The organism is Ruegeria sp. YKSD179 (genome assembly GCF_059612885.1).
Map to the genome: position 1 here is coordinate 1 of NZ_JBXWRL010000020.1, position 57,163 is coordinate 57,163.

Genomic DNA, 57,163 nt, shown 5'->3' on the forward strand with positions numbered 1-57,163 from the left:
TACTCCCGCAACCAGCGTCGGAATATCTCAAAGAAGCACGTTCAGACTACAATTGATCCCCCGGATCAATTGCTTAACGTCTTCACATCGTCAGCCTCAAACCTAAAGGTCCGAAAAAAACAACCACTTAATGGTCAATTTTCAATTCTGTGCGGAGAGCAACTAGATCGCGTAGAAAACTTGTTCCTGGTCGAACTTGGAAAGAACAAAGTCCTGCTGAAGTTGTCATTGCGGCTAGCAAGATGTCGTCGGCAGGGTCTTTGTTCCCTGCTTTAATTGTTTTTTCGTTGTCTGTTTATGTTTTTTTACTATTGAATTTATGGGTGGTATGCTTTTGGTTCTGTTTGTGCACTCAAAACACAATTCATTCCTTACTTGATTTAGGCCTCTATTCTCTCGGGTTCCGGACAATAAAGTTGGTGCGGGTCTACCAAGCTTAGGTGTCAATGAAAGGCTTGGAAAACAAATTGAATTTGATTTATCCAGCTCAGGGAATGCTACTCTAGGGAGTTCATGTATGTGGCGAGTAGTGGTTATTAATTGTTTGCTGCTAGGGATCGCGTTCTTGGTTGCCGAGCTTATTTTTGGCACGTGGTTTTCGGATCAACACGCTTTGATGAAATTTACGAAGCTTCGAAACTACGAAAAAGTACAAGAAAACCCAATTCATGTAGGAAAACCGACTGTAACATATTCTCGCGACAATTATGGTTTTCGTGGTCTTGAAGGTGATGTGTCCGACATTGACATTTTAACAGTTGGCGGTTCAACAACCGATCAACGCTGGGTCGATAACTCACAAACTTATCAAGCTGTCATGCGGGATTTGTTTGCTGCGTCCGGGCAGTCTGTTTCAATCGTCAACGCGGGTATTGATGGTCAATCTACATTCGGTCACATTGCGAATTTCTCATCTTGGTTCAATGAGATCCCAAATTTAGATGCGCGTTACGTTTTGTACTATGTAGGAATTAACGACCTACTAATATCTCAGCCTACGGACACATACGACGTGGTGGCGCTGGAAGACAATGCTTACAACAATCTTAAAGCGACGATCAAAACTAAGTCGGTTTTCTATCAACTTTATCGGGTCGTTAAGTCAGCTTTCGCTGAAGAACATTCACTAAACGAATTGAATCGAACAAACATTGCCGATCGTGAACCTCTTGTCACAGAGCCAAAAATATCCGCTCCTTTGGACGTTGTTTTTGGACCTTCACTCGAAAGTTATACTGATCGTATTTCTGAGCTAGCCAAGTTGACCCGTGATTTCGGTGCGGAACCAATATTCGTTACCCAGAGAAGCGCCCGTTGGACCCGCCGCAATGGCCAGGTAGCAGGTATTGCGGAATATCAACCCGATTTTTTTGAGTTGGTTCGTCAGCAATTGCCCAAGGAGTATCAAAATTTGAACGGGGTTGACTTTTATCGGTTTGAACGCGCCCTTGCAGACGCTCAAATGGCTGCATGTGAAAACGTAGATGCCATTTGCTTGGACCTTATGGCCGAGATCGATTTTGATCTTGCATCCGATTTCTATGACCCGATTCACACCAGTGCGACAGGTTCACAAGCAATAGGCGAGTATCTTTATTCCAGGCTTGGCAATCTCGAACTTGGCGATTGAGCTGCTCACAATCATTCTGAGGGAAAATTCATCAGCGATCGAGTGGTCTTGGCTTCTTGGTCAATCGGGTATTAGAGGTTGATCCGCCATCGACTCTTCTGGGAATGTGCCCAGGACTTTCAATCGCGGCATCAGTCGGGTTCTGGCCCTGCGCGAAAGTATTTCCAAAAACAATAGTTATTCGCTTCTCGCAATATTTGAGTTGAAATCACCGCTATGAAAGCAAGAAAGGCCGCTCTCAAGCGAACGGCCTTTTTTCACTGTCTCTCTCTAAAGAGATTTAGGCGGTAAGAGCCGCCTGAGCTTTGGCAACGATCGCGCCGAACGCTTCCGGTTCGTGCACGGCCAGATCTGCCAGAACTTTACGATCCACTTCAATGCCGGCAAGGTTCAGGCCATTGATGAAGCGTGAATAGGTTAGTGCCTCGTCATGCGAACGCACGGCCGCGTTGATACGTTGAATCCACAACGCGCGGAAGTTGCGCTTGCGGTTCTTGCGGTCACGGGTCGCGTATTGGTTGGCTTTGTCGACGGCCTGCGTCGCAACTTTGAAGTTGCTTTTGCGACGACCATAGTAACCTTTGGCAGACTTAATGATCTTTTTGTGACGAGCGTGAGTTACGGTTCCACCTTTAACGCGGGACATTTCTGAATCTCCTCTTAGCGGTCGTAGGGCATGTAGCCCTTGACGATCTTGGCGTCGGGGGCGGAGAGAGTGGTGGTGCCACGGGCGTCGCGGATAAATTTCTTAGTCCGTTTGATCATGCCATGACGTTTGCCAGCTTGAGCCGACATCACTTTACCGGTCGCTGTCACCTTGAAGCGCTTTTTGGCGCTCGATTTGGTCTTCATCTTGGGCATTTCCGTCTCCTATCTTCGGGTTCGGTATATAACGCGACTCGGCATGCCACATCGGCCGGTCACGCAATCAGAAGCGCCGTTTACGCAAGTTTTGATAAAGAGGCAAGGGGGTTTTGACCGGAAACTTTGCTTTTGGCAGAGGGGTCAGGTTCCGAGGCGACAAAGGTCGCCCCGGTGCTTTCATTCAGTGACCGAATTTCCGGATTTCGCCACTCTTAAGCCGCTCCGCGTAGGAACTCAGTTCTTGGCGAACAACCTTCATCAGGAAGTAGAGCGCGAAGACATTCACAACGGCCATAGCAAAGATCGCCGCATCCGAGAAATCGATGACGGGACCAAGATTGGCTGCTGCACCGATAACGACAAAAATGCAGAAGATGATCTTGAACACCAATTCCTTAGTCGCGCCTTCGCCAAACAGGTAGGTCCACGCCTTTAGGCCGTAGTATGACCAGCTGATCATGGTCGAAAAAGCAAACAGAACCACGGCGACCGCCAAAACGTATGGGAACCAACCGAATGCACTTGCAAAAGCGGCCGAGGTTAAGCTGACGCCAGAGTTTCCGTCGACTGTAGCGATAGCTGTACCTTCCTCGTTCAACATATACATGCCCGTTTCGGGGTCGATGACCAGCTGCTGTGTGATGATGATTACCAAAGCGGTCATAGTACAAATCACGACTGTATCGATAAACGGTTCCAGCAGGGACACAAACCCTTCGGTGATCGGCTCTTTTGTACGCACGGCTGAGTGGGCAATGGCCGCGGAACCAACCCCAGCTTCGTTCGAAAACGCAGCACGACGGAAACCTTGTATCAACGCACCGACCATGCCACCAGCGACGCCCAGCCCGGTAAACGCACCCGCAAAGATTTGACCAAAGGCCCAGCCGATTTGATCGGCATGCATGATGATAATCACCAAGGCGGCCAAAACATACATAACACCCATGAACGGTACGACCTTTTCAGTCACGCGCGCGATGGATTTCAGACCGCCTACGATTACAGCAAATACAATTCCGGCAAAAACCAAGCCAGTGATCCAGCCGGGAAAGTCCCCGGTGATACCCGCTATCTGCTGGTGGGCTTGATTGGCCTGGAACATATTGCCCCCGCCCAAGGCACCCAAAATACAGAAGATCGAGAACAACACCGCCAAGATTTTGCCTCCCGGCAGGCCGAGTTCGTTGAACCCTTTGGACATGTAATACATCGGGCCACCAGAGACGGTGCCGTCGTCGTATTCATTGCGGTATTTCACGCCGAGCGTACATTCAGTGAATTTCGAGGCCATGCCCAGAAGACCCGCAACGATCATCCAGAACGTCGCGCCCGGCCCGCCGATACCTACGGCAACGGCTACACCAGCAATGTTCCCCAGTCCGACCGTACCAGACAGCGCGGTCGCCAGCGCCTGAAAATGGCTTACCTCACCTGCATCGTTTGGGTCAGAGTAATCGCCCTTAACCAAACTTACCGCGTGGCCGAAAAACCTAAATTGAACAAATGCGAAATACAGTGAAAACACAGTTGCAGCGATAACCAGCCACATCACGATCCATGGAACGCTCGTCCCTGGGAACGGTGCAAAGATAAAACTGACAAAAGGGCCGGTGAAATCCGAAAATGCCTGATTAATTTTTTCGTCAAGGCCAACGGCTTCTTGAGCTGCAGCTGCGTTGGCTAATAGGCCCGTTGCAAGACCGGAAACGCCAAGTTTTTTTGAAATTATCATTGTTGCCCCTCCTCAATTTACGACCGTGACTGGCACGTCGGCATGCATCACCAGATATTGGGTCGAACTGCCAAATAGCCGCTTTTTGATACCGTCTGCAGACGCGCGGCCAACTATGATTTGCGATCCATCGTTTTCCACGGTTATGGCGTTCAAGGTTTCCGCTACATCCCCGTGGCGCACGATCCCGTAAGCGGCGAACCCTTCGGATTTCAAAGCTTGCACTGCGGGTTCTACGATCCGTGATGTCGCAAGTTCGATCTCTTCTTCGCGCCGCTTGTGGCGAAGCGCATTTTCTTCCGGGGTTTGAAAGGTGAAAGGGGACCACTCGATTACGTAGACGACCAACAGTTCGCAGGCGCCGATCCTTCCTGCCAAATCTTTGGCAAAGGCAATCGCGCGCTCTCCGTTTTCGGTACCATCCAGTCCTATGACAATTTTCGTTGTCATTTCGTTCCTCCGATTTTGTTTTTGTGTGTCGGTGAAGATGTACCGACCTGGCAACCCGAACCTGGAACTGATCTGAGGGCTGCTGCCAAAAAGGTATCAGATTTATTCGCAAGGTGATTAATTTTTTGGCACATTCTTAGGTGTTGGGGAATTTTTACTGAAAAAACAATTGCTTTTGAATAATGTAAAACCCGCCAAACAAAGCGTCTGGCGAGTTCGTAGCCTAACTAGCTCCGTGCTTTTTCGATCCGAAAGACGCGATTTATTCTGGGTCGGTACTGTAAATCAGCCGCTCATCGCAAGGTGCAACACGCAAGATATTCGTACTGCCCGGTACATTGAAGGGCACACCTGCGGTCACAACAATCTGATCAGTTTCACCGGCAAATCCGCCGGCGCGTGCAGCGCGGGCGGCATTGACTACGGCGCTTTTGAAACGCTCCAGCACTGGCGTCATTACGCAATTGCAACCCCAGGACAGGCACAAACGCCGCGCTGTGCCGGTCAAAGAAGTCATCGCGATGATGGGGACACCGGGCCGCTCACGAGCGGTCAGCAACGCTGTTGTACCGCTTTGGGTGAAGCAACAAATCGCTTTAATATCAGTTTTTTCAGCAATCTCACGCGCGGCTGCCACGATGCCGTCTGCAACCGTGGTGCCCTTGGCAGTGCGTGACGCGGCAATGATCTGGTCATAGGTAGGGTCAGCTTCGACCTCGATGGCGACTTTGTTCATTGTTTGAACGGCTTCAACCGGATACGAACCAGCAGCCGATTCCGCGCTGAGCATGATAGCGTCCGTGCCTTCATAGATTGCGGTAGCAACATCCGAAACTTCGGCGCGCGTGGGCATCGGGCTTTCGATCATGCTCTCCAGCATCTGGGTTGCCACAATGACGGGCTTGGCCGCGGCACGCGTGCGGCGCACCAGCCGTTTTTGGATCGGCGGCACTGCTGACACTGGCAATTCAACGCCCAAGTCTCCGCGGGCGACCATGATACCGTCTGACGCATCAAGAATTTCTTCGAATGCCTCAATCGCGGCGGGCTTTTCTATCTTGGATAAAATCGCGGCGCGTCCGTCGGCCAACGCGCGAGCTTCGAACACATCTTTAGCGCGTTGTACGAAGCTAAGCGCCAGCCAGTCCACTCCCAGTTGGCAGACAAATTCCAGATCTTCCCTGTCTTTTGCCGACAATGCGGCCAATGGTAAAATCACATCCGGCACATTGACGCCCTTGCGATTGGAAATTGCGCCGCCAACTTCGACCGTACAATTTGCGAAGTCTGGGCCGCACTCCTGTACGATGAGGCGAATCTTGCCATCATTAACCAGCAAGCGCGAACCTGTTTCCAGAGCTGCAAAAATTTCGGGGTGGGGCAGGCAGACCCGGTTGATGTCTCCGGCCTCGGGGTCGAGGTCCAACCTAAAACTGGCACCTTCTTGCAGTTCTTCGACGTCATTGGCAAACAGGCCAACTCGCAGCTTTGGGCCCTGCAGGTCGGCCAGAATCGCGATTGGGCTGTCCAGATCATTCTCAACTTGCCGAATGATGCGGTGGCGCTCGCGTATTTCATCGTGGCTGCCGTGGCTCATGTTCAGGCGGAATACGTCAGCGCCTGCTTCGTGCAGGGCGCGTATCGTATCGTAGTCGTTTGACGCCGGACCAAGCGTCGCCACAATTTTAACATTTCTCAGGCGTCGCATTAGTCTTGCTCTCCTCAATCACTCGATGTTACCGCAAACAGTGCTCGGATTGCTTATTGCGCAATTCCCTTTCCGAGGCAACTGCCCTACACCTGCGGCAAACTAGATGACAGGCTCATGACATACACCCCATTTTTTGTGCACGGCGCAGATCGTCCATCACGCTGGTTGATTACCTGCGATCACGCCACCAATACTGTACCGCCTGAAATAAATGGTGGTGATCTGGGACTGCCACGCGAAGATATGGAGCGTCACATCGCCTACGACGTGGGCGCGTATGAAGTTTCCAAACACTTGGGCGAGATTTTGAACGCGCCTGTGATCGCGGCCAATTTCTCGCGCCTCGTTATCGACCCGAACAGGGGGGAAGACGATCCGACGCTGCTAATGAAGTTATACGACGGTTCAATCATTCCCGGAAATCGCAATGCTGACGGGATAGAGCGCGAACGCCGCCTGAACATGTGCTATCGCCCTTACCATGAAGAACTTGAGCGTCTGGCTGGCTTGCCGCACGCGGTGATCGTGTCGATGCATTCCTTCACTAGGCAATTGCGTGGTCGAGAGCCGCGCCCTTGGCATGTCGGCGTGTTGCACACACCGGACGAGCGATTTTCACGTCCACTTATCGACAGGTTGGCGGCCGAGGGCGATCTATGTGTCGGCGTGAACGAGCCCTACACCGGAGTTTTGCCTGGCGACGCAATCGACAGACATTGCACTGCACATGGGCGCCCGAATGCTCTGATCGAGTTGCGTAACGACCTGATCGCCGATCACGCCGGGCAACGGGATTGGGCTGAACGGATGGCCGTGATCCTACAAGACGCGTTGGTTGACAGCGGCTTGTAACTGCGACGGTTTTCCTAACTTTCATAATTGTGGGGCTTTTTATTAACTCTTATGTACTGGGAAAGGAGGCGACTATGTCTCAGGAGTTTCTTCCAGCCGTGTTCGGTTGGATGGCTGTGCTGAACGTCGCGGTTCTAATGTTCACCACATTGATGATGTTGTTACTGCAAGACCAGATCGCCGACATTCACGGCAGGATTTTCCGGATGGAGCGTCCGCATGTGAAGCGAGCGTATTTTCGGTACCTTGCTAACCATAAAGTTCTGACCCTTATTTTTTGCATCGTGCCATGGCTGGCCTTGCAACTTGCCTGACATGCCGTTTGTTGAAACATCGCCTTTGGGCCGCTAGGTCAGGTATAGTATACAACTCTGTCGTCGGGAGCCGGACCATGAACAATCAAACCGAAATCGAACTTCAGGCCGCTGCATTTCGCCGCCTGCAAAAGCACCTGATGCAAGACCGTACCGATGTTCAAAACATTGATATGATGAATTTAGCCGGGTTCTGCCGCAATTGTCTGTCTCGCTGGTATCAGGAAGCGGCCAACGAAAAAGGCATCGAGATGGGGAAGGATGAAGCCCGAGAGGTTTTCTATGGCATGACCACGGATGAATGGAAAGCTAACTATCAAACCGAGGCAAGCCCTGAAAAGCAGGCAGAGTTCAAAGTCGCATTTGAAGAGAATGTTGGTAAAAAGGACTAAATTTCGACATCGGCAATTGACACGGCCCGCCTATTAAGCGGGCCTTTGATTTGCCTTTTTAGATGGCTGCCTTTCGGCTTTCATCCAAATAGATTTCACGAAGTCTTTTGGCTATTGGCCCCGGCGAGCCATCGCCTAGTTGCACTCCGTCGATCTCGATAACCGGCATCACGAACGCGCTGGCCGAAGTGGTGAAAGCTTCATCCGCTTCTTTGGCTTCATCAATTGTAAATAGGCGTTCTTCGACTTCCATCTGCGCCTCAGCCGCCATTCGAAGGACCGCCTTGCGGGTTATGCCGTGCAGAATCTCGTTGGACAACGGCCGCGTTACGATTTTTCCACCTTTGACAAAGTATGCGTTGTTACTGGTGCCTTCGGTCACATGGCCATCCTCAATCATCCATGCGTCGTCACAGCCAGCGGCTTTGGCCATCATCTTGCCAAGAGAGGGATAAAGCAGCTGCGTCGTCTTGATATCGCGACGTCCCCACCGAATGTCATCGATTGAGATAACTTTGGCGCCCTTCCTCGCGGCAGGGCTGTCTGCCAATCCCGGTTTGTTCTGAGTAAACAGCACAAGAGTTGGTTTTGTATCTGCAGGCGGGAAAACAAAGTCCCGATCACCGTCGCTGCCGCGGGTCACCTGAAGGTAAACCAAGCCTTCCTCGATGCCGTTCTTTTCGACCAGTTTGCGGTGAATTTCCAGCAACTCTTCTTTTGTGCATGGCTCGGCCATCTGGAGTTCGTCCAAAGACCTCTTCAAGCGCAAGGCATGACCATCGAAATCGATAAGTTTGCTGTCTAAAACACTGGTGACTTCGTAGACCGCATCGGCCATCAAAAATCCGCGGTCAAAGATTGAAATCTTGGCTTCGGTTTCGGGCAGGTATTCACCATTCACAAATACGGTTCGGTTCATGTTTGTCTCCTCAACCCCAGAGATCCGCATCAGGCGGGTGAACTCCGGCGTTGTCAAAAGTTAGTGGTCTGGCGCGGTCTTCGGCCAGAAGTAACGGGCCGTCAAGGTCCGTTACCATCGCGCCCTGCGCCACTAACGTGGCAGGAGCCATCGCCAAAGAACTGCCTACCATACATCCGACCATGATATCGTACCCTTCGGCTAGGGCCGCCTTGCGTAGTTCAAGCGCCTCTGTCAGGCCACCGGTTTTGTCCAGCTTGATATTAACTACATCATATTTCCCTTTTAGACCGGGCAAGCTGACCCTGTCGTGACAGGACTCGTCGGCACAGACCGGCACTGGGCGGTTCATGCCGATCAAGGCATCGTCTGCGTCGGCAGGCAGCGGTTGTTCAACTAAGGCCACGCCCAGTCTTAGAAGATGTGGCGCAAGATCAGCGTAAACTTCAGCAGACCAGCCTTCATTTGCATCCACGATGATCTTTGCATTTGGCGCGCCAGCGCGAACAGCCTCCAATCGCGGCATATCATCAGGCGTTCCCAGCTTGATCTTGAGCAGTGGTCGATGGGCGTTTTTGGCTGCCTGTTCTCGCATCGCTTGTGGCGTGTCCAAGGACAAAGTGTAGGCCGTGATCTCTGACCCGGGCGTGGGCAATCCAGCCAGTTCCCAGGCGCGTTTTCCTGCCCGTTTGGATTCAAGATCCCACAAAGCGCAGTCGACGGCATTCCGGGCAGCCCCTGCTGGTAAAAGCTCCATCAGAGAATGACGGTCATACTCCTGCGGTAAGCCGGAGATTTGGGCTGTTACAGATTCGAGCGTCTCATCGTAACGCGAATATGGTACGCATTCGCCCCAACCTTTATGCGTGCCGTCGGAAATCTGAACAGTCAGCACTTTGGCCTCTGTGCGAGAACCACGCGAGATGGTGAAAACCTGCGCCAGCCGAAAAACGTCCTGAGTAACTTCTAGCTGCACACAGAAACTCCTTCAAAATTGTTTGATCATGCAGATGGCGAGCATCCCCGGCTCTAGCAGCGAGTTTTGATCACAGCGCAGCCAGCGCGTCCACCAACTTACCCGAACCAAAGCGGAATGGGTCGGTGGCTGGCAGACCCATATCTGCCTCGATCGCTGCTAGATAGGTTTTGGCGTCATCTTCGCTCATGTTCTGAGTATTTACTGAAACCCCGACGACCTGGCAGTCGGGATTTGCAACGCGTGCCAAGTGAAGCGCGGTGTCGCGCAGCGCCTCCAGCGTTGGCAATTGGTAGCCGGGAAGCCCGCGCATATGTTCACGTGTGGGTTCATGAGAGAGGATCAATGCATCGGGCTGACCACCATGGACTAGCGCCATCGTGACGCCCGAGTAAGAGACATGAAACAATGAACCCTGTCCTTCGATCAGGTCCCAGTGGTCTTCGTCATTGTCCGGTGTCAGCCATTCAACCGATCCCGCCATAAAGTCGGCTACGACTGCATCTAGCGGCACACCGTCGCCTGTGATCAGGATACCGGTCTGGCCAGTGGCGCGGAACGTTGCTTTCATACCGCGATTTCTCATCTCGGCTTCCATAGCCATCGCCGTGTACATCTTTCCAACCGAGCAATCAGTCCCGACAGCGAGGCAGCGTTTGCCTTTTCGCTTGATTCCATTGGCGATTGGATAGTCGACATCTGGAACCCGCACATCATGCAGTTTGCGGCCGGTTGCCTCGGCTACCGCTGCCAAATCAGCTTCATCCCGCAACAAGTTGTGCAAGCCAGATGCAAGATCGAAACCTTCTTCCAGCGCAGTCACCAGAATCTTTTTCCATTCCTGGCTTATGACGCCGCCGCGATTGGCGACCCCGATCACCAATGTCTTGGCACCTGCTTCGCGAGCTTCAGTAAGACTCATGTCCTTTAGGCCCAAATCGGCCTTGCAACCTTCCATGCGGAATTGTCCGACTGCGTTTTCTGGTCGCCAATCTTTGATGCCTATTGCAACTTTGGCCGCCAGTTGGTCGGGCGCGTCACCCAAAAACAACAGATATGGTGTCTCGATCATCGCGCGTCACTCCTTTGATTCCGGCTAAAACTAAAGAAGAATTTCAGCGAGAGCTTCTTAAATTCAGCGCCAAAATGGGTATTTGTTGGGAGAATATCGCAAGAAATGAAGAATACCCGCAAGAATGTTCGAACGCCTCAAGCTGGATGATGTCTGATTGCCTTCCGATCCATCAGATTCACAAATTCTGCGCTCGCATTGCCGCAGGTGCACAATGATGCTTGCGCATGGCTGCGCAATTTAATACCCAACTGCAGACGAAAATCGTAATTTCATTGCTTGCACGAGGCCCAAATGAGTTTTCGCATACAACCAGCTGCACCGGCCCGTCCCAATCGTTGTCAATTATTCGGTCCTGGATCTAACACAAAGCTGTTCCCGAAAATGGCTGCTTCTGCAGCAGACGTAATAAACCTGGATCTCGAAGATTCCGTGGCACCGTCCGACAAGGATGTTGCTCGTGCAAACGTTATCGAGGCGTTGAAAACCGTTGATTGGGGCGGGAAATATATGTCCTTACGTATCAATGGGTTGGACACACCCTATTGGTATCGCGATGTTGTAGATGTGCTGGAACAGGCGGGTAATCGGTTGGATCAAATTATGATCCCAAAGGTAGGTTGTGCCGCGGATGTCTATGCCGTCGATGCACTTGTCACCGCGGTCGAGCGTGCCTCGGGGCGAACCAAACCGATAACGTTCGAGGTTATCATAGAGTCCGCGGCTGGAATCGCCCATGTCGAAGAGATCGCAGCCTCATCTCCGCGTCTTCAGGCGATGAGTCTAGGCGCCGCCGACTTTGCGGCCTCTATGGGAATGCAGACAACTGGTATCGGCGGCACGCAGGAAAACTATTACATGCTACGCGATGGCGAAAAGCATTGGTCAGATCCGTGGCACTGGGCTCAGGCAGCTATTGTCGCGGCGTGTCGCACCCACGGTGTTTTGCCCGTCGATGGACCATTCGGTGACTTTTCTGACGATGAAGGATACATCGCTCAAGCAAAACGGTCAGCAACTTTGGGCATGGTTGGAAAATGGGCTATTCACCCTAAACAGATCGCACTTGCCAATCAGGTGTTCACCCCGTCAAAGGAAGCGGTGTCCGAAGCACGCGAAATTCTGGCTGCAATGGAACAGGCTAAAGCAAATGGCGAAGGCGCAACCGTTTACAAAGGTCGACTTGTCGACATTGCTTCGATCAAGCAGGCCGAGGTGATCGTGGCGCAAGCCGAGCTTATTGCGGCGGGCAGTTAAGTAAAAGAGGCGCTCGTTCGAGCGCCTCTTTTTTCGGTGGGTAATTGGGCCTAGCGTCCAAATACGTTATTCGGTGTCCACGTAATTCGTCCGCCTTTTTTCCCGGACTTCATCATAAGACAAGAGGTGCCGTATTTCTGGAAATAACTTATCCTAAGCTGGTACCAACCGGCTTGGGGGACTTCGACTTCGGTTCGCTGGTTGGCTTCACATGGCTGACGCCCGTTGACATATCCGATCTGCTGTCCGCCGATCCAAGCGTCTATGCCGTCATTTGACCAAGTTTCCAGTTCGTAAATGCCGGGGGAGTCGAACTTCATATACCCTGTAATTTCAGCTGCGACATTGAAGGCCTGATTATAGGTAAGAACCGGGTCGCCTTCGTTTGTGTCGCGATAATCCAACCCACGCAAAGGCTGACCGGGTTTGGCCTTTTTTAATAAACTTTTAACTTTTGAGAGGTTTTGAATTTTGCGCGGTGGGTTTCCTTCCCACGCGTATTTGACGTTTAGGCCAGCTTTGGCATTTGGTTGCGGGCTTGCCGGTTGCAGTCTCAGCGGGGCTGCCAGCGCGGCTGCTGAAAACATCGCTATGCAAGCAGCGAATGCTCCGGTTCGGGCAAGTTTCATATCATTCTCCCTGAGTTATCGCCTCATTCAGTACTTCCACACTTTGGGCAATTTATCTTCGAAGACACTATTCTCTGATAAATCAGGTCGCAAGAGATACAAAAATCACAATTTGTGCATTAAGCTCGCATGTCTTTCGGTGATCCCATGACCACATAAGATGTGATCGAGGTGACATGAGGAAGGGTTCCCAGAACTTCGGTATGAAATGTCTTGTACGCCGGCAAGTCCGCGCATTCGACACGCAACAGGTATTCAATGGTGCCTGTTATGTTGTGGCATTCGACCACTTCGGGCGACCGTTGCAAAGCCCGTTCGAATCCCTCTTGGGCGGATTTAGTATGCTCGCCAAGCCCCACGCCAATATATGCAACGAACCCGATGCCGAGCGCAGCAGGATTTAACACGGCGCGATAGCCAGATATTACACCTGTCCGTTCAAGTTCCTGCACACGGCGCAGGCAGGCCGATGGAGACAAACCAACGCGGTCTGCAAGCTCAAGATTGCTAATCCGACCGTCACGCGCAAGCTCTTGCAATATTTTTTGGTTAATCTTGTCAATTTTCGTCATTTGTTGCGATTTCTATCCATATTTGCACGAAAACGCAATTTCATGCGCTCAGTCCGATGTAATAATCGAAACATGACTTACGATATCCTATTGGCGCTGATCATATTTGCCTTTGTCTCCTCAATTACGCCAGGGCCGAACAATCTGATGTTGATGGCGTCCGGCGCGAATTTCGGATTTCGGAGAACGGTTCCGCACATGCTGGGAATTGGCTTGGGTTTCACGTTTATGGTCCTGCTGGTCGGAGCGGGATTGGTGCAAGTTTTTGATCAGTTTCCGTTAAGTTACAGCGCCTTGAAGATCGCCTCGGTATTTTATCTGCTTTATTTAGCGTGGAAGATTGCAAACGCCGCTCCGGTGCAGCGAGGAGAAAGCCAAGGCACGCCGATGACATTTTTTCAGGCCGCCGCTTTTCAGTGGGTTAATCCCAAGGCGTGGGCAATGGCTCTTACGGCAACTACGGCTTACACGCCAAATCAAACGCTGGGCGCAATTGTTGTTGTCGCTCTAGTGTTTGGGCTTGTTAATCTACCTTCGGTCAGCACTTGGACTGTTTTGGGTCAACAAATGGCGCGGGTTCTGACCAATCCACGGCGGCTTGTCGTTTTCAACTGGACGATGGCTGCGCTTCTGGTTGCGTCTTTGTATCCGGTGCTTTGGCCTAGCTGAATCGACCCTGCGGAGGACTGGTTTCCACCAGCACTCGTTTTGATTAGCGTTCCCCGGGTCGTAGAGAATAATCTCAGCGCCCTCTGCACTGAGACCCAAAGCCGTCAATAATTTCCGCCTCTATTTTTGTTGTCCCTTGGAACACCCAAATTCCATCACCACAAATCTTGCTGAGTTGCATCTGGGGTAACCTCGGGTCATATAGCAAGGAACTTTCTCGTTGAGAGGCGACATGACTCAGTATCTGGATTTCGAAAAACCGTTAGCCGAAATCGAAGGCAAGGCCGAAGAACTGCGTGCCCTTGCTCGGGCAAACGAAGAAATGGATGTGGCGGAAGAGGCCGCAGCGCTAGATGCCAAAGCTGCCAAACTTTTGGATGAATTGTACAACGACCTGACGCCTTGGCGGAAATGTCAGGTGGCGCGTCATTCTGAACGGCCTCATTGCAAAGATTACGTGGAAGAACTGTTTACCGAGTTCACACCCTTGGCTGGTGATCGCAACTTTGCCGACGATCTTGCAGTTATTGGCGGTTTGGCGCGTTTTAATGATCAGCCGGTGATGGTGATCGGACACGAAAAGGGTTCGGATACCAAATCGCGAATCGAGCGTAATTTTGGAATGGCCCGTCCCGAAGGATACCGCAAAGCTGTGCGCCTAATGGAAATGGCAGGTCGGTTTGGTCTTCCGGTGATCACCTTGATTGACACCGCAGGAGCATATCCCGGAAAAGGCGCCGAAGAACGCGGACAGTCCGAGGCGATCGCCCGTTCGACCGAAATGTGCCTAAAGATCGGTGTTCCGCTGGTTTCTGTTATTATTGGTGAGGGCGGTTCGGGTGGCGCAGTTGCTTTTGCCACAGCCAACCGCGTGGCGATGCTCGAACATTCCGTGTATTCAGTGATCTCGCCCGAAGGGTGTGCTTCAATCCTGTGGAAAGACTCCGAAAAGATGCGCGAAGCTGCCGAGGCGCTTCGCCTGACGGCTCAGGATCTTTATAAGCTTGGCGTGTGCGACCGCATTATTTCTGAGCCTAAAGGCGGTGCTCACCGCGATCGCGCTGCGGCTTTCAAATCCGTTCGTGCCGCCATTGCTGCCATGCTTAAAGAGCTAAAAGGCAAAGATGCAAAGGCACTGATCAAGGATCGTCGCCAAAAATTCTTGGACATTGGCTCGAAGGGGCTGGCGGCCTAATCGTTTAGCCACCCAACCGACGCAGCAGTTCAACCGATGGCTTTCCGGTTGCCGAAAGCCCATTTGCACGCTGATATGCGCTGATCGCTGCTTCGGAATTTTTGCCGATGACTCCGTCTGCGCCTTGGGTATCATAACCGGCAGAGGTTAAGCGGCGTTGTATTTCTTTGCGATCTTCAAGCGTAAGCCCAGTTTCATCAGGCCCAAACGAGGCCTGAAACGGTGCGCCACCAGAAATACGGTCAGATAAATGTCCAACGCCAATCGCATAGCTGTCCGAATTGTTATAGCGCTTAATTACTTGAAAATTTCGGAAAACGGCAATCCGTGGGCCAGGATTTTGCGGCTGTAATACCGCAACAGGAGTGCCAGAATTGGCGGCTGCCGAACCGACTTCACCACCCCACGGTTGCCCGCGCACCCATCCGGCGCGAGAAAGGTATGCTGCGGTTGAGGCCAGCGAGTCCGTCGGGTCATCAGACCAAATGTCGCGTCGCCCATCCCCAGTAAAGTCGACAGCGTAAGCCAGATAAGATGTTGGGATGAATTGAGTATGTCCCATCGCCCCGGCCCAGCTGCCGGTCATATTATCCGGAGTGGTGTCTCCGTTTTGAAGGATTTTCATTGCGGCAATCAACTGGCTTTCAAAAAACTGTCCGCGCCGACCATCGTAAGCCAAGGTTGAAAGGGCTGAGACAACGGGTACATCTCCCCGGCGTGAACCGTATCGACTTTCTAGCCCCCAAACGGCGACGATGACGTCCTTATCTACGCCGTACTGCGCTTCGATCTGTGAAAGAGTGCCGTTATACCGCTGCAACATCTGTTTGCCGGTGCTGATACGTTCGTCTGACGCAGCAATCGCAAGATAATCTTCCAAAGAGCGTTTGAATTCGACCTGATTTCGGTCCCGCTCAACGACGCCCGGCAGATATCCCGCACCCTGGAAAGCCCGGTTTATCGTTGTCTGTGAAATTCCCTGAGACGCCGCGCGCCCCTTGAAGTTGGCAACCCAGGAATCCCATCCTGCATTTGGTACGGCACGCATCCGTGTCGCCGGTGCGCTGCTTGGTGCGTTGCTGCTGGAACATGCCGTCAGAATGGCCGCCCCAAGCCCCATTGAAAAAACCCGTCGATCAATCATGATTCAAATCTGCTCTTATTGGTGATTTGCTCCAAGACTACAGCAGGACGTCAGTCCAAACCAGCAATTGGGTCATGTCATCCGCAAAGAAATCGTCATGGGCAATAAGCTGCTCAGGTCACCAGCAGACGCAAACCTTGTGTCACATCCGAGCGGACGGCCAGTCTGAGTCCCGGTTCATCCCCGGCCTTCAAAGCCGCGATAATCAATTTGTGGTAGTGAGGAGGATCTGTACGACGTAGGCGACCATACAACGCGCGCATGGTTGGACCAAGTTGCAGCCATACGGTTTCTGCAATCGCCAGCATCGCCGGGGCCTGCGCACGTAAATAAAGTGTGCGATGGAATTCAAGATTAGTCCGGATGTACCCGACGGCGTCGCGTTTGGTTACCATTTCCGCGACGGACATATTGATGCTTTGTAACCGATCGATCAACGCAATATGCGCCCGAGGCAGCGCGCGGCTTGCCAGTTCAACCTCGATCAGTGCGCGCAAGGCGGCCAGTTCTTCTATACGGTCATTGCTCAGCTCTGGCGTTGAAACGCGACCAGAAGAGGACAAAGTCAAGGCACCTTCGGCGGCCAAACGACGGACAGCCTCGCGCGCGGGGGTCATGGACACGCCGAATTCTTTACCGATACCGCGCAATGTCAGCGCTTGGCCGGGCGCTATTTCCCCGTGCAATATGCGCGATCGCAGAGCGCGGTAAACTCTGTCGTGCGTGGCAGTTTGGGATTCGGCAGGGCGCGCGGACAACATTCCTTGTTGTGATCACAAACTTGCACAACGTCAAGCAGCGCGCCTCTCAAAGCGATACCGATGCAATTCGGCACCGTTATCCCTCAGCCACCGTCGCGGGTTCTTGTACGGACCAAAAAGCTGCTCGACGTTCTCCCAAAATGCAGGCGAATGGTTCATTTCGGCCAAATGGGCCACCTCATGCGCTGCAACGTAGTGCAAGACTTCTGGCGGAGCGAGGATCAAACGCCAGGAAAACATTAGCCCTCCGGCTGAACTGCACGAACCCCAGCGCGATCTGGTGTCGCGCAAGGTCAGAGTTGAGTATGATCGGCCGAGCATTGCGGAATAATCGTCGCAGGCGCTTGTTAACCGATCGCGGGCGAGTTCCTTGAAAAACCGTGCCAGACGACGCGCTTCGGCACCTTCGGGAACGGCGACTTCGTCAGGCCGCAATATGACCCGGCGACCTGATACCGGTACGATTCGGCGCGGTGCCCCTTCGACGGGTATGGTCTGGCCAAACCGAACTTCTGCCGGCGTCGGCCTTTCCTCAAGATGCTGACGAATCCAGGCTTCTTTTTGTTGTGCAAAGTTTAGTGCTTCGGTCTCGGCGACAAATTGAGGGTAAGTCAGCGTAACCCGTCCGTCCAATTGAGAAATTCGCAAGCTTATCCGTCTGGCGCGGGACGATTTGCGCAGTACAAGCGGTACCGTGGGCGTTCCGGGCAATGCGTGTCGCCCCATACTTTGCACTCCTTTGCTCAAAGGCTTTGACAGCGCCTGCCGCTTATGGCAGGTCACCTGAATCATTTATAGGATTCACCTGATATCAAGGGGATTTGATATGCCCAAGGAAGAATGGGGCGTAAAGCGCGTTTGCCCTACAACAGGCAAACGGTTTTACGACCTGAACAAGGACCCGATCGTTAGCCCATACACCGGCGAGATTGTGGAGCTTGAAACCGGCAAAAGCCGGATGATCGCCGCTGATGCAGAGGATGCCGCCTCGGTCAAGGCGCGCGAGGCGACCTCGGACGAAGACTTGGTTCTGGAAGATGACGACGATGTCGATGTTGAACTGGACGACGATCTGTTGGAAGAAGATGACGACGATAACGTTTCGCTGGACGACATCAAAGATATGTCGTCAGAAGACGAAACCTGATTTTAGAATGAGGCGGCTCTGCCGCCTCGGATTTCTTACCCGATGCAGGGCAGTATCTTTTTGCTTGTTTCGGATTTTTGGACTTGCGCTTGTCGGCGACGTCTCATAAACGTCCGGCACCGCAATTTGGTAATGAGTTGGGGCCTTAGCTCAGTTGGGAGAGCGCTTGCATGGCATGCAAGAGGTCAGGGGTTCGACTCCCCTAGGCTCCACCAAAACCTAACAGAAAAACTAGATAGCAAGCATTAGAGTGGTGTGACACACAGGTGTGACACAAAATGAAGCTGCATGCGTATCTCTCACTGTCCGGACACGGCATCCATCGCTTCTGTTGGCTACCACCCAATACGAAACGAAATCTCCTACCAGGTACATGACAATCAACTTGTTGCTCACCATTCGTCGTCCTAGATAAGCTGTATCTATCTTCATACAACATGCATCATACGGCTACGCTTTAGAACGGTACGTTAGAATCCTTGGGATGAAGCACAGTAAGCTGCTGAGGCACGCCCTGAGGGACTGCGAACAAACGCAGATGTTGGACTAAATGGATGCACCATGTTTCCAAAAATATTGGAGACCTAGGCACGAACGCAAAACGTGAAAAATTTCACTCACTCTTTCATAAACATACGAATTTTGCATCCGGGAAAAACTTGCGGTTAAGGGCGCGCTATCGACAGAAGTCTCGCGACAATTAAACGTAATCTAGTAGGACCGGGTACTTGCGAGTGCCTAACTGTAGAAGAGCTTACTCAATTGTAACGCAATGACCCTCTCGAACAACGCCGTGGTGAGGCCCATAGCAACCTTCTGCACCGTGTCCATGCCAGTCACCATTGTGATGCCTGCCCGTGCATGCGGCCATAGCTATCAGTACGGCCAAAAGCGTCACCGTTCTCTTGAAATTTTTTTTGCAATGGCTCTCATCCATATGCGAGCCATCTTAATAGCAGTTTGGCAACCGACGCTTTGACGTAAGTCAACGCTCAACTGCAAAGTCGTCCAAACCACTGCAGCGATCATGTACGGCGTTATCGATGTTCAGCAGCACTACCAACTTCCACGAGGTCAGGATTAATCACGAAAAAAGCTACTTACTAGTCGGCGTATGCGCTGTCGCTGCCATTGCCGTCTTTGTTACTCTTCGCCCCGGCCCAATCGAAGACGCCGAACCGCCTGAGACAGGCAAAGGCGACGCCATGGTCGCAATTCAAGTGCCGCCTATCGCAGGTAATGCAGCAATCGGCCAACGTATCTTTGATGCCTCCTGCGCATCTTGCCATGGCGTTAATGCGGTCGGAGTAGAAGGCGCAGGCCCCCCTCTGGTCCACAAGATATACGAATCCAGCCACCACGCTGATGAAGCCTTTCAGAGAGCCGTTTCTCAGGGAGTTATAAGTCATCATTGGCGGTTTGGTGACATGCCGCCCGTAGAAGGTTTGACGCGAGGTGACGTGGCTATGGTGATCGTGTACATTCGTGAAATCCAGCGTGCCAACGGAATAAATTGAGGATAGGCCTATGAAGAAGATCATAACGCTCGCACTCGTGGTTGCGCTTCCCAGCGGCGTACTGGCGCATTCCAAGGTCGAAGGAACGACACCTGCCAATGGCGAGACAATGGCTGCTGTACCCTTTGAAATCGGCCTTAACTTTGACAAGGATATCAGGTTAACGCGGGTTAAGATGGAGCACGATGCAAATCCTGCCGTAAACCTCGAACTGGGCGACCAAACAAAATTTGGGCAAGAGTTCACGATCCCTCTGCCGAGTAAGGGAACTGGCACGTATGTCATCCAATGGCGTGGTTTAGGTGAAGACGGTCATGCGATGCAGGGCGAATTTTCCTTTACCGTGGAATGAGCATGCCAGACATTTGGGGAATTGCCGCAATCATCACAAAGCTAATGCTCTACATCGGCTTTGCGGGGTCAACCGGGCTTGTCATCGTTAAGTGCCTCTATTCCAGCTTGGTCACACCGATGAACCTTGTGATGAAGCGCCAAGCAAGGGCTTTAGCGTGGTTGGCTCTTACGGCCACTGTAGTTGGTTTCATGCTTAGTGCAGCCGTACTAACAGGCGGAGCGGATGGCATGGTCGATCCAGAAATGCTTGGCTTACTTTGGCAGACACCGGCAGGCGATGTACTCGCATACCGACTTGCAGGCGCGGCATTGATCCTAATCGGATTGTCTATATCACGCTTTGGTTGCTGGATTGCGGCGGTGGGTGGAACATTGGCTCTTTGGTCCTTTACCCAGATAGGTCACGTGCCAGAATTGGAGAATTTTGGTGTCCAACTCTTGCTACTGTTGCATCTACTCTGTTTAGCCTTCTGGGTGGGTATCTTTAGCCCGCTGCGGGGTATGGCTCTCAAGGTTGAATACCAGAAAAATGGCGCCGAGCTGGGTCAAAGGTTCGGAAAAGCTGCTGCACTGGTTGTACCAACTATGATATTGGCAGGCCTCTGGATGGCTTGGTCGCTTGTAGGCAATATCCAATGGCTCGTCTTTACTGGCTATGGGCAGGCGCTGTTGTCCAAAGTGTTTCTAGTTGGGCTGCTGTTGATCCTCGCTGCTGCGAACAAGCTCCGATTTGTTCCGGCCATGCACAATGGAGATGCAAATGCAGCGCGACACCTCGCCCGATCCATCGAGGTTGAGGCAATAATCGTATTAATGGTGTTGGCAACATCAGCGACACTCACGACCGTTCTAACGCCTCCGAACTAAGGTATTTAGAAATGAATAAACACCTGTTTGCACTTGCAATATGCAGCATTGGTACGAGCGTCGCTGCAGATCACGAGTTGATTGAAAGAAACTTAGCGAATGGGCAGGAACTCTACGCAGACCACTGTGCCTCGTGCCACGGAGTTAATCTGGAAGGCCAACCCAACTGGCAAACACCGGACGAAGACGGAGTACTGCCTGCGCCACCACATGACGTGACAGGGCACACATGGCACCATGATAACAAGCTCCTGTTTGACTACACCAAACTTGGAGGGGCAGAGGCGTTGGCAGCACGCGACATCAAGGACTTCAACAGCGGTATGCCGGGCTTTGAGGGCACACTGACTAACGAAGACATATGGGACGTTCTGGCCTATATCCGCTCTACTTGGCCTGAAGATGTTCAGCAAATGCAGGCTACTCGTAACGCCCCGCACGAATAGAAAAAAAGTGGAGTGCCCTGTTTGGCCTCCAAGAAAATTCGTCCCGCGTATACGACCTTGAAAACGAAGTGTTTTTGCGCAAACATAACGCGAAAAATTCCGATTTTTTGCAGGCGAAAGCCGCTAAATTATCGCAAAATTGAAGCAAATTTGCCCGAATTCCGCCTTTTTCTCTATATAGCGTGAGCCCCTGCCGATAGCTTTGTGGCCGGTCTGCTCGGCCAAGAGAGGATAATGCATGCCTACGGATTTCGAGAGATCAATTTGCAACTGCGACACCCCCTCTGTCCAGGCGAAGACAGGTGCGCAACAATTTGCCAGAGACGAGAATGGTTCGATTACCATTTTAGTCCTCTTTATGTTTGTGGCCGTCATCGTCTGTGTTGGCATCGGCGTAGATTACATGCGCTTTGAGAAAGAACGTGCAAACTTGCAGTACACGTTGGACCGGGCTGTTCTGGCCGCAGCGGACCTTGATCAAAAGGCAGAACCGAAATCCGTCGTTCGTGCATATCTAGAAAGGATGGGCCTTCTGGAAAATGTGACCAGCATCAATGTGGTCAACGATGTGGGCTATCGCGAAGTGTCGGCGACAGCCCTTTCCGAGTTCCCAACCCAATTCATGCACCTGTCGGGCGTCGATACACTGGCCGCCCCTGCGGCAAGCACCGCTGAGGAAAGCATCGGTTTGGCTGAAATCTCAATTGTCTTGGACTTATCTACTTCGATCAATGACGAGCTATTGAGAATTGCTACGGAAAAAATGGTAAAAAGTATCGCAATAAAAAACAAACAATGGAGCGACGAGATTTCGTTCTCACTTATCCCATATTCCAGCCAAGTTAACGCTGGTCGCGATTTGCTGAACCAATACACTCTCGACCGCTTCCATGACCACTCGAACTGTGTCAACTTCATCGACAACGAATTCAGCAAACCTGATCTTTCTACGACCAGATTGCTTGAACAAACGGCTCATTTCGACCCTTACACCACGTCTAGGGAGCCGATTGAACATCCCGTCTGCCCAACACGCAAGTATTCGGCGATCCTGCCATTCCAGAACGACCCAGAAGTTCTTTTACCTTACATACGAAACCTCAACAAACTCAGCAACCCAGTGGCGGATGAGGACTCGGGCTTGGACAATGGCGCGAATTGGGGCCTTATCCTGCTGGACCCCAGCACACGTCCGGTACTCAAAGCTCTAAGCACGACTGAGTTTGCCGATCCGGAGTATACCATTCCGGAAAAATTCCAAATGCAAGATCGCCCGATGGACTACGGTAGTAATGTCCTCAAGGTTATGATCCTCGTTTCCGATGGGGATAATACAGATCAGCACATGCTCAACCCTTCGATGCGCACTACTATGTCGGATTTCTGGTACAACCCAGGAACCGATACCGATCCCGCTCGCTTCTCGATCTACCAGTCGAACGGCAACCCCAACTATTGGTGGCCGCACGACAATAGCTGGCAGGATCATCCCTATGGAAATGGAAACACACACTGTTCAGGCAATGGCGGTAAAGTTGAATGCGTCGAGGCAGAAGAACCCGGCGAGGCGGTGCAATTGTCTTACGTTGAACTTCTGGACCTCGTATCCTTGGAATATATCGAACACAACATCTTCACCCACTCACCAAGTGCTTACGGTCAGTGGGAAGGTAAGGCGTTCAGCAAGAAAAGTGCGGTCGCCAAGGATCAGCGAACCAAACACGTATGCAAGGCCGCCAAGGATGAGGGGGTGATCATCTTTAGCGTCAGCGTTGAGGCGCCGCCAGCTGGCCGGGATGTACTGGAAAACTGCGCAAGCTCGGACAGTCATTATTATGAGGCGGATGACGCAAAACTCGAAAAAGCCTTTACCTCGATCGCGTCATCGATCCGTATGCTGAGGTTGACTCAGTGATGCTTAGGTTGTTTTCCGCTCTGGCCCGGCTCTGCCGAAAGGAAGACGGAAATGCAACCGTCGAGTTTGTCATCGTCTTCCCGGCAATCATGTTTTTGGTTCTTTCGGGTTTGGAGCTTGCCTTCGTAACGTTGAGACACGCGCAGCTAGAGCGCGCGGTTGACTTGACCGTGCGCGACATTCGGCTGAACACCGGGACCAGTCCACAACATGACGAAATCAAGGCTCTCATCTGTGACCGCGCCATTTTCATCAATAATTGCGCAGCCAACTTGCGTCTGGAAATGATCCGGCAGGATCCTTTTGCCACTGTTACAGTACCAACGGACCCTGATTGCACTGATCTGGCCGAAGTGGCGCGCCCTGTGCGGACTTTCGAAAACGGCCTTGAAAATGAGTTGATGGTTCTTCGGGCCTGCGCCAAGATCAATCCCGTTTTCCCAACATCCGCAATGGGCAGAGCATTGGTCAACGAAGAAGGCCAATACGCGCTGACCGCTACAACCGTTTTCGTCCAGGAGCCTTTATGATCAAGCGAATTTCGACGCATCTCCTGAAACGTTTCCGAACTCGGGAAGACGGCGTGATCGCCGTCGAGGCACTCCTTATTACGCCAATCCTCTTTTGGACTATAATGGCGGGTTACACGTTTTTCGAAGCTTACAGGCAGAGTGCCGCGAATATCAAAGCGGCACACACGATTGGAGACCTGATTTCCCGTGAAACCCGGGAAATTGACAACGTCTATATCGACTCGATGCAAGAAATGTTCGGTTTGATGGTGGTCAATCATGCAGACCTGAAATTCCGAATATCCGTGGTTCTTTACGACGAGGCCTCCGACAGCCACACCGTGAACTGGTCTGCAATACGAGGTGGGTATGTCGAAAAGCTGACGGACGACAATATTGTCAATTATCGAGATGCCCTGCCTCCGATGTCTGATCAGAACACATTGATACTGGTCGAAACGTCCAACACGTTTATCCCCCCCTTCAGGGTGGGCTTGGACAACGTCGAACTGAATAACTTCATTTTCACACGGCCGCGTTTTGCAAACAATATCAAAGGGAACGTCTAAGGTTATTTGCCTTTGATGCGCGGCATGACTTTGTCAAAGGAAATAGGCGTGAGGAGGGCGCGGAGCTTTTGAGCTTTTAGCTGCGACCAAACGATCCCTATTTCGCTGTATCAAAACCGACCCTGAGGCAATCCGCTTTGCGAAGATGATATATGTCCGGGTTCCGCTGCTACTTCGAAACATGGAGGACAGTAGACTTGGCCGACAGGCTGCACATTTGAACAAGTTCATCAGTGGAGAATTGCAGAGAATTGGAAATGCACTGGTCAACGGAAATCGTTGTGGATATTCGAGTGTGACACTAAGGTCGGAACACGACAAGCAGTACATCACAATAGTGCATATTATCAAAGCGTTAGCCGTTCAGCGGCATTTCCCCTAATCACCGCAGTTCTCGCACGAAAATACCTAAAATATGCAACATTGTCGTTGGTAACGGCATTTCTAAGTGGTCGATAACTTAAAACCGCGCGACAACATGCATCCTTTGTTCATACCGTCTTGAACCGACTTACTTGTACCTCGCGGCAATCTCAAAACCGCAGACGGTTGGACCGGGAGGATTTTGAAGCTATGGCTGAATACCTGGCTTTAATGTCAAAGTTTCTGATCAGCCAACACCAAGTGTGGCAGAGTTTAAGAATGGGTTCGTTCTTTAGGTGTTCTGAGGGGGGCAAGGAGAGCAAAAAAAAGCTGTTGCGACTGCGTATTTTCAGCTTCACCCCATACCGCCCGAGAACACATCGCCAAGCGTCGACATGACACTTGCTTAATAAATTCATATTTTTGACTTTGTTGGGCGAGTGGGTACAATTCGGTATGAATTTCGAGTGTTAGTGCAATGAATTGAAAAGTTTCCGTTCAGAATCACGGAGAAACATAGACCGGCGCGGGAGGGGAAATGAAGAAACTGTCTTTTGGGTTATTTGCCTTCTTGTCGCTTTCAGCGTGCTGGGAAGAGGAAGAAGAAACAACCGAAATGGTTGTCCGACCTGTAAGAGCAACTGAAATTTCAGACCTCTCCAGTTTGCATGATCGCTACTTTGTTGGCACGGCCAGAGCTGCACGCGAAGTTTCATTGGCTTTTCGTGTTCCAGGCAATGTCGTTGGCGTGGATGTGCAGGTCGGTGACTTGGTCGCTAATGGAGATGTCGTCGCGGTATTAGACCCTGCGCCCTACCAGGCGGAAGTTGATCGGTTGTCCGCGGAATTGGAAAGTGCGCAAGCAACCTTTGAAAATGCGAAATTGCAAACCGATCGGCAGCGATCATTGGTCGAGAAAGAAGTAGCCGCGCAGGCGACACTTGATCGGTTTATCGCGGGCGAGACATCTGCCCAAGCGGCAATAAATTCCGTACAAGGTGCTTTGGATCGAGCCACACTGGACTTGACCTACACGAGCCTGGAAGCGCCTTTCGACGGCCGGGTAGTCGCAAAATACATTGAGGACTTTGAGGAGGTGGCAGCGCAGACACCTGTGCTGCGGATACTGGACGCCGAGCATATCGAAGTGGTCATCGATGTCCCCGAGCGATACATCGCCCTGATCCCGCACATCGAAGATATAACGGTGACATTCGACGCGTTGGGCGACGTGGTCCTGTCGGCAGAAATCAGTGAGATCGGATCAGAAGCTTCTGCAACGACCAGAACTTTTCCGGTAACTTTGATCATGCAACAACCAGAAAACTCGCTTGTACTTCCCGGAATGGCGGGGCGTGTCCGAGGCAAGCCAAAAGAAGGGCACGAACCTTTTGACGCGATAATGGTTCCCGCAAGCGCAATTTTTGTGCCCGAGGGGGAAACAGATCCCCATGTCTGGGTGTTTGACGCCTCTTCCGAGACCGTGAAAGCGCAGAAAGTTGCGCTTGGAACGCCACGATCACAGGGAGTCGCCGTAAGCGACGGTCTGGAATTTGGCGACGTTGTTGTGACCGCAGGAGCGAATTCTCTGAGAGAGGGACAGAAGGTTTCACTTCTTTCTGAGGAAACTGAGTAATGGGTCTCGCCGACTTCTCTATCCGCAACGCCAAATTCGTTTGGTTTACTGTCGTAATGCTGACGTTGGGTGGTATTTCAGCATTTTTCAGTCTCGGACAGTTGGAAGACCCCGAATTCACGATCAAAACGGCAGTCGTTACGACGCCCTATCCCGGTGCAAGCCCCGAGGAAGTGGAGCAGGAAGTCACCGAAAGGATTGAACTGAAGCTTCAGGAAATCAAGGAAATAGACTACATCTCGAGCGAAAGCCGCGCCGGATTATCTACTATCAAGGTTGAAATCCGTCCAAACTATTGGTCCGAGGAACTGCCTCAAATCTGGGATACTCTGCGTCGCAAAGTCAGAGATGTGGAAACTCAGTTGCCCCCGGGCGCTGGCCGACCAGCCATCAATGATGATTTTGGCGATGTATTCGGCTTGTTGTTGGCAATGACATCCGATGGATTTTCCGCGCAGGAACTTGATGGGTTCGCCGAAGACTTCAAAAGAGAGCTATCATTGATCGATGGTGTTGGACGTGTCGATCTATGGGGCGAGCGCGACAGGGTAATCTACTTGGAAACAAGGGAAGAAGCCTTGGCCGCGCTGGGTGTTTCGGCTCAGACCATCCTAAACACCTTGCAAACACAAAACGCAATCGTGGACGCAGGACGTGTCAACATTGGTGACTACCGTATGCGCATTGCGCCGAGCGGCACCTTTACCAGTCCAACCGACATTGCCGATCTGGTTGTAAGGCCCAGCGGTCTAGATCAGGCCCAAAGTGGCCAACGCAGGGGGCCAGAGCTGCTGCGGCTGGGTGAAATTGCAGAGGTTAAGGAGGGATATGCTGATCCACCAACGACAATGATGCGCTACAACGGTCTTCCGTCCATCGGACTAGCGATATCCTTTCAGTCCGGTGTCAACGTTGTCAGCGTCGGGCAGGCAGTGGATGCGAAAGTATCAGAGCTGATAGCAAATCTGCCAGTAGGTATTGAGATCGAGCGAGTTCATTGGCAGTCGGATGACGTGAACCTTGCGGTCAGTAGTTTTCTAGTAAGTTTAGGTCAGGCTGTCGCCATCGTGTTGGTAGTTCTAACCTTGGCAATGGGTCTTCGGATGGGGATTATCATCGGTAGCGGTCTCATCCTGACGATACTCACGACATTTATTCCACTGGCGATGCTGGGAATAGATCTGCAGCGTATGTCTTTGGGAGCATTAATTATTGCGCTGGGGATGATGGTGGACAACTCAATTGTTGTGGCGGACGGCGCAATGGTTCGGATGTCACAGGGGGTGGATCGTGCAAAAGCCGCGATCGACGCAGCCACTCGACCGGCTATGTCATTACTTGGGGCCACTTTCGTGGCAGTAATGGCCTTCTACCCGATATTTGCATCTGTTGAGAGTGCAGGGGAATACTGCCGAACCCTCTTTTCGGTTGTAGGTATAGCGCTTTTGGTCAGTTGGCTGTTGTCCATGACGGTAACGCCTTTGCAATGTGTCGCAATGCTGCCAGAGCCAAAGGGTGAAAGCAGCGAGAATTTCGATACCGGGCTTTATGCCGTGTATCGCCGGTTTCTGGCCGCCGCGATCAGAGTTCGTTACCTTACCATCGGAGTGGCCGTGGCCGCTCTGGTCGTTGCAGGTGTTGGGTTCGGCTCTGTGACGCAGTTGTTTTTCCCAACATCATCCATGACCAAGTATATGATTGACTATTATGCGCCAGAAGGAACCCGGATTGAAGCCGTCTCCGAAGCCATAACACGTATTGAAGAACAGGTTGGAATGGATGACCGCGTGACTGGCATTGCAAGCTTTATTGGCGCTGGTCCGCCACGTTTCTATCTGCCTGTCGACCCGGAAGGCGCAAACCCGTCCTACGCCCAAGTCATTGTGAATGTGGAAGATTACCGCGATATTCCCGAAATGAGCAAGAATGTCTCGCTTTGGATATCGGCCAATATGCCAGAGGCGACGTCGTTCACACGGCAGTTTGGTGTCGGTCCTAGTAATACATGGGCATTTGAGAACCGTATCATAGGTCCTGCAAGCGCTGACCCAGAGACCCTACGGGAACTGGGTGACAGGGCCGTTGCCATACTTGACCAAAACAAATGGACGAAAGTCGCCCGTACGGATTGGCGCAACCGTGTGCTGAAGACTGTTCCTGATTATGATCAGGACCGGGCTCGTTGGACGGGCATCACTTATGAAGACCTCGGAAACACAACAAAGCGGGCGTTTGACGGGCGTTCTGTTGGCCTCTATCGCGAGGGTGACGAATTACTGCCAATTATCGTTCGGCCCGGGGCTGAAGACGTTGCTGCGGTGGACAATTTCGAACTGCTGCAGCTGCAATCACCATTTTCTGTTGAGCCAGTGCCTTTAGCACAAGTTGTCAGCGGCGTGAATATTGAACCAGAGGACCCCACGATAAACCGCCGCGACCGTCGTCGCGTTCTGACCGTTCAAGCTAACCCAATCGACAGCGTCACTTTGCCAAGCTATCGCGCGGCTGTACTTGCCGACTTTGAAGCTTTGGAAGCAGATTTGCCGCCAGGCTACAGCATGGAGTGGGGCGGAGAGTACGAAGATACGGTTTCCGCACAGGCGTCTTTAATTCCGGGGATGGTTCCGGCATTCTCGATCATGGCGCTAATCGTTGTTGGACTATTCAACTCATACCGCAGGCCACTTGTTATTTTCCTGACTGTTCCCTTCGTAATTATTGGTATTGTCCCAAGCTTGCTCCTAACCAACACGCCATTTGGGTTTGTCGCGTTGCTCGGTGGCATGAGCTTGGCCGGAATGATGATTAAAAACGCAATCGTCCTTATCGATCAGATCAACGACAATTTGGCGGAAGGTCAGCTGGGTTATGACGCAGTAGTGAACGCAGGTGCTTCAAGGCTCCGACCCGTCGTACTGGCAGCGGCGACCACTGTTCTGGGTGTCATACCGCTACTTCCAGACGTTTTTTGGGTGGGTTTGGCGGTTACAATCATGGGCGGATTAACAGTTGGTACAATGCTCACTATGATATTGGTACCGGTTTTGTTCGCAACGCTAAACGGTATTAAGCCAACGACCACGGTCGTTTGATTTGGGATTCAATCCAATTTTGGATTGGTTTGATGTTTGAGGGATGCAATCAGACTGAAGGCTTGCGCAGCTGAAGTTGTTTTTGGGGGTATAAATTGGACAATACAGTGCTGTTCTTTTTGGTGGGCATTTTTGTCGTCGGTCTCTTGATGCTGGGATATTTTGCCAGGGGCAATGGTGCTTTGATGGTGATAGCAATCCTGATCGGTGTTTTGTTGGCAATGATAGCTTTCTTTGGGGGTTATTGGGGTGAAACTCCGAAGTAATGCTGGAGCGTTTTATGCTTGCGCTCGCGAAGCGTTTCAAACCAGACAATTAACGGTTTTTTTATTTTCAGAAGTGCGGACAAGCCGCCTTTGAGCATCAACGAAAGTTATGCAGGCAACGCTGCTATGAGGCCTCTACGGATTGCCAGAAAAACATTCTAAGCTCATGATAGAACCAACCAACAACAGTTAGAGAGATTGGCTGTGGAAGTACTAAGAACTCCTGAGGAGTGTTTCGACAACCTTCCTGGCTTTAGCTATTCACCAAACTATATCGACGACCTCCGAGGTTATGAGGGTTTGCGGGTTCATTATGTTGATGAACGGCCAAAAGACGCGATCAGAACCTTTCTGTGCCTGCCAGGGGAGCCGACATGGGCTTATCTATATCGGCGGATGATACCGGTTTTTGCGAGTTCTGGGGCTCGAGTAGTCGTTCCTGATTGGTTGGGCTTTGGCGGGTCAGACAAACCAGTTGATGATAGTGTTTACAGCTTCGACTTTCACCGAGAAATGATGCTCGAGTTCGTGGAAAGGTTGGACCTTCAGAACGTCACGCTTGTGGTGCAGGACTGGGGCGGCATTTTGGGGTTGACCCTTCCGATGGACCTGAACGGTCGAGTTTCCCGGTTGATCGTGATGAACACGGCAATCCCGGTTGGTGAACCTCTTGGCGATGGTTTCCAAGCGTGGAAAGAGTATGTGGCTAACCGTCCGAACTTGAATTGTGCGGCGTTGATGAAACGAGCCTGCCCACATTTAAGCGAGGCGGAAGCGCTGGCTTATGAGGCGCCTTTCCCTGACCAGCGATATAAGGCAGGCGTTCGAAGGTTTCCGCAGCTGGTAATGATCCAGCCGGGAATGGGAGGCATCGAAACGACAATGCGAGCTCGGCTCTTCTGGGCCGAAGTTTGGGAAGGTGAGAGCTTTATGGCCGTCGGTGCCAAAGACCCGGTTTTGGGCGTTCCGGTGATGAGTCAGCTGCAAAAGACAATCAGGGGATGTCCCGAACCGATGGTTTTAGCAGAGGCAGGCCATTTCGTGCAGGAATGGGGCGAACCAGTTGCCCTGGCGTCATTGAAGTTTTTTGGCGACATATCTTAAGCAACACTGTCGCGGAAACATTCGCCGATTACAGTCAAAGCGTTGGCGATTTGTCACACGGACAAAATTTAGCCGGAGCAAAAAACAATTCGCTGACTGACTTTGATGGCAACCGCTACATTCCTGTTTCACATGGGAAGGCTACCCGAAGACTCTCTGTGATGATCGAGCTGGCGCTGTCATTCCTGGTGTCAGGATGTTGAATTATATAGTTGATTACGACATCGCGCATTTGGTGATGAGGAAGCCTAGGAAACACGCAGCTTTCTTCAATTTGGGTGTCTGACGATCCTGAATCTCCCTCAGCATTCAGACTACCCAAGCCCCGTGGCATTATGGCTTTTGAAGGATTTAATGATTTCCCTTCGCGATACCCGACCATATACCCAATGCAATAACCTTTTTGCAGGGCATCTTCACTCGTGCAGATGTTCAGAAGTGTTCCTCCATCCATTCCGCCTTCTGTTTGCGAAACCATACTCGTTGCTAGTGTTGCAGCGAATAAAATTACATATCTGGCTTTCATTTGACGCCTCCTTCGTTTCGAGCATTCGCCAGAAGAAGTGGCAGAGCTTTTAGGTTTCAATTTTTGAAACCAAGCGTAGAATTCTTATCACAATCTGTGTTTTTCTGCGTTGATGCAGATCATGTAGACAATCTTTTTGACGCGACAATTTCGGTAAATTTCAATAGATGGTGACCTCTTTCCGGACGTCTACATTGAGCTCAATATGGCCGATTGATGTACGGTTTGGGTTATATCAGCAACGAACAACAGGCAAAGTTGTACGGCAGGATCTGGTTGGTTCTTGCGGGGGAAATGCGTGAACTGACTTTTGTTGATATTGAGAAAATTCCTTGGTCCAACGTCAGATTACAAAAAGGCGAGGCGCGTTATGGGTCGTTGCAATCTTATGACTTTGTCCGGCTATGGTTGTTTCGGCTTGATTTGCTGATGCGGCTGTCCGATAGGGCGTTATGTTTAAGAACCGAGCTATTCTTTTTATTCTTATAACTCTGGTTATCGACGCAATCGGCATTGGTATCGTGTTTCCAATCATGCCAGATTTGATGGACCGCGTTGGTGCTGGCGATACCGGGCAAGGGGCTTTTTGGGGCGGGCTGTTAATGACAGCTTATGCCGGCGCGCTGTTCCTGTGCGGGCCAATAGTAGGAAGTATATCGGATGCAGTTGGCCGCAGACCGATATTAATCGCGGCGCTTGTTATGCTTGCGTTGGATTACGTGATTATGGCTCTTGCAGAAACATTCTGGCTGCTTTTGCTTGGCCGGACTTTGGCCGGACTTGCAGGGGCAACCTACATTACCGCAACCGCTTACATTGCTGATATATCATCTCCGCAGGAGAAGGCGGCAAATTTCGGACTAATTGGGGCTGCCTTCGGGATCGGGTTTGTGCTTGGTCCCGCAATCGGTGGCGTCGCTGCTGAAATCAGTATCGCCGCCCCTTTCTGGATTGCCGCACTTCTTTCAGCGGGCAATGCTCTGTTTGGTGTTTTTGTTCTGCCCGAGAGCCTTGCGCCAGACAAACGTCGGCCTTTCGGCAAGCGCGATTTGAACCCATTTAAGTCCATTTTCGATGCTTTCCGGTTTCCCGGTCTTGCAGTCCCGCTGATTTGTATCTTTATTTTTGAATTTGCCAACATGGTTTACCCAACTCTTTGGGCATTCTGGACCCGAGAGGTATTCGACTGGCCTACACTTTACATCGGGCTGTCTCTGGCGGCATACGGCGTGCTATTGGCCTTCGTACAGGGGGTTCTAATGCCGATTTTCATACGGTGGATAGGGGATTACCGCACCCTGATGCTAGGTATGATTTCAGCTCTGATCGGAATGATCGGTTTTGGTTTCACCGCGTCAATTGCGGCCCTTGTAATATTTCTGCTGCTTGCAGCTTTGTCTGATCTTGTTCCTGCCCTCATGACTGCAATGGCGTCAAATCAAGCAGATGAAGATAGGCAAGGTGTTGTGCAGGGCGTCATTGCATCGCTGTCATCTGTTGCCGCGGTTTTGTCACCCCTTGCGATGACTGGAATCTTTCAGGCCTCAGTGGATTCCGAAGGCGTCTATCTGCCGGGTGCACCGTTCCTTTTTTCAGCCATTTTGGTGGTTGTAATGATGCCGTTGGTATTTCGGTTGCGGCGGTATGCTTCGGTTTGAGGCTTGGAAATGTCAGCACAGTCTTTTCACGGTTTGCTTTGATGCGTTTTTGCAAGCTGCAAAAATAAATTTGTCGCGCGGTCATCACAAGCAAATACAGCAGACCTGATAAACTGCTGGTTTCAGCGCAGCCAAAACTCAAAAAAAAGGGCAACACAAGTCGCCCTTTTTTGAAGACCTAAGACAGTCCTAGCCCGGCGTATACCAAATCGGAGATGTATATGCCCGCTCTGTGGTCGTCATCGGGACATAATCAGGCATCTCTACACCAAATCGTTTAGCTTCGTAGGCCGTCCAGCGAGGCGTCGGAATTTCGATCACCCGAGCATAGTAAAATGCCTGAAGACTTGGATCAAAGTCAGGGTCTTGCCAAACACCGATCAGCTCTGCAGCTCCGATTGTATTGGTCCAAGTTGCATTCTCGATGTCGACAGTGTTGCCAACATCAGGCAGCTTGCCATCGGCGTCGAGCGCGCGATCGCCGGACCACACGACGTTATAAATCTTTTCCTGAGTTGTCCCATCCGCATCAACCCAACCTTTTACAATCTGGATACGATCAAGGTTGCCGGATAGCGGATCTTTGAGTGCTGCCAGAAGAAAATTCGGAGCGCGCCCATGGGTGGCCGCCCCAAGATCTCCTCCCATTGGTACGCCCTTTTTGTATCCTGCGTCGGCGGGAAGGCGGAGGGTGGCATCCTCGGGTATGAAATCATAGCCACCGAAAAATCGAACCAACATACGCGAACCAGTGGTCGCGTACGTCTCTTTGCGTTGCATCGCGTCAAAGATCGCCGCCCGCGTGTTTTCAGTCGCCCAGACTGCGCCTAAACCTCCTGCAGCTTGTTTCCAGCCATATATGGACAGCTCCGGGTCAGGAGCTTCAATGACCAGATGCTCCCATCTGTTCGGCTCCGGCTCGACACCGGAGTGCTTTCCAAAGAAGTTGTCTTCCTGAGCGGTCGCCATGCCGGTGTGTGCGTCCGTCGCGCCCACCATGCCAAACTTGAAAGGGTTGACCCCGAGCTTCTGCTCGATAACCATGCCTCGCTTAAGAGCTTCCCGTGCGTACTCTCCTGCGAGCATTTCTGGAACTTTTAGTTCCGTGCCGTTCAGGTTCGCGGCATCCCATGTGTCAAAATCGGCGAACTCGTCGTCTGGGCTGAGGAACGGGTGTGCCTCTCCATCGCCTTTTATCTGCGTCGCCTCATAGAGCGGTTCGAAACGCGTTCGAAGATTTGCGATTTCTTCGGTCAATTCCGATCCGTCATACGCGTTGAACGAGAACATGCGACCGTTTGACAAATTCCCGTTATGCGCAATCGCGAGAACTTCGCCGCCGGTCCGTTCCTCGTATTCAGCAAGGAATGCCCAAAGGTCTTCTGGGTTCTTGCTGTCGTATTGTGAGAAAGGTCGTGTTTGGTTCGCCCGGAACCGTCCATCGCGGAACAACACGTTCCGGTGCAAGTTGTTGGCGCCCTCGGTTGTATATTCATAACCGATTATTGCGGAAAACACGCCGGGTTCGTTGTAGCTGTCCGCCAGTTCAGTATATTCCTCCCACGCGTGTTTTATGGCCTTTGGGTTGTCAATTGGAGGTTCGTCACCGGAGAGCGAAGCGACAATTTCCATAGCCGTATCAAAGGCCAATTGGGCATCACCCGACGTTAAGGCCTCGTACCAGATCTTGCCCTGTTCATTTGACAGTACTTCTGCGTCACCTGCCAGCAACTGTGGCATAAGCCCGTACATTTCAGCGTGGTCAGATACAACCAGCCAATCTAGGGGGCGCGACAGTTTCGCCCGTAATCCATGGGTTGTTGTTACTTCTTCCCCTCGCGCGAACCGAAAGGCCTGTTCCTGAGTGAGCCTTGTCATCGTGCCCGCGTCAACCGACACAGCTGTATGCAGATGGCTGTCGCCCCACAGCGGAATCTGCGGAAAATTGCGACCGGCATAGGGAGAAAATGCGTCAGGAGCCAAGACCACCTGGGTGTTCTCCTGCTCGGTCTGAAATTCCTGTGCCGTAACAGGCCCGACGGAGAATGCGACCAGCCCTGTCGTCAGATATACTGCTGCTCTTAAAGAATTTCGCCAACCTTTAAGCGATGTTTTGTGCATAAGATTTCCCCCCAAAAAAAGTATTTGCTACTGCACCAACAGTGCCACCTAATTTCAGAAGAGTATCACAAGTATAGAAAGTGGAATACTTAAGATAAATACGCGATTCAGGCTGTCTTGGTGAATTGCCAGTGATCAGCAGTTCATTCTAACAAAGACCGAAATTGGGGAAAAATTTAACACAAATATTTCAATGCCATGATATTAGTTGAATGGAATGTATAGTTGGCGGCGCTGCCTGCCGGATTCGTTATGCTGCAGAATTGGGAGGTTCTTATGCTTCGAAATTACGCGTGTTTGGTTGCTATGGTTTTTGGCCCGGCGAGTGTTCTTGCCGACGCTGTTCCCAGTAAAGAAGCGGCAGAAGGTACCTTTGCCGAGCGGCCATTTTCTCCTTATGCCAATCGAACTTTTCCAGAGCGTCCGCTTTGGGGTGACACGCATTTGCACACCGGTCTTTCGCTGGATGCCGGAGCTTTTGGCAACACGCTACTACCAGACGAAGCATGGCGTTTCGCCAAAGGGGAGCAGGTTATTTCATCGACTGGGCAACCCGTAAGGTTGGCACGGCCGCTTGATTGGATGGTTCTGACAGATCATACGGACTTGATGGGATTTGCGCCCGATCTTCAGGCTGGCAAACCTGGCGTCATTTCAGACCCGAAAGGTTTAGAATGGTACGAGGGATACAAAGCAGGCGGTGAAGAAGCTGGGAAAACAGCTTTCGACATAATCACAAACTTTTCTCAGATGACCTTGCCCGAGATTTTGTTGGAGTCATACAGCCCAGGAGCGGACGCTTTTGCGTTTACTTGGGAACATATTGTATTGGCCGCAGAGCGGCACAATGACCCCGGTAATTTTACGGCGTTCATAGGCTTTGAATGGACGTCGGTGCCGAAAGGTTTCAACCTACACAGAAACGTCATGCTTCGCGACGGACCGATCCGCGCCTTGCAAGTCGTCCCGCCGGTCACACAACCTCCGTACGGAGATACCGACCCAAAGGCGCTCTATGCGTGGTTGGAGGAGTATGAGGCCAAAACCGGTGGCCGGGCGGTTGCCTTTGCCCATAACGGCAACCTGTCCAACGGTTGGATGTTCCCTACGGAGGATACCTATCACGGCGGCAAGGTCGACGAGGAATACGTACAGAACCGCGCAAGATGGGAGCCTCACTACGAGGTAACGCAAATTAAGGGAGACGGAGAGGCACACCCGTACCTTAGCCCTGATGACCCGTTTGCCGATTATGAAAATTGGGATGTCGGAAACCTCGATATCACTGAGTTGAAAACCGAAGACATGCTGGCCGGCGAATATGCCCGTGAAGCATTGAAGCGTGGCCTTATGCTTGAAGAAAAATTTGGGGTGAACCCTTATAAATTCGGGATGGGTGGCGCGACCGACAGCCATACTTCCTTGGCTACCGCAGAAGAAGATAACTTCTATGGAAAATCTGTAAGCGTTGAACCTTCACCCACAAGGATTCAGCATCCGTTTATTGCCAATGATCTTGGGGAGATACCAGGAGACCTGCTTGTCGCCTCAGGTTACACGGCAGTATGGGCCACCGAGAACACACGCTCGGCCATATTCGATGCTTTCAAGCGTCGGGAAACCTATGCCACGACTGGCCCAAGAATTGGCCTGCGCTTTTTTGGTGGTTGGGAATTTGATGAAGGCGACCTAGAGACCCGCTTCCTGGCAGACGTTGGCTATACCAAGGGCGTGCCAATGGGCAGCGACCTGCGCCCGCGTGAAGGTGACGGCGCGCCAAAGTTCCTGATTGGTGCCTTGCGCGATCCTATCGGTGCAAATCTGGATCGGGTGCAGGTCGTCAAAGGATGGTTGGATGCCGAAGGTGAGTTACAAGAAAAGGTGTATAATGTCGCATGGTCGGACGACCGTCCTTTGGATTCCGAAGGTAACCTGCCCGATGTCGGCAACACTGTGGATATAGAAACTGCCAGTTGGAGCAATACAATAGGCGCCTCAGAACTTATTACTGTATGGACTGACCCAGAATTCGATCCTGCTGAGCGTGCCTTCTACTATGCACGGGCCTTGGAAATTCCGACGCCTCGTTGGGTCCTTTATGACAAACTCCGGTTTGGGATTGACCTGCCCGAAGACGCGCTGCTAACGCATCAGGAAAGGGCATACTCCTCTCCGATCTGGTACACCCCCAGCGAGTGAATGGATAATTGTGAATGTTGTAATCACGGGATGAACGATTTCGTCCCGCGATTTCTTTTGCCAAGTCGGAGAAAATGTAAAATTGCGTTAGTCGTTTGACATGTCGAACAGCTCGCATCAACGTTCGGGCGTCGAATTATCGACTAGCTGGGGATATTCATGCGTGTAATTAAAGAGCCTTTATTCCATTTCATTCTTATTGGCATTGCCATCTTTGGTTGGTTTAACTGGGTATCGCCTCAAAGTGAGGGCGATGATAATGGTGAGAAGATCGCAATCAATGAAGTCGATGTGGACTTATTGAGCACTCGGTTTGAAGCCAGTTGGAAGCGAGCACCAAGCGAAGCTGAACTAGAAGCACTGATCGATGCTTTGGTTCGAGAAGAAGTATTGGTCCGAGAAGCGCGCAAGCTTGGCCTGGACAAGGGCGATCAAGTGATCCGGGCAAGGCTTGCTCAAAAGATGGAGTTTCTGACCACGGCCATAGCCTCGTCGGTGGATCCGGACGAGGCCGAGTTGCAAGCTTATCTGGAAGATAATGCCGAGCGTTTCATGACGCCATCTCTTGTCGCCTTTGATCAGGTTTTTCTAGGAGAAACCGCTGAACCCAGCGAGGTGGCAGAGGTACTGTCTGCACTGAATTCTGGGGAAGACTGGTCACAACTTGGAGTTCCGTCGCTGTTGCTCCAAACGATGCCTCTATCCGCGTTAAGTGTTGTAGACTCGGCATTTGGCCGCGGGTTCTCGGGAAACCTGACAGACTTGGAAATGTCGATTTGGTCTGGTCCGATACAATCAGGTTACGGACAGCATCTTGTTCGAGTCACAGGCATTCAGGCCGGAGGCTTACCGTCGCTGGATGACATTCGTGAAGCAGTATTGTCGGAGTGGCGCCGTGAAACCGGTGACGATTTGGCACAAGCGCAGTATGAAATTCTGGCTGCTCAGTACGAAATCCAGACGCCCACTGGCGAAGGTGATGATCAGTGAGGTTTGTACTGGGTTTTCTTCTTGCGTTGTTGTTTTTCTGGACTCCGCAAACGGTACGCTCCCATGCGCTTGATCCAGGGTATTTGGATCTCCAACAATTGGCAGAGGGCACCTGGCAGGTCCTGTGGCGTGTTCCAGACGTTAATGGCAGGCCAATGGAAATCGGCGTTGTTTTGCCCAATCAGTGCGCTCCTGCACGCGGCCCGCAACCTGCGTCAGACAGTGTTGCATGGGTGTCCAGGTGGGTCGCTGAATGCGAAACTGAGATTGCTGGACAAACGGTGGCCATAGAAGGCTTGGAGAAGCAGCGAAACGATGTGCTTTTGCGTATCCAACCATTGGAATCCGAACCAGTCACACTGCGTTTTACTCCCGAAATGACGGTTCTGACAGTTCCTGAACGTCCTTCGATCTGGTCGGTCTTCACCAGTTATTTTCAACTGGGTTTCGAGCATATCTTGGAAGGTTGGGACCATTTATTGTTTGTATTTGCCTTATTCATACTTGTCCGAGATCCTTGGCGGCTTGTGGGCGCGATCACAGCGTTCACAATTGCCCACTCGATAACTCTGGCCCTTGCGACCCTCGGGGTTTTAAAAGTTCCAGCCGCCCCGGTGGAAGCTGTTATAGCCTTGTCGATTGTATTTTTGGCTCTGGAAATACTGAGGCATAAGGAAGGTCAAATCAGGTTGTCCGAGCAGTATCCCTGGATAGTTTGCTTTTGCTTCGGACTTCTGCACGGGCTTGGATTTGCCGGCGCGTTAAGTGAAATCGGACTACCTTCGCAAGACATTCCTGCCGCGCTGTTTGCGTTCAATGTAGGTGTCGAGGCTGGCCAGCTCGCCTTTATTGCTGCAGTTTCGTCAGCGCTCGCGGTATGGCGACTAATCGCGCCCTCCGGATTCCCAAGAATCTATGCCAATGCCACCCCAGTGATCGGCTATGCGATTGGTTGCGTATCTGTTTTCTGGCTTGTCGAACGTGTCAACGGATTTTAGCGTAATAACTGAATTATTGCATGATCCGTCAGTTCAATAACCGCTGTTTCTCCAAACACTACAAGTCTTTACCTCTTAACGGAAAAACCTTATCGGGTGTTAGGCATTGACCTAAGATATACTTTACCAACTCGCCAATCTGGGGGGCTTCTGATTTTCGAGGACCTGCGATATTCAAAACCGACACGGGCGTGGACAACAACCAACTTCGTATAGCCCGCGCACATTTCTCCACGCCATCTCTGACATCAACTACCAAGTGCGACTTTCCCAACTCTCGTGCGAAAACGATAGTTTTATCAGTTCCTGGACTGGTTGATCCATCTATGAATACAAGGGTTGCGTCACTGGTTGCCACATTTAGCCGGGTCCTTTCGATCACATCGTCTGTATCCGTCTCCTTCAGCCCGGGGATGTAGTCGGGAATTTTTCCAGCCTCATTTGTCCGGCCATTTGGAACCCAGCCTTCGCACGGAATTGAGTGCTCAACGGCGAATTCCAACGCGGACATGTCAACACCGGTTTGTCCACCAGACACGATTTTCACAGGGGATCACCCAAAACCAAATGCGGTACGAATAGTTACAGTAAATTTAATCGTTCGCACGCCCGAGAGCAAACGCTAGAACCAGATCGCGGTATGTAAAAGTAATCCCGGTTTTCCAACGCTTAACTGTAGATTGGAAGCAGGTCACCCTCGGCGAGCTGAAACCCGCCCGCGGCGACTTCGCGCCACGAGCGGGAAAAGATTAGGCGAATGCGACTCCATTTTCATTCATTGGCAGTTCGGACACGCGCAAATCCAGCTGAGCGATGGCATTGGCCAGCGCCGGGGCAGAAGGCGGTGTACCCGGTTCACCGATACCCGTCGGGGCCTCTGTTGACGAGATGATATGCGTTTCGATCGACTTGATGTCTGAAATGCGAAGCGGTTCGTAGTCAGGAAAATTAGACTGCTCAACCGAGCCTTGGTCCAAGGTTATCTGATCGCGCATTGCATGTCCGATGCCATAGCCAATGCCACCCTCGACCTGGGCTTTGATCACGTCCGGGTTGACTGCAATACCGCAATCAACCGCGGCAGTTACTTTTTCAATCTGAATTCCATCGTCCAGATTGCCGGATATTTCGACGACTTCGGCCACGTAGGAACCGAATGACTTATGAATAGCTATGCCTTGGACATTGCCATCGGCGAGCTTACCCCAATTTCCTTTCTCGGCCGCAAGTCTTAGCACCGCGGCTTTGCGTTGCTGATCCTTTCCGCCCGCAAGATAGCCCAATCGGAATACCACAGGATCAATGCCAGCGGCTTTGGCTGCCATATCCATCATAACCTCCATTACATATCCGGTGTGTGTATGCCCGACCGAGCGCCACCAAAGAACCGAGGTGGCTTTTTCCGTATCCGTCAGGCCGATTGCCATACTGGGAATGATATAAGGATTTTCCGTTACTCCCTCGACAGTCGAATGGTCGACTCCGTCCCGAACGGCGAACGCCTCGAACGCGGTACCTTTCATGATGGATTGACCTGCAACTTGGTGCTCCCAGCCGACAATTTTTCCGTCAGCGTCCATTCCGACGCGGACTTTGTGACCGACGGCGGGTCGGTAATACCCGCCTCGGATGTCGTCTTCGCGGTCCCAGACCAGTTTAACTGGGCGCGACCGGTCCGTCATTGAAAAGGCCAAAGCCGCCTCGACTTGGTAATCGGCGTCCGGAGTTGCACGACGCCCGAAAGAGCCGCCAGCCAGCATAGTCTTGATATGAATCTTTTCAGCTGGAAGGCCGAAAATCTGCTGGTATGCCATGTGTGGACCGGTTGGCATCTGTGCGCCGTCATGCAAAACGATGTCGCCATCAGCAGTTTGCTCGATCGTGCAATTTATTGGTTCCATCGGGGCGTGGGCCAACAACGGAAAATAGAATGTCTTTTCAACGATGGTCGCAGCCCCTTCAACTGCTGCTGTGACAGCGGATTGATCGGCTTTGTTCACGTTGTAAACAGGTGCATTGTCCAACGCAGCCAAGATCTCATCCCGGATTTCTTGCGAGGACCGTGTCTCCGCCGCAGACATGTCCCAGTCAACATTCAGCGCTTCGCGGGCTTGCATCGCAGCCCATGTATTTTCTGCGTACACGGCAACACCATGCTTCGTAGGTAGAGTTTGGGCCATAATGAAACCCTTAACGTCCCTTGAACCGGTGTCATCGAAGCCAATGACTTTTCCACCTTGCTGTGGCGTACGTTTGACCATGACAACCATCTGATTGTCCAGTTGCACGTCCATGGCGAATTTCGCTGTGCCGTTTACCTTGATCGGGCTGTCTTTTCGGCGTGTCGCCTCGTTGCCAATAATTTTCCATTCGGACGGATCGCGCAGACGTGGGCTTTCCGATGGTGCCAGAGCGCTTGCGGCGGCCACAAATTCTCCTAACGGCGCTGAGTTGGACGACCCGCTGATCACTCCGCCCTGAATATCCAGTGCCGTGGTTTCGACGCCCCAAGCTTCCGCTGCGGCTCTGATCAATACTTCGCGTGCCCCGGCGCCAGCTGTTCGGTATTGTACCCAAGAGTTTGAAATGGCCGTAGAGCCGCCAGTTCCCTGAAATGGTCCAAAAAGTGTATTGTTGTAGACGTTGGGATCTGAAGGTGCGAACTCGTAATCGATCTGATCCATTCTGACCCCCAGCTCTTCGGCGATCAATGAGGTAAGACCTGTAGCTGGTCCCTGACCTTTTTCGAAGTGTTTGACAATCGCAACGACGTTGCCGTTGCTGTCGATCTTTACGAAAGGATTCAACATCGCATCGGCCGAGCTAGACGCGGCCATTGTACCATTTGCGCTTGTTCCGACATACAGAACAGCACCTGCGGCGGCGGCTGTTTGTAGGAAACCACGGCGGGAAAGTTTGACGGTCATAGTTGTTAGGCCTCCAGAATTTCGGATGCGCGCAAAACCCCGGCGCGGATTCGTTGGTAAGTCGCGCACCGGCAGGCATTGCCATACATGTACTCATCGACTTCTTCTGCCGTGGGCTTGGCGTTTTCGCGCAGCAGCCCAACTGCGTTCATGATCTGACCTGACTGGCAATATCCACATTGAACCACATCCAGTTCTATCCATGCCTGTTGAACTGCGGCCCCGATTTTGTCCTGATCCATTACCTCGATCGTCGTGATTTCCGCGTCTTCAACGTCTTCAATGTAGGTCTGGCACGAACGCACGGGCTCGCCATTCAAGTGAACAGTGCAAGCGCCACATGATGCGACGCCACATCCGAATTTGGTTCCCGTCAATTTTAACTCGTCCCGGATAACCCACAGCAGTGGTGTGCCGGGCTCCGCCTCGACGGAATGTGATTGACCATTTAATTTAAGCGTTAATGCCATGGCTTTTGGGGCCTCCCTATTGGCTGTTGCTTATTCAAACTTCTCGAATTTAGCGAAGGTATCTGCATAATCCGGATGCCATCGGGACAGGGCAGGGCGGTTTTCGATAATGTCACCCAATGCCCAGGTTACCCGGCGCTTGTCGCGTTCAGGCGGCACGTCATTGTCAGGGCAGAGGATATAAAAATCCCCTTTCGATATGCGCGTAATCAGGTGGTCGACAGTTTGTTCCGATGTCCAAGCGGCAGCGGGTTTGTCGGGGATATGGCGCGCAATCATTCCGGTATATGTAAAGCCCGGAACGAAGAGATGGGCCGAGATTGGTGCTTTTTCCTGACGTAGATCGTGCGCAAGCATCTCGGTCAGAACTTTGACACCTGCTTTTGAAACATTGTAGGCGGGGTTGCCTGGTGGGGTGGTGATCCCCTGTTTTGAGCCGGTGTTGATGACAACGGCGGGGCGATCTGCGGCGATCATGCGCGGTAAAAAGGCTTGAACACCGTTGATCACCCCAAAAAGGTTCACTTCAATGATGTCGCGCCAGGCGTCAGGCTTTTCCCAACTGCCGCTGGGACGTGCTATCCCAGCATTGTTCATAAGCACGGCCACTTCACCGGCCGCGAATGTTGCATCGGCCAGGGCCTGCACCGCCTCGGCATCGCTTACATCGGTAGGAACAGTAAAAACCTGAGCGTTGTTTTGCAGATGGCCACGAACTTGCTCCTGTGCCTGATCCAAAGTCTCACCTGGCAAGTCGGCTAGCATGACACTGAGCCCCGCTTGGGCAAAGCGTTCAGCAGCGGCAAGTCCGACACCGCTTGCTCCACCTGTTACAACTGCAATGCCGCCTTGTTCTATCGATTCAAAATACATTTCCGTGCCTCCCGATCTGAATCTAGAGCCCCAGATTTTGCTTCAAGGCTCCGATAAAAGTCGCGTCGTCCTGAGTTTTTCGAGTGTCCAGCAATTCCTCTGCGTCCTGTCCAGCGCGGTATCGCAGTTGAGAACTGCCGTCAGTCACGGCGTCCCAGATAACCTCTGCCACGACAATGGGTTCAGATGCGGATTGTGCTTGAGACCAAGCACCGAACAGCGCTTGTACAACAGGTTGATATTCCGTCATGGTCTCGTCGTTCACCATATCGAACGAACGGCCGCCGAAATCAGTTTTGATCATTCCGGGTTCGACGATCTTGACCTTTATTCCCGCAGCTTCGAGTTCGAAATGCAGCGCCTCTGAAATTCCTTCGACGGCGAATTTTGTTCCATGGTAAAGCGTTCCCAGCGGAAAAGTCATCTGTCCGCCAATCGAGGAAATATTAACGATCGTCCCAGTGCCCTGCCGACGCATATGCGGCAAAACTGCCTTGGTCGTTTCTAAAAGGCCGATCACATTTGTGTCGAATTGTCGGCGAATGCGGTCCATGGGAAACGCTTCCAACGGACCATATGCGCCGTAACCTGCATTATTGAGTAAAACGTCAATTTTTTCGAAAGCTTCAAGGCCCGCAGATACAGCGGATTGAATCGAAACTGGATCTGTTACATCCAAGCGGGTCACCATAACGTTATTCATGCCAACCAAGTCTTGCTCTTTTTCAGGGCTGCGCATTGTGGCAATCACGTTCCAGCCTTTTGAGGCGAACAACCTTGCTGTCTCTTTTCCGATGCCTGAAGAAGCACCTGTGATCATTATTGTCTGCGACATGAGATAAATCCTGATTGAGCTATGAAACAAAACTAGTGTCATTGCCCACAAGGTCGCTGCCTTATCCTCCAAATGATCTGCCTAATTCTCCGACCATTTGGTGTTTGCTGTTCACGAAACGCCTATTGCGCCTATATTTCTAAGGAACAGGAGGCCTGCCATGGTATCGAAAAATCTGGTCTACGATGTTTTTAACCTTGTGAAAGCCAAGGGTGCGCTGGGCGTAGGCTGTGAAACTGGCGTGGACGGCTTTTACGCCTTTGGCAGCCTTGAGACTACGGAATGTGCTGCCGGTTTTTATGAACCGATTATGTGCTTGGTCCTGCAAGGCGCTAAAGAGGCCTACATCGGTGGACGCGTCGTGCGATATGCCGCAGGCGATACTTTGATTGTCAGCCACGCGGTGCCTGTCGACGCAGCAATAATTCAAGCCAGCCCTGACGAGCCTTATACAGCGCTTGCACTGAAATTGGATTTGGCGCTGGCGCGCAGTCTTTACGACGAGATTGGAGAAGTCATTGAGAACGAAAGCGACGCTCGTACGCTGGATGCAGACGTTTCGGAAGAAGCTGTAGTGGATGCCGTTGCACGACTGTTCCGCTTGGCTCAGGATCCAGTCGAGGCACGGGCGTTGGCACCATTGGTTCTGAAAGAGATTCACTTTCGTCTGTTGCGGGCACGTCATGGAGCGATGCTGCGAAAACTTTTGCGGCATGAAAGCCCGGCGAGCAGGATTTCGAAAACCATCGCGTTCATTCGTGACAATTACAAAGCCACCATCCCGGTGGCTGACTTGGCAGCCGAGTCAGGTATGAGCCTGTCCGCGTTTCATGAACACTTCAAAAGCGTCACGTCGACATCCCCGCTTCAATACCAAAAAGAACTTAGATTGCTTGAAGCACGCCGTCTGCTTTTGTCTGGACATGTATCGGTCGCATCCGCTGCATACGACGTTGGATACGAAAGCCCCACTCAATTCAGCAGAGAGTTTTCTCGCAAATTTGGATTGTCTCCCAGCGAGCAAAAATCAGGAGCGACCCTGCTGGCTGGATAAAACCGAGTTTGGCAGCGACCTTGTCGTGTCTAAACGCAAATGGCTACAGATCGCTTTAGCGTTGAACGATATTGAAAAATCCGGCAACCGTGCTTTCCATCGCGCGGTATGTCGCATGTATGACATCTTAAACTGCTGCTCTGGTTACAAATATGTTTGATATGCAGGCATATGGAGAGTTCGGGTATCATGTCTGATAAGAAACCTAAATTTGCCACTTTTTTCAGGTGCCGGCCCCGCGGTTTGGTAGTCTGCAATGATCGTGCAAACAAGTTTTCGAACCACATTAAGACTTGCTCCGGCGCAATCCTGCGTCGCACACATATTACCGGAGTCAATTCATGACCCATGTTTTGACCTTGAATGCGGGGTCCTCGTCGCTGAAATTCGGCTTGTTTGCTTTAGGGGCAAGTGATCCTTCAGCAGTCAGTACCGGGTTGGTGGAAGAGATTGGAAGCGATTGCGCGCGCATTCATGCGAGTTCTGGCGACGGTGAAGTAATTGCGGACAATCGGCCAGAGCCGATTCAGGATGACGCAGTGGCCCTTGATCGGGTGCTTGCGCTATTAGGCCATCATTACCCAGATGTGCGAATCTCGGCAGTAGGTCACCGAATTGTACACGGCGGCCAAGATATAGTTTCACCACAGCCGTTGAGCGAGGAGGTATTAAAGAAGCTTGAACGGTTATCACCGCTTGCACCTTTGCACCAACCGCAAAACTTGTTGGTTGCACGGATTGCGATGGCGCGGTTTCCGAAGGCGCTGCAAATAGCATGTTTTGACACCGCATTTCATCGTCATCACCCTTGGGTAAATGATGTCTTTGCCTTACCAAGAGAATACTACGACAAAGGCGTGCGCCGGTACGGTTTTCACGGGCTGAGTTATGAATACATCTCTGACCATCTACGAAGAACTGCACCATTATTTCATGCTGGCCGGGTCATCGTAGCGCATCTGGGAAACGGCGCGTCAATGTGTGCAATGGTCAGTGGCAGATCCGTTGGGTCGACGATGGGATTTTCGGCCCTTGATGGGCTGCCAATGGGTACACGTTGCGGACAGCTTGATCCAGGAGTCTTACTTTACCTGATGGAACAAGAGGGTATGAGCGCCAGCGAAATAGCGGACCTACTTTATAAACATTCGGGTCTGTTGGGTTTGTCCGGCCTGTCCCACGATATGCGCACACTTGAAAAGGCCGACACCCCTGAAACCCGACAAGCAATTAGTTATTTCACCTTTCGTATTCGCCGCGAGTTAGGCGCATTGGCAGCGGTTCTTGGCGGATTGGATACTGTGATATTTACGGGTGGAATTGGCGAAAACTCTCGTCTTATCCGAGACCGGGTATGCGGTGACATGGGGTGGCTGGGCATCGAGCTGGATCACGATGCGAATGCCGACAACAACCGCATCATCTCGACCGATTTGTCGCGGGTTTCGGTCATGGTTATCCCAACCAACGAGGAGCTAGTCATTGCCCGCGCAGCGGCACTGCATCTGGCATCGGAAGCTACTAAGGTTCATGACAGATCGTAGGGCTAAGCGACCTGATGAAGCCTAATTCATGACAGCCTCTTTCTCTGCGCGTCTCTGATCAAGGCTGCGAGACGATAGAAACCGTGCGCCATCTTGGTATAGGGCGTCAACAGAAAGAAGGTCAGGACAGATCCCAGATGGATGGCCAGCAATGCGGGCATAAAAGAGGTCGAACCAAGAGCATAAAGGACAAGTCCGCTCAAACCTACAAACCCAAGTAGCAGGATAAAACCGAATTCGCCTCCCCACGCCGAAGGGTCGCCCAGTTCGCGGTCGGACTTTTGCTTCAGAAACGCCATCGCCCCACAACCCACGGTCAGCAATAACCCACCGGAAATCCCGAATAATTTAGGCAATGACCAGAACCCATAGGGTGCGTGCATTCCCAAACCGTAATGCATAATTGTCGCCGCCGAAGTCGACGCAAAACACAACAGGAAACCGTACATGATGGATTGGTGAATGTGACGACGCGCCTGGCTAAATCGGTCTTCGTCCTCGAAATTGCAGCCGTCACCATGACCAGCGGCGAGATCTTGCATCTGACCAACGCGTTTCAAAGCAGCCGTCACGTCAGAAAATTGGATGGGTTTTCCACTGACCTCGGTCCAATACCGCTTAAGGCTTAGGCCAACGCTGATCAATGGAAGAAGGAATGCAGGAGCAAAAATCGCCACCATCGCGTTATGGGAAAGAACGGCATAAAAGCCGTCCCCACCGCTAGATCCAATTGCACGAGCTGCCCAGAACAAAAGGGCAAATCCGACTACTAGCGCCAGCGCGATGGCCCCTCCATCAGTGTGAAAACGACGCGCCAGTGGTTGCGGCCAAGCAAAACTTTCCCAACTGTCGCGTCGCACCTCAGCAAGTGCTTTTGGCAAGTTCAGATCGAATTCATGCGGGGCGGTATACTGACACGCATAATAACAGCCCCGGCAGTTGTGACAAAGATTTGCAAGCTGAGTTATGTCGCCAATCGAAAATGCCCGTTCCGAATGAAGGGACGGAAATACCGAGCAATAACCCTCGCAATAGCGGCACGCATTGCAGATTTCAGCCTGACGGCGGGCTTCTTGAATTAATTCAGTTTGCATAAGCAGCGGCCTCACGTCCTGCAATCCGTCCAAAAACGGTTCCAATTGTCATCCCGAACCCTGCAAGATACCCTTGGCCTAAGATCGATCCCGCCATGGTTTCTCCGGCCGCCCATAGGTTTTGGATTTTTCCCGAGGATGTCGAACACTGTGCGTTGTCGTTCACTTTCAACCCCAAATAGGTGAAAGTTACGCCTGTACGTAAGGTATAACCGTAGTAAGGCGGCTTGGAGATCGGTCTCGCCCAGTTGGTTTTGGGCGGCGTCAGGCCAGAGGTACTGACACCGTCCAATTCGGTTGGATGAAACCCGCTTGTATCGCCGCAGGAGGCATTGAATTCGGTGACTGTCGCGATCAGCTTGTCGGCCGGCAGACCCATCAAGTTTGCTAGGTCTTCAAGCGAATCCGCCTTCAATGGTGGAAAGACTGACGGCATGAACAAGTCCAGCGATTTTGCGTCGATGATCACGTATCCCACCTGGTCTGGTTGGGCCGCCACCAGCCGACCCCATATGGCATAACGTTTGGGCCAGACATCCTCGCCTTCGTCGTAGAATCTTTCGGCATTCTTGTTCACGACGATTGAAAACGGCACACAGTCCAAACGCGTGACGATGCCACCGTCGAACTTTGGCGCGCGGCCGTCGATTGCAACGGCATGGCATTGTGTGGGATCTCCTACGCTTTCGACGCCTTGATCCAGCAGGTCGGCCAACACTACACCTCGGTTATAAGGCGTCCCCCGGATCAAAAAATTCTTTGCAGGCTCACCCCACGCCCGGGTTAACCAGTCAGTGTCGGCCTGAAACCCGCCTGAGGCAACGATTACTGCCTTTGGTGCGATCCGGTGGGATTGTCCTTTGTAAGTGTAGCCCACCCATTCAACTCGATCATCGTTCAGTTCCAAATGCGTGACGGCGGCTTCATACAGCACCTCGACGCCCAATCTCTCAGCCGTTCGGTAATATGCGTTAACCAGTGATTTCCCACCGCCCATGAAAAAGGCATTGGTTCGCGCCAATGACAGAGTGCCGGACAGCGACGGCTGGAAACGCACCCCATGTTGTTCCATCCAAGGCAGGCATTCCTCAGAGGAGCGGATTGCCATTCGTGCCAGATTTTCGTCGGTTTTACCGCCAGTAACCTTCATAAGATCGGACAAGTGTTCTTCTTCGCTGTATTCTTCGATCAGTGGTCCCAAAGGTCCGGTATGCTTGCAACGAAAGTTTCTGGTGTGCCGGGAGTTTCCTCCGCGATAGGGTTTGGGCGCGGTTTCGAGTATCAGAACCTTAGCGCCTGCTTCAGCCGCTGTAATGGCAGCGCAAAGCGCTGCGTTGCCGCCCCCTATGACCGCGATGTCGTGTGTCGCCGTTTGATTGGCCGCATCCGTTGTTTTCATCAATCTTGTTCCGCGTTGCGATTGCGTTTTTGCAAAGCGCGAATCCTGATACGCTGTGCTGTCTGGATGTGGGCGCGCATTTCCGCCTCGGCTGCCGCGCCGTCCCGTTCCAACAGTGCTGACATTACCCGCCGATGTTCGGTTACAGCTTCTTCGGCGCGTTCGCTGTCCAGCAGTTGCGAGGGCCCAAGGATCAACAGCGCTTTTTGTAAGGACAGCATTGACTTGGACAAGAACCGGTTTTTGGCTGCATCCAGAAGTGTATCGTGGAAAACTCGGTTGATACGAGTGGCTTCCGGACCTGTTCCTGCCTGGGCCAATTGTTCGTTCAAATGCGCAAGCTCGCTCATCTCAACTTCTGACGCTGCCCGGGCAGCGAGCCGTGCAGCGGTACCTTCAAGCACCGCGCGCATTTCATACAATTCCATTACTTCGGCATATTCGAGCTTGCGGACCGTCGCGCCCAGCCTTGGAATGTGGGAAACGAGCCCATCTGCCTCAAGATTTCGGATCGCTTCGCGAACGGGGGTCCTGCTCACGCCTATCCGATTGGATAGTTCAACTTCTCGCAATCGGTCACCCGGCAGAAGAGCGCCGTTTCGAATCTCATCCAGTAACCGCTGATAGGCGGAACTGCCCTGCGGGCCTGAGGAAAGCGAGTCGTCTTGATTGGTCACCGATAATAATCCTCTATGCATCCGGTTGCATACATTTGTATTCAAAATTTGTCAACAAGCCCAAACCTGTTGGTTTTCGGGGGGTATTCAAAGGCGAGATTGACCAACTCAAAAGCCGCGAACTTACGGTAGTTACGGGCTTTCGCTACAGTAGATTTGCCGGGAGGCAACTTCCTTGACCGGGGTCACCTGAGCGCCGGGGTCGACATCAGTCCAGAAATACGGGCACGTGTTTTGGTCTCAAACCAAGCGCCTCGGCCACGCGCCGTTTCAGGCTGCGCTGCGGCGCGATATCTTGGTTCATATCGAACACGAGACCGTTCAATTCGGGGTTTCGCAGCAAGGCGAGTTCAACTCCCCAGACTGCAGCCTGCTTGGGGTCAAGGCCCTCGGGTCTGCCCATTTTTGTATCGAGCATTCCCGGGACCCAGTCATTTATTATTATGTTTGGAAATCGCTTACCGACGTCTGCGACCAATGCGGCAGAAAACAACCTGAGTGCACCTTTCGAAACGCTGTAACCGGTACTTCCCGGCAAAGGGGCCTGATCAGCAAAGCTGCCGACGTTTATAATTCTGCCCTGGCCATTTCTGATCATGCGCTGCAAGGCAAGATGAGAATATGAAACGGCACCGCCAAAATTCGTCTTTATTTCCCTCTCAAAAAAATCCAGCGACGCAGTCGCAAAATCATAGCGATCATAGACACTTGCGTTGTTGATTAGGATTAGATGGCTGAATTCAAGTTGATCTAGTTGATGAAACACGCGTTCTGCCGCAACGTGGTCCGACACGTCTGCAGCAATGGAGATAATATTTTCTGGGTGCTTACATGTTTCTTTAGTGCCAAGAATCGAGTCATTGAGTCTTGCTACACCGACAGCACGAATGCCACGCTCGGCAAACTGGTGACACAGCGCGCGCCCAAGGCCCGAGCCGGCTCCTGTCACAATCGCAAGCGTATCATCAAATTTTGCGGCCATTCGGTCTCCTTGATCTGTCATCAGCAATCAGGTGGAAAACAAAGCGTTTTCAATTATATGATCTCCGACCCGTAACGCATTTGCCGCAATAGTCAGACTTGGGTTCACACCATTCGAGGTTGGCATAAAGGACGAGTCCACGCAAAACAGGTTATGCAGATCATGCGCCCTGCAATTTCTATCCAACACGCTTGCGCCTGCGTCGTCTCCAAACCGGGCAGTACCGCAGGCATGCGCATGATTGATTTGAGGAAGTCTGTTCAGGTGCAAGCGCCGCCGCCGCGGAAGCGCCGCATTGATCATTTTGGTGAACACTGCGCGCCGAGACATAAGCTCATCTGAGACGTTATAAACGACTTTTATCTGATCGGTTCTTTCCCCGCCATTTGCGACGTGATTTTCCGTATTCGGAAAATCTTCGAGTATGCCGACATATAATTCCGCATTTCCCAAAACCTTTGCGGCAATCGTCGATACGAAGTGCGTGGAGTGGTGTTTGAAGGTCTGCTTAAGCGAACTTCCTTTTTCAACCGATTGAGAAAGAAAATGCGAAATTGTGCGATAGTCTGCAGATACGCCCAAGGCTTGAAAAACGCCTAGTCGGAATTGGCCCGAAGTGTAAAAGTCCTTCATGGAGAATGTTTTACTGTATTCTGATCCATCATGGTGCAACCCGGACCAAACCGCAAAAAATTCATTCAAATGAAACATCAAATTTTGGCCGAGCATTCCAGACCCGTTCGCGCATCCATTTGGCCAATATTCGCTAATTGATCTTTGAAGGATGCGCGGCGAGTTCAATGCTCCGGCGGAAAGAATGAAAACCTTGGCATTCAAAAGAAATGTCTTGCCTTTGCAACGGACTTCAAGCTGATCGATTGCGTCCGTCGTTCCGTGGAACCTAACAGCCTCGCACCAATCTAAAAGTTCGGCGTTTCCGGTCGCAAGAGCTGGATCAACCCCCGCAGTGCGCCCATCCATCTTGCAACCGCGCGGGCACTTTCGCCCAAAACACATCTTGCAGTTATCAAGGAACTTTGCCCCCGTTGGGCTTCGATAAGGGTTCAGGCCATAAGTTTGGAAAAACTGTCTTAGTTTCTTTTGATATTCGGTGTCCTGCTTTGGCGGAGCAATTGCATTTTTGCCTGACGGTTCTACAGGGTTTCTTTCCCCCACGACATGATACAGATGTTCTGCTTCCGCAAAGTACCGATCAAATTCCGCGTATTTCACGGGCCATCCCCCAGTCGGGTGAGGCCGAGAATCGGTTTCGTCAATGTCTTCCGGAGCCGGCCTTTCCAACGTGGAAGCATAAAAAGACGATGTACCGCCTACACCGGCGCCAATCCCAAAGTCCACAGAGGTTGTCTCACCGTTTGATGTAATTGACGCGTCGCTGGGCCATATCCCGTGCAGCATACGCGAATACTCGTCACCAACCGGGTAACCGTCTTGCTCTTCGGTACTCGGTCCATACGGGCCATATTCAACAAACAAAACTTTTGCGCCGGCTTCGGCAAGTCTTCGACCAATCGTACCGCCACCGATTCCTGTGCCTATTACGATGGCATCCCATGTCTTGGAAAGGATTTCTTCAATGCTCATCTTTTTTTCTAGGCCAATACTCGTTCACTGGATTTCTGGGTTTCATTATGCGTCTCGAATAGGTGTATTCTTTGGACGCAAGAAGGTTGTGGTTAAGGGGTTCAATTCATCATGCGTTTGATTTCATTTGCTACTGCTTCTGCGGACTTAGCCTGTCCCTTCGCGTTCCAGTGATCGTCTCCTCCTTTAAGAAACAAGTCGTTCACATCGCCACTTTTCAAGACGGGATATAGATTCAAGACCTCTTGATCATGGTCGACTACCGAAGCTTGCAGCAGGTTCGTCAGGTTTTTCGGATTGTAAGTTGGATACTTTTCCTTGTTGATCTGCCCCGATGAATGGGCACCATCCAGCAGATCCATCGGATGTGGAATAACAACGAATAGTAAAGGTACGTTCGCATTCGCAGCTACAGTAGATATCTCGCCTATGATCGCGTCCATCAGTCTGATCTTCAAGTCAGCCGATGCTGAGCTCGGGGAAACGGCAATATCCGTTGAATAGGGGTCGACAGCGAATTCTCCAACGATTTTCTCACCGGCAACAAAGCTTTGGTATTCTTCCTGATGCCTGGCCATAGCCCAGTCAATCCACGCCTCGGGGTCGAATTGTTCGGGTGTCGTTCCGCTGTTTCGTAGCGCTGTCAACGTACGTCGAAGCACCCGGACAATCGCCAGTTCGCTTTCGTTTAACTGCCCCTCCCTTGCTTGTTCGGCGCTCAGAAAAAACTCGCGCTCAACAAGACTGCCGTCACCGTCCAGATCGTACATACGGTTGCGCAGTAAATCCCCAAAATCGTTCCCCGAGAAAATGGAAACAACCACAAAATCCGGACTGTACTGATCCAGTTCTGTTTGCATTCGCCGCAAAATCTGATCTGGGCCATAGCCCGAGATACCCGCGTTTATAACTTCTGAGTCAACTGCCAGCTTTTCGGTCAGATCTTTCTGCAATACAGATGTAAACCGCTCGTCGAACGGAGTGTAATTCGCATGAATAAACGAGTCACCGTAAACCAAAACACGGAACTCAGCTGGTGGATCGCGCAGCTCTGGGCCTACGAAACCGTCGGTGTTTACCTGATAGAGAACGGTTGCGCCTCCAAATTCTTGCGGATGGGTCAACACACCAGATGAGCCCGGCTTTAGTTGAAAAAGCAACCTGTCGTCATATTGGTAATTAGTAAAATAGTTTGGTCGGAACATCACCTGAAGTAAAATTTCCACGGCAACAAGCGATAGAATGGTTGCCACAAAGATAGAAAAATAAGTCGAGGCTGCGCGAGTAGGTAAAAACGCTGCGGCCATCGTGATCAGACCAGCAATCAATACTACGCTTTGGAAAAGACCAAACCCAGCTCCTCCACCTATGCTGGGGTGATCCGACAAAGCCCATATACACAGCCCTAAACCACTGATCAGGCAGGCGGATCGTACGATCAAATTACCGTGCTTGGTGGGTTTATTTTTTGCCATAATTAACCTCGGCCTTTAGACGTGCCAAAAGGCTGGACCTTATCGCGAGGCTCGTTGTCATTTAGTCCAGTTCGTATTTTTGTTTGTAATCTTCTGCCAACTTTGGATCCTGCTCCTCTTTCATTAGAACAGAGTTCCCCACTACCAGATACTCGATATCGGTTCCCATGAAGCAACGAAATGCATCCTCTGGCGTACAAACAATCGGTTCTCCTCGCACATTGAAAGACGTATTCACGACTATTGGGCAACCCGTACGTTGTTTGAAAGCAGAAATGAGTTGGTGGTATCTAGGGTTCGTGTCCTCATGAACCGTTTGAATGCGAGCCGAATAGTCAACATGGGTAATGGCCGGAATATCTGACCGTTTTACATTTAGTTTTTCTATTCCAAACAATTCATTTTCTTCTGCAGTCATTTCCCGGCGATGTTCCGGTTTCACTGTGTCAACCATAAGCATGTAAGGACTGTCTTCGTCAAAGTCGAACCACTCGGACACATCTTCTCTTAGGACAGATGGCGCAAATGGCCTGAAGCTTTCGCGATACTTTACCTTAAGGTTTAGGGTGCGCTGCATCGTTTCTGAACGAGGGTCACCCAAAATAGAACGCCCGCCCAAGGCGCGTGGACCGAATTCCATCCTACCATTGAACCAGCCGACTGCTTTGCCGCCTTCCAAGGCATCTACCGTTTTTGAAATTACTTCATCTTCCGATAAAGTGCTGAATACGGCTCCTGCCTCGCTCAGGCGTTTTTCGATATCTGCCTGTTCGAACACCGGGCCAAGGTAAGATCCCTTCATTCGGTCTTTTCCGGGTTGCGCGGCCTTTCGGGGGTTACCCAATTCACCATGCCACGCTGCGTAAGCCGCACCCACCGAACCTCCGGCGTCACCTGCCGCAGGTTGAATCCAGATGTTTTGGAATGACTGGTCACGCAGAACTTTACCATTCGCCACACAATTCAACGCGACCCCGCCGGCCATGCAGAGATTTGGTATATCGTATTCCTTTGCCAAGCTGCGCGTCAGCCTTAGCACGATCTCTTCCGTGACAGCTTGCACAGACGCTGCAATGTCCATGTGAAACTGCTCGAGCCGGTCGGTTTCAGGTTTGCGGACCGGCGCTCCAAAAAGATCACTGAACTTGTCATTGGTCATCGTAAGTCCAGTGGAATAGTTGAAATAAGACTGGTCAAGGCGATACGAGCCGTCTTCTTTCAGGTCGACTAATTTATCAAGAATTAGGTTTTTAAAGCGAGGTTCACCGTACGGTGCCAGCCCCATGACTTTGTATTCGCCGCTGTTGACTTTGAACCCGGTGTAATAAGTGAATGCAGAATACAACAGGCCGAGTGAATGTGGAAAGTGGATTTCTTTCAGGATTTCCAGGTTTTTGCCCTTGCCGATCGCAACAGTTGTCGTCGCCCACTCTCCAACCCCATCCAGGGTTAGAACGACCGCCTCATCAAATGGTGATGGATAATATGCACTGGCTGCGTGGCTATAGTGATGTTCAGCAAACAGAAGATTTTCTGGTTTGATCGTCCCTTGGCCAAGCTTTTTGAGCTCTTTAAGTAGCAAGCTTTTTTGAAAAAGCTTTTCCCGAAGCCAAACAGGCATGGCAATTCGGAAAGAACCAAAACCTTTGGGTGCGTTTGCTACGTACGTCTCAAGAAGGCGTTCAAATTTCAAAAATGGTTTATCGTAGAACGCGACATGGTCCACATCCGATAGCTGCAGCCCAGCCTCTTGCAAGACATAAGAAATTGCGTTCTCTGGAAATCGCGCATCATGTTTTTTTCGAGTAAAACGCTCTTCTTGCGCTGCGGCGACAAGCTCACCATCAATCAGCAACGCGGCCGCGCTGTCATGATAGTACGAAGAAATACCAAGGATCGCGGTCATACTAAAACAATGTGTATATGAAAGGCGCGACGGCCGAGCCTTGGGTCAGAACGATCAGGCCACCAAAGATAACCATGACTACCAGAATGGGCAGAAGCCAGAATTTCTTTCTGACTCTCATAAAGGTCCAAAGTTCGCTAAAAAAAGACATGTAGATTTTCCTGTACAGAACTATTCAAGTGTCGTTTAGAATTGTTGCCGCATCGTCGACTGGTTGCTTTTTTCCGGATCTACATCGATCCAGTAGGTATCAGCGTCGTGGTCGATTTTTTGACCGATTGGATCCGAATTAAACAATCGTCTGATTAATCCAATTGGTGTGACAGTCGTAAAAAAGATTAGGCCCATGACAATCGGCGAAATGATACTGTTCAATAGCATCCCGAACTTAAACCACAGGCGATTCAGCGGTCGCAGTATTTCAGGACGAACAATACCAGCTACGAGAAAGCCCGCTGCGACTAACAAAGACCAAATTCTTACGTCACCGCCAAAAAACACCGGGAACAAGGCTATGATGAAGAAAACGGTAGCAAACACCCAGGCGAAAGAACGTTCGGATCCCATTTGGACTTCGGTCTTACCGTCCAGGTCCAGCCCGCCGGGTTTTGATTTCGCATTCTCAGATCCGAACATGATTCGACAACTCTTACACTCACCAGTCGGGTCGGAAGTTACTTGAACCCAGACTGATTAAAAACGCAGAATCGGAAAATTCCAAAAATTCGCGATTATGAGTAGCTACAGGCGAAATCTTAGGGACAATAGGTGGAATGAGTGAACATTGTCCAAAGGTGGGCAACGGGACCATTCTTTTCAAATTTTGGTCTGAGAAAAGTTGTTACGGCAGAATGAAGCCAAAAAACTAAAACGGTATTTAGGGACCCAGAAAATACGTTT

54 protein-coding genes and 1 tRNA gene are annotated in these 57,163 nt (G+C 51.5%); 26 read left to right on the forward strand and 29 right to left on the reverse strand.

Going from position 1 to position 57,163, the window contains the following annotated elements:
* The first annotated feature begins 565 nt into the window (after positions 1-565).
* Complete coding sequence (locus tag AC2FNE_RS11635; protein ID WP_496774582.1) at positions 566-1,630, forward strand: SGNH/GDSL hydrolase family protein; 1,065 nt, start codon at positions 566-568, stop codon at positions 1,628-1,630.
* Positions 1,631-1,910: 280 nt separating this feature from the next.
* Here the strand turns inward: AC2FNE_RS11635 and rplT are convergent, their stop codons facing one another.
* The 5 genes from rplT to pyk form a co-directional block, all read right to left on the reverse strand.
* Positions 1,911-2,276 carry a 50S ribosomal protein L20 gene (gene rplT / locus AC2FNE_RS11640; RefSeq protein ID WP_170482090.1) on the reverse strand — a complete coding sequence of 122 codons (366 nt, stop codon included), beginning with the start codon at positions 2,274-2,276 and terminating at the stop codon, positions 1,911-1,913.
* 14 nt (positions 2,277-2,290) lie between these two features.
* A complete protein-coding gene (gene rpmI, locus AC2FNE_RS11645) occupies positions 2,291-2,491 on the reverse strand; it encodes a 50S ribosomal protein L35 (RefSeq protein ID WP_039523697.1) in 201 nt (66 codons plus the stop codon).
* A gap of 184 nt (positions 2,492-2,675) precedes the next feature.
* Positions 2,676-4,229: an alanine/glycine:cation symporter family protein gene (locus tag AC2FNE_RS11650; protein ID WP_170604360.1), complete on the reverse strand. Its 1,554-nt coding sequence runs from the start codon at positions 4,227-4,229 to the stop codon at positions 2,676-2,678.
* 12 nt (positions 4,230-4,241) lie between these two features.
* Positions 4,242-4,679: a universal stress protein gene (locus AC2FNE_RS11655; protein ID WP_170482097.1), complete on the reverse strand. Its 438-nt coding sequence runs from the start codon at positions 4,677-4,679 to the stop codon at positions 4,242-4,244.
* 262 nt (positions 4,680-4,941) lie between these two features.
* Positions 4,942-6,387: a pyruvate kinase gene (gene pyk / locus AC2FNE_RS11660; protein ID WP_170604362.1), complete on the reverse strand. Its 1,446-nt coding sequence runs from the start codon at positions 6,385-6,387 to the stop codon at positions 4,942-4,944.
* Between the two features lie 117 nt (positions 6,388-6,504).
* On the opposite strand from pyk, the gene AC2FNE_RS11665 reads away from it, so the two are divergent.
* The 3 genes from AC2FNE_RS11665 (at position 6,505) to AC2FNE_RS11675 (ending at position 7,948) form a co-directional block, all read left to right on the forward strand.
* Entirely contained in the window at positions 6,505-7,242 is a 738-nt protein-coding gene (locus AC2FNE_RS11665; protein WP_170604364.1) for an N-formylglutamate amidohydrolase, read from the forward strand.
* Positions 7,243-7,316: 74 nt separating this feature from the next.
* Positions 7,317-7,556: a DUF6868 family protein gene (locus AC2FNE_RS11670; RefSeq protein WP_496805433.1), complete on the forward strand. Its 240-nt coding sequence runs from the start codon at positions 7,317-7,319 to the stop codon at positions 7,554-7,556.
* A 77-nt stretch (positions 7,557-7,633) separates the two neighbouring features.
* Complete coding sequence (locus tag AC2FNE_RS11675) at positions 7,634-7,948, forward strand: DUF1244 domain-containing protein (protein ID WP_496805434.1); 315 nt, start codon at positions 7,634-7,636, stop codon at positions 7,946-7,948.
* Between the two features lie 58 nt (positions 7,949-8,006).
* Here AC2FNE_RS11675 and AC2FNE_RS11680 read toward each other — a convergent pair whose 3' ends face one another.
* From AC2FNE_RS11680 to dgcN, 3 genes are all read right to left on the reverse strand, one after another.
* The gene (locus tag AC2FNE_RS11680) at positions 8,007-8,867 is read right to left on the reverse strand and encodes a D-amino-acid transaminase (protein ID WP_170604368.1); all 861 of its coding nucleotides are present in this window, start codon (positions 8,865-8,867) and stop codon (positions 8,007-8,009) included.
* A 10-nt stretch (positions 8,868-8,877) separates the two neighbouring features.
* Positions 8,878-9,843: an N-acetyl-D-Glu racemase DgcA gene (gene dgcA, locus AC2FNE_RS11685; protein WP_496805435.1), complete on the reverse strand. Its 966-nt coding sequence runs from the start codon at positions 9,841-9,843 to the stop codon at positions 8,878-8,880.
* A 70-nt stretch (positions 9,844-9,913) separates the two neighbouring features.
* Positions 9,914-10,915: an N-acetyltransferase DgcN gene (dgcN, locus tag AC2FNE_RS11690; protein WP_170604372.1), complete on the reverse strand. Its 1,002-nt coding sequence runs from the start codon at positions 10,913-10,915 to the stop codon at positions 9,914-9,916.
* Positions 10,916-11,209: 294 nt separating this feature from the next.
* Between dgcN and AC2FNE_RS11695 the strand changes: the two genes are divergently transcribed.
* A complete protein-coding gene (locus tag AC2FNE_RS11695) occupies positions 11,210-12,172 on the forward strand; it encodes an L-malyl-CoA/beta-methylmalyl-CoA lyase (protein ID WP_496805436.1) in 963 nt (320 codons plus the stop codon).
* A 50-nt stretch (positions 12,173-12,222) separates the two neighbouring features.
* On the opposite strand, the gene AC2FNE_RS11700 is transcribed toward AC2FNE_RS11695, so the two are convergent.
* Together AC2FNE_RS11700 and AC2FNE_RS11705 are read right to left on the reverse strand one after the other, a co-directional pair.
* The gene (locus tag AC2FNE_RS11700; protein WP_170482120.1) at positions 12,223-12,801 is read right to left on the reverse strand and encodes a PA14 domain-containing protein; all 579 of its coding nucleotides are present in this window, start codon (positions 12,799-12,801) and stop codon (positions 12,223-12,225) included.
* Positions 12,802-12,920: 119 nt separating this feature from the next.
* Positions 12,921-13,373 (reverse strand): Lrp/AsnC family transcriptional regulator, encoded by a 453-nt coding sequence (locus AC2FNE_RS11705; RefSeq protein WP_170604376.1) that lies wholly within the window; start codon positions 13,371-13,373, stop codon positions 12,921-12,923.
* 72 nt (positions 13,374-13,445) lie between these two features.
* Here AC2FNE_RS11705 and AC2FNE_RS11710 point away from each other — a divergent pair, with 72 nt between their 5' ends.
* Both AC2FNE_RS11710 and AC2FNE_RS11715 read left to right on the forward strand, forming a co-directional pair.
* Entirely contained in the window at positions 13,446-14,042 is a 597-nt protein-coding gene (locus AC2FNE_RS11710) for a LysE family translocator (RefSeq protein ID WP_170604856.1), read from the forward strand.
* A gap of 232 nt (positions 14,043-14,274) precedes the next feature.
* Positions 14,275-15,237 carry an acetyl-CoA carboxylase carboxyltransferase subunit alpha gene (locus tag AC2FNE_RS11715; RefSeq protein ID WP_496805437.1) on the forward strand — a complete coding sequence of 321 codons (963 nt, stop codon included), beginning with the start codon at positions 14,275-14,277 and terminating at the stop codon, positions 15,235-15,237.
* A gap of 4 nt (positions 15,238-15,241) precedes the next feature.
* Here AC2FNE_RS11715 and AC2FNE_RS11720 read toward each other — a convergent pair whose 3' ends face one another.
* From AC2FNE_RS11720 to AC2FNE_RS11730, 3 genes are all read right to left on the reverse strand, one after another.
* Complete coding sequence (locus AC2FNE_RS11720) at positions 15,242-16,381, reverse strand: lytic murein transglycosylase (RefSeq protein WP_496805438.1); 1,140 nt, start codon at positions 16,379-16,381, stop codon at positions 15,242-15,244.
* Positions 16,382-16,494: 113 nt separating this feature from the next.
* Positions 16,495-17,142, reverse strand: coding sequence for a GntR family transcriptional regulator (locus tag AC2FNE_RS11725; RefSeq protein ID WP_170604381.1), 648 nt, complete (start codon positions 17,140-17,142; stop codon positions 16,495-16,497).
* A 30-nt stretch (positions 17,143-17,172) separates the two neighbouring features.
* On the reverse strand, positions 17,173-17,868 hold the full coding sequence (locus tag AC2FNE_RS11730; protein ID WP_254442473.1) for a M48 family metallopeptidase: 696 nt from the start codon (positions 17,866-17,868) through the stop codon (positions 17,173-17,175).
* Positions 17,869-17,968: 100 nt separating this feature from the next.
* On the opposite strand from AC2FNE_RS11730, the gene AC2FNE_RS11735 reads away from it, so the two are divergent.
* From AC2FNE_RS11735 to AC2FNE_RS11795, 13 genes are all read left to right on the forward strand, one after another.
* Entirely contained in the window at positions 17,969-18,289 is a 321-nt protein-coding gene (locus AC2FNE_RS11735; protein ID WP_170604385.1) for a TIGR02300 family protein, read from the forward strand.
* A 139-nt stretch (positions 18,290-18,428) separates the two neighbouring features.
* Positions 18,429-18,504: transfer RNA gene (locus AC2FNE_RS11740), tRNA-Ala, on the forward strand.
* An 828-nt stretch (positions 18,505-19,332) separates the two neighbouring features.
* Positions 19,333-19,806 (forward strand): c-type cytochrome, encoded by a 474-nt coding sequence (locus AC2FNE_RS11745; protein WP_496805439.1) that lies wholly within the window; start codon positions 19,333-19,335, stop codon positions 19,804-19,806.
* 10 nt (positions 19,807-19,816) lie between these two features.
* Positions 19,817-20,158 carry a copper resistance CopC family protein gene (locus AC2FNE_RS11750; RefSeq protein WP_170604387.1) on the forward strand — a complete coding sequence of 114 codons (342 nt, stop codon included), beginning with the start codon at positions 19,817-19,819 and terminating at the stop codon, positions 20,156-20,158.
* A gap of 2 nt (positions 20,159-20,160) precedes the next feature.
* Entirely contained in the window at positions 20,161-21,027 is an 867-nt protein-coding gene (locus AC2FNE_RS11755; protein WP_496805440.1) for a CopD family protein, read from the forward strand.
* An 11-nt stretch (positions 21,028-21,038) separates the two neighbouring features.
* A complete protein-coding gene (locus tag AC2FNE_RS11760) occupies positions 21,039-21,473 on the forward strand; it encodes a c-type cytochrome (RefSeq protein WP_170482145.1) in 435 nt (144 codons plus the stop codon).
* Positions 21,474-21,711: 238 nt separating this feature from the next.
* Positions 21,712-23,388, forward strand: a complete 1,677-nt coding sequence (locus AC2FNE_RS11765; RefSeq protein WP_496805441.1) for a TadE/TadG family type IV pilus assembly protein — start codon at positions 21,712-21,714, stop codon at positions 23,386-23,388.
* Complete coding sequence (locus AC2FNE_RS11770; protein WP_170604395.1) at positions 23,388-23,918, forward strand: TadE/TadG family type IV pilus assembly protein; 531 nt, start codon at positions 23,388-23,390, stop codon at positions 23,916-23,918. The genes AC2FNE_RS11765 and AC2FNE_RS11770 overlap by 1 nt, the downstream gene beginning before the upstream one ends.
* Complete coding sequence (locus AC2FNE_RS11775; protein WP_170604396.1) at positions 23,915-24,469, forward strand: TadE/TadG family type IV pilus assembly protein; 555 nt, start codon at positions 23,915-23,917, stop codon at positions 24,467-24,469. Before AC2FNE_RS11770 ends, AC2FNE_RS11775 begins: the two co-directional genes overlap by 4 nt.
* Positions 24,470-25,370: 901 nt before the next feature.
* Positions 25,371-26,468 (forward strand): efflux RND transporter periplasmic adaptor subunit, encoded by a 1,098-nt coding sequence (locus tag AC2FNE_RS11780; RefSeq protein WP_170482156.1) that lies wholly within the window; start codon positions 25,371-25,373, stop codon positions 26,466-26,468.
* The gene (locus AC2FNE_RS11785; RefSeq protein WP_496805442.1) at positions 26,468-29,560 is read left to right on the forward strand and encodes an efflux RND transporter permease subunit; all 3,093 of its coding nucleotides are present in this window, start codon (positions 26,468-26,470) and stop codon (positions 29,558-29,560) included. The genes AC2FNE_RS11780 and AC2FNE_RS11785 overlap by 1 nt, the downstream gene beginning before the upstream one ends.
* Before the next feature lie 95 nt (positions 29,561-29,655).
* On the forward strand, positions 29,656-29,826 hold the full coding sequence (locus AC2FNE_RS11790) for a hypothetical protein (RefSeq protein WP_170604401.1): 171 nt from the start codon (positions 29,656-29,658) through the stop codon (positions 29,824-29,826).
* Between the two features lie 204 nt (positions 29,827-30,030).
* The gene (locus tag AC2FNE_RS11795; protein ID WP_170604403.1) at positions 30,031-30,930 is read left to right on the forward strand and encodes a haloalkane dehalogenase; all 900 of its coding nucleotides are present in this window, start codon (positions 30,031-30,033) and stop codon (positions 30,928-30,930) included.
* A gap of 115 nt (positions 30,931-31,045) precedes the next feature.
* Here AC2FNE_RS11795 and AC2FNE_RS11800 read toward each other — a convergent pair whose 3' ends face one another.
* On the reverse strand, positions 31,046-31,456 hold the full coding sequence (locus tag AC2FNE_RS11800; protein WP_170604405.1) for a Rap1a/Tai family immunity protein: 411 nt from the start codon (positions 31,454-31,456) through the stop codon (positions 31,046-31,048).
* A 452-nt stretch (positions 31,457-31,908) separates the two neighbouring features.
* Here AC2FNE_RS11800 and AC2FNE_RS11805 point away from each other — a divergent pair, with 452 nt between their 5' ends.
* The gene (locus AC2FNE_RS11805) at positions 31,909-33,114 is read left to right on the forward strand and encodes an MFS transporter (protein WP_170604407.1); all 1,206 of its coding nucleotides are present in this window, start codon (positions 31,909-31,911) and stop codon (positions 33,112-33,114) included.
* 189 nt (positions 33,115-33,303) lie between these two features.
* Here the strand turns inward: AC2FNE_RS11805 and AC2FNE_RS11810 are convergent, their stop codons facing one another.
* Complete coding sequence (locus tag AC2FNE_RS11810) at positions 33,304-35,235, reverse strand: DUF3604 domain-containing protein (RefSeq protein WP_496805443.1); 1,932 nt, start codon at positions 35,233-35,235, stop codon at positions 33,304-33,306.
* 276 nt (positions 35,236-35,511) lie between these two features.
* On the opposite strand from AC2FNE_RS11810, the gene AC2FNE_RS11815 reads away from it, so the two are divergent.
* The 3 genes from AC2FNE_RS11815 (at position 35,512) to AC2FNE_RS11825 (ending at position 39,422) form a co-directional block, all read left to right on the forward strand.
* Entirely contained in the window at positions 35,512-37,434 is a 1,923-nt protein-coding gene (locus tag AC2FNE_RS11815) for a DUF3604 domain-containing protein (protein WP_170604411.1), read from the forward strand.
* Positions 37,435-37,593: 159 nt separating this feature from the next.
* Positions 37,594-38,424, forward strand: a complete 831-nt coding sequence (locus AC2FNE_RS11820) for a peptidylprolyl isomerase (protein ID WP_170604413.1) — start codon at positions 37,594-37,596, stop codon at positions 38,422-38,424.
* On the forward strand, positions 38,421-39,422 hold the full coding sequence (locus AC2FNE_RS11825; RefSeq protein WP_367648111.1) for a HupE/UreJ family protein: 1,002 nt from the start codon (positions 38,421-38,423) through the stop codon (positions 39,420-39,422). The genes AC2FNE_RS11820 and AC2FNE_RS11825 overlap by 4 nt, the downstream gene beginning before the upstream one ends.
* A gap of 58 nt (positions 39,423-39,480) precedes the next feature.
* Here AC2FNE_RS11825 and AC2FNE_RS11830 read toward each other — a convergent pair whose 3' ends face one another.
* The 5 genes from AC2FNE_RS11830 to AC2FNE_RS11850 form a co-directional block, all read right to left on the reverse strand.
* Positions 39,481-39,969, reverse strand: coding sequence for a putative molybdenum carrier protein (locus AC2FNE_RS11830; RefSeq protein WP_170604415.1), 489 nt, complete (start codon positions 39,967-39,969; stop codon positions 39,481-39,483).
* Positions 39,970-40,171: 202 nt separating this feature from the next.
* Positions 40,172-42,349, reverse strand: coding sequence for a xanthine dehydrogenase family protein molybdopterin-binding subunit (locus AC2FNE_RS11835; protein ID WP_496805444.1), 2,178 nt, complete (start codon positions 42,347-42,349; stop codon positions 40,172-40,174).
* A gap of 5 nt (positions 42,350-42,354) precedes the next feature.
* Positions 42,355-42,819 (reverse strand): (2Fe-2S)-binding protein, encoded by a 465-nt coding sequence (locus AC2FNE_RS11840; protein WP_170482186.1) that lies wholly within the window; start codon positions 42,817-42,819, stop codon positions 42,355-42,357.
* 30 nt (positions 42,820-42,849) lie between these two features.
* The gene (locus AC2FNE_RS11845; RefSeq protein ID WP_170604419.1) at positions 42,850-43,692 is read right to left on the reverse strand and encodes an SDR family NAD(P)-dependent oxidoreductase; all 843 of its coding nucleotides are present in this window, start codon (positions 43,690-43,692) and stop codon (positions 42,850-42,852) included.
* Between the two features lie 22 nt (positions 43,693-43,714).
* Complete coding sequence (locus AC2FNE_RS11850) at positions 43,715-44,527, reverse strand: SDR family oxidoreductase (RefSeq protein WP_170604421.1); 813 nt, start codon at positions 44,525-44,527, stop codon at positions 43,715-43,717.
* 160 nt (positions 44,528-44,687) lie between these two features.
* Between AC2FNE_RS11850 and AC2FNE_RS11855 the strand changes: the two genes are divergently transcribed.
* A complete protein-coding gene (locus tag AC2FNE_RS11855; RefSeq protein ID WP_170604423.1) occupies positions 44,688-45,581 on the forward strand; it encodes an AraC family transcriptional regulator in 894 nt (297 codons plus the stop codon).
* Positions 45,582-45,922: 341 nt separating this feature from the next.
* On the forward strand, positions 45,923-47,125 hold the full coding sequence (locus AC2FNE_RS11860; RefSeq protein ID WP_496805445.1) for an acetate/propionate family kinase: 1,203 nt from the start codon (positions 45,923-45,925) through the stop codon (positions 47,123-47,125).
* Between the two features lie 26 nt (positions 47,126-47,151).
* Here AC2FNE_RS11860 and tcuB read toward each other — a convergent pair whose 3' ends face one another.
* From tcuB to AC2FNE_RS11905, 9 genes are all read right to left on the reverse strand, one after another.
* Positions 47,152-48,219, reverse strand: coding sequence for a tricarballylate utilization 4Fe-4S protein TcuB (gene tcuB, locus AC2FNE_RS11865; protein ID WP_170604427.1), 1,068 nt, complete (start codon positions 48,217-48,219; stop codon positions 47,152-47,154).
* A complete protein-coding gene (gene tcuA, locus AC2FNE_RS11870) occupies positions 48,209-49,618 on the reverse strand; it encodes an FAD-dependent tricarballylate dehydrogenase TcuA (RefSeq protein WP_496805446.1) in 1,410 nt (469 codons plus the stop codon). Before tcuA ends, tcuB begins: the two co-directional genes overlap by 11 nt.
* Positions 49,618-50,295 carry a GntR family transcriptional regulator gene (locus tag AC2FNE_RS11875; RefSeq protein WP_170482207.1) on the reverse strand — a complete coding sequence of 226 codons (678 nt, stop codon included), beginning with the start codon at positions 50,293-50,295 and terminating at the stop codon, positions 49,618-49,620. The genes tcuA and AC2FNE_RS11875 overlap by 1 nt, the downstream gene beginning before the upstream one ends.
* Positions 50,296-50,503: 208 nt before the next feature.
* Positions 50,504-51,277, reverse strand: coding sequence for an SDR family oxidoreductase (locus AC2FNE_RS11880; protein WP_170610388.1), 774 nt, complete (start codon positions 51,275-51,277; stop codon positions 50,504-50,506).
* A gap of 27 nt (positions 51,278-51,304) precedes the next feature.
* Entirely contained in the window at positions 51,305-52,882 is a 1,578-nt protein-coding gene (locus tag AC2FNE_RS11885; protein ID WP_496805447.1) for a GMC oxidoreductase, read from the reverse strand.
* A 101-nt stretch (positions 52,883-52,983) separates the two neighbouring features.
* Complete coding sequence (locus tag AC2FNE_RS11890) at positions 52,984-54,357, reverse strand: SGNH/GDSL hydrolase family protein (protein WP_496805448.1); 1,374 nt, start codon at positions 54,355-54,357, stop codon at positions 52,984-52,986.
* A gap of 61 nt (positions 54,358-54,418) precedes the next feature.
* Positions 54,419-56,263 (reverse strand): carbamoyltransferase family protein, encoded by a 1,845-nt coding sequence (locus tag AC2FNE_RS11895; protein WP_496805449.1) that lies wholly within the window; start codon positions 56,261-56,263, stop codon positions 54,419-54,421.
* Between the two features lies 1 nt (position 56,264).
* The gene (locus AC2FNE_RS11900; protein ID WP_170604441.1) at positions 56,265-56,414 is read right to left on the reverse strand and encodes a DUF5989 family protein; all 150 of its coding nucleotides are present in this window, start codon (positions 56,412-56,414) and stop codon (positions 56,265-56,267) included.
* A 35-nt stretch (positions 56,415-56,449) separates the two neighbouring features.
* A complete protein-coding gene (locus tag AC2FNE_RS11905) occupies positions 56,450-56,899 on the reverse strand; it encodes an SxtJ family membrane protein (protein ID WP_170604443.1) in 450 nt (149 codons plus the stop codon).
* Positions 56,900-57,163: the final 264 nt, after the last annotated feature.

What these genes read in the sequence shown, in the direction of transcription:
- AC2FNE_RS11745 (WP_496805439.1), top strand. Translation starts at nt 19,333, where the DNA reads ATGTTCAGCAGCACTACCAACTTCCACGAGGTCAGGATTAATCACGAA.
- AC2FNE_RS11670 (WP_496805433.1), top strand. Translation starts at nt 7,317, where the DNA reads ATGTCTCAGGAGTTTCTTCCAGCCGTGTTCGGTTGGATGGCTGTGCTG.
- AC2FNE_RS11900 (WP_170604441.1), bottom strand. Translation starts at nt 56,414, where the DNA reads ATGTCTTTTTTTAGCGAACTTTGGACCTTTATGAGAGTCAGAAAGAAA.
- AC2FNE_RS11840 (WP_170482186.1), bottom strand. Translation starts at nt 42,819, where the DNA reads ATGGCATTAACGCTTAAATTAAATGGTCAATCACATTCCGTCGAGGCG.
- AC2FNE_RS11810 (WP_496805443.1), bottom strand. Translation starts at nt 35,235, where the DNA reads ATGCACAAAACATCGCTTAAAGGTTGGCGAAATTCTTTAAGAGCAGCA.
- AC2FNE_RS11760 (WP_170482145.1), top strand. Translation starts at nt 21,039, where the DNA reads ATGAATAAACACCTGTTTGCACTTGCAATATGCAGCATTGGTACGAGC.
- AC2FNE_RS11800 (WP_170604405.1), bottom strand. Translation starts at nt 31,456, where the DNA reads ATGAAAGCCAGATATGTAATTTTATTCGCTGCAACACTAGCAACGAGT.
- pyk (WP_170604362.1), bottom strand. Translation starts at nt 6,387, where the DNA reads ATGCGACGCCTGAGAAATGTTAAAATTGTGGCGACGCTTGGTCCGGCG.
- AC2FNE_RS11695 (WP_496805436.1), top strand. Translation starts at nt 11,210, where the DNA reads ATGAGTTTTCGCATACAACCAGCTGCACCGGCCCGTCCCAATCGTTGT.
- AC2FNE_RS11890 (WP_496805448.1), bottom strand. Translation starts at nt 54,357, where the DNA reads ATGGCAAAAAATAAACCCACCAAGCACGGTAATTTGATCGTACGATCC.
- AC2FNE_RS11845 (WP_170604419.1), bottom strand. Translation starts at nt 43,692, where the DNA reads ATGTATTTTGAATCGATAGAACAAGGCGGCATTGCAGTTGTAACAGGT.
- AC2FNE_RS11775 (WP_170604396.1), top strand. Translation starts at nt 23,915, where the DNA reads ATGATCAAGCGAATTTCGACGCATCTCCTGAAACGTTTCCGAACTCGG.
- AC2FNE_RS11730 (WP_254442473.1), bottom strand. Translation starts at nt 17,868, where the DNA reads ATGGGGCGACACGCATTGCCCGGAACGCCCACGGTACCGCTTGTACTG.
- AC2FNE_RS11770 (WP_170604395.1), top strand. Translation starts at nt 23,388, where the DNA reads ATGCTTAGGTTGTTTTCCGCTCTGGCCCGGCTCTGCCGAAAGGAAGAC.
- AC2FNE_RS11785 (WP_496805442.1), top strand. Translation starts at nt 26,468, where the DNA reads ATGGGTCTCGCCGACTTCTCTATCCGCAACGCCAAATTCGTTTGGTTT.
- AC2FNE_RS11665 (WP_170604364.1), top strand. Translation starts at nt 6,505, where the DNA reads ATGACATACACCCCATTTTTTGTGCACGGCGCAGATCGTCCATCACGC.
- AC2FNE_RS11885 (WP_496805447.1), bottom strand. Translation starts at nt 52,882, where the DNA reads ATGAGCATTGAAGAAATCCTTTCCAAGACATGGGATGCCATCGTAATA.
- tcuB (WP_170604427.1), bottom strand. Translation starts at nt 48,219, where the DNA reads ATGCAAACTGAATTAATTCAAGAAGCCCGCCGTCAGGCTGAAATCTGC.
- rpmI (WP_039523697.1), bottom strand. Translation starts at nt 2,491, where the DNA reads ATGCCCAAGATGAAGACCAAATCGAGCGCCAAAAAGCGCTTCAAGGTG.
- tcuA (WP_496805446.1), bottom strand. Translation starts at nt 49,618, where the DNA reads ATGAAAACAACGGATGCGGCCAATCAAACGGCGACACACGACATCGCG.
- AC2FNE_RS11725 (WP_170604381.1), bottom strand. Translation starts at nt 17,142, where the DNA reads ATGTTGTCCGCGCGCCCTGCCGAATCCCAAACTGCCACGCACGACAGA.
- AC2FNE_RS11880 (WP_170610388.1), bottom strand. Translation starts at nt 51,277, where the DNA reads ATGGCCGCAAAATTTGATGATACGCTTGCGATTGTGACAGGAGCCGGC.
- AC2FNE_RS11650 (WP_170604360.1), bottom strand. Translation starts at nt 4,229, where the DNA reads ATGATAATTTCAAAAAAACTTGGCGTTTCCGGTCTTGCAACGGGCCTA.
- AC2FNE_RS11850 (WP_170604421.1), bottom strand. Translation starts at nt 44,527, where the DNA reads ATGTCGCAGACAATAATGATCACAGGTGCTTCTTCAGGCATCGGAAAA.
- AC2FNE_RS11855 (WP_170604423.1), top strand. Translation starts at nt 44,688, where the DNA reads ATGGTATCGAAAAATCTGGTCTACGATGTTTTTAACCTTGTGAAAGCC.
- AC2FNE_RS11675 (WP_496805434.1), top strand. Translation starts at nt 7,634, where the DNA reads ATGAACAATCAAACCGAAATCGAACTTCAGGCCGCTGCATTTCGCCGC.
- AC2FNE_RS11700 (WP_170482120.1), bottom strand. Translation starts at nt 12,801, where the DNA reads ATGAAACTTGCCCGAACCGGAGCATTCGCTGCTTGCATAGCGATGTTT.
- AC2FNE_RS11715 (WP_496805437.1), top strand. Translation starts at nt 14,275, where the DNA reads ATGACTCAGTATCTGGATTTCGAAAAACCGTTAGCCGAAATCGAAGGC.
- AC2FNE_RS11710 (WP_170604856.1), top strand. Translation starts at nt 13,446, where the DNA reads ATGACTTACGATATCCTATTGGCGCTGATCATATTTGCCTTTGTCTCC.
- AC2FNE_RS11835 (WP_496805444.1), bottom strand. Translation starts at nt 42,349, where the DNA reads ATGACCGTCAAACTTTCCCGCCGTGGTTTCCTACAAACAGCCGCCGCC.
- AC2FNE_RS11905 (WP_170604443.1), bottom strand. Translation starts at nt 56,899, where the DNA reads ATGTTCGGATCTGAGAATGCGAAATCAAAACCCGGCGGGCTGGACCTG.
- AC2FNE_RS11705 (WP_170604376.1), bottom strand. Translation starts at nt 13,373, where the DNA reads ATGACGAAAATTGACAAGATTAACCAAAAAATATTGCAAGAGCTTGCG.
- AC2FNE_RS11680 (WP_170604368.1), bottom strand. Translation starts at nt 8,867, where the DNA reads ATGAACCGAACCGTATTTGTGAATGGTGAATACCTGCCCGAAACCGAA.
- AC2FNE_RS11805 (WP_170604407.1), top strand. Translation starts at nt 31,909, where the DNA reads ATGTTTAAGAACCGAGCTATTCTTTTTATTCTTATAACTCTGGTTATC.
- AC2FNE_RS11860 (WP_496805445.1), top strand. Translation starts at nt 45,923, where the DNA reads ATGACCCATGTTTTGACCTTGAATGCGGGGTCCTCGTCGCTGAAATTC.
- AC2FNE_RS11895 (WP_496805449.1), bottom strand. Translation starts at nt 56,263, where the DNA reads ATGACCGCGATCCTTGGTATTTCTTCGTACTATCATGACAGCGCGGCC.
- AC2FNE_RS11765 (WP_496805441.1), top strand. Translation starts at nt 21,712, where the DNA reads ATGCCTACGGATTTCGAGAGATCAATTTGCAACTGCGACACCCCCTCT.
- AC2FNE_RS11820 (WP_170604413.1), top strand. Translation starts at nt 37,594, where the DNA reads ATGCGTGTAATTAAAGAGCCTTTATTCCATTTCATTCTTATTGGCATT.
- AC2FNE_RS11735 (WP_170604385.1), top strand. Translation starts at nt 17,969, where the DNA reads ATGCCCAAGGAAGAATGGGGCGTAAAGCGCGTTTGCCCTACAACAGGC.
- dgcN (WP_170604372.1), bottom strand. Translation starts at nt 10,915, where the DNA reads ATGATCGAGACACCATATCTGTTGTTTTTGGGTGACGCGCCCGACCAA.
- AC2FNE_RS11815 (WP_170604411.1), top strand. Translation starts at nt 35,512, where the DNA reads ATGCTTCGAAATTACGCGTGTTTGGTTGCTATGGTTTTTGGCCCGGCG.
- AC2FNE_RS11720 (WP_496805438.1), bottom strand. Translation starts at nt 16,381, where the DNA reads ATGATTGATCGACGGGTTTTTTCAATGGGGCTTGGGGCGGCCATTCTG.
- AC2FNE_RS11655 (WP_170482097.1), bottom strand. Translation starts at nt 4,679, where the DNA reads ATGACAACGAAAATTGTCATAGGACTGGATGGTACCGAAAACGGAGAG.
- AC2FNE_RS11780 (WP_170482156.1), top strand. Translation starts at nt 25,371, where the DNA reads ATGAAGAAACTGTCTTTTGGGTTATTTGCCTTCTTGTCGCTTTCAGCG.
- AC2FNE_RS11755 (WP_496805440.1), top strand. Translation starts at nt 20,161, where the DNA reads ATGCCAGACATTTGGGGAATTGCCGCAATCATCACAAAGCTAATGCTC.
- rplT (WP_170482090.1), bottom strand. Translation starts at nt 2,276, where the DNA reads ATGTCCCGCGTTAAAGGTGGAACCGTAACTCACGCTCGTCACAAAAAG.
- AC2FNE_RS11750 (WP_170604387.1), top strand. Translation starts at nt 19,817, where the DNA reads ATGAAGAAGATCATAACGCTCGCACTCGTGGTTGCGCTTCCCAGCGGC.